43 protein-coding genes, 1 pseudogene and 1 riboswitch (2 of these 45 cut by a window edge) are annotated in these 57,671 nt (G+C 73.5%); of the genes and pseudogenes, 27 read left to right on the top strand and 17 right to left on the bottom strand.

The window, feature by feature from the left end; genetic code table 11:
* The 7 genes from ABZ899_RS19845 to ABZ899_RS19815 form a co-directional block, all read left to right on the top strand.
* On the top strand, positions 1–1,840 hold the 3' portion of the coding sequence (locus ABZ899_RS19845; RefSeq protein WP_361347618.1) for a serine/threonine-protein kinase. It extends 197 nt beyond the left edge of the window; 1,840 of the gene's 2,037 nt are visible here — the last part of the coding sequence; its start codon lies beyond the left edge, outside the window; its stop codon occupies positions 1,838–1,840.
* Between the two features lie 183 nt (positions 1,841–2,023).
* On the top strand, positions 2,024–4,504 hold the full coding sequence (locus ABZ899_RS19840; RefSeq protein WP_361347616.1) for a protein kinase: 2,481 nt from the start codon (positions 2,024–2,026) through the stop codon (positions 4,502–4,504).
* A 163-nt stretch (positions 4,505–4,667) separates the two neighbouring features.
* Positions 4,668–6,314, top strand: a complete 1,647-nt coding sequence (locus tag ABZ899_RS19835) for a serine/threonine-protein kinase (protein WP_361347613.1) — start codon at positions 4,668–4,670, stop codon at positions 6,312–6,314.
* A gap of 108 nt (positions 6,315–6,422) precedes the next feature.
* A complete protein-coding gene (locus tag ABZ899_RS19830) occupies positions 6,423–7,574 on the top strand; it encodes a serine/threonine-protein kinase (RefSeq protein WP_361347610.1) in 1,152 nt (383 codons plus the stop codon).
* 80 nt (positions 7,575–7,654) lie between these two features.
* Positions 7,655–9,352: a serine/threonine-protein kinase gene (locus ABZ899_RS19825; RefSeq protein WP_361347607.1), complete on the top strand. Its 1,698-nt coding sequence runs from the start codon at positions 7,655–7,657 to the stop codon at positions 9,350–9,352.
* 198 nt (positions 9,353–9,550) lie between these two features.
* The gene (locus tag ABZ899_RS19820) at positions 9,551–11,164 is read left to right on the top strand and encodes a succinic semialdehyde dehydrogenase (protein ID WP_361347605.1); all 1,614 of its coding nucleotides are present in this window, start codon (positions 9,551–9,553) and stop codon (positions 11,162–11,164) included.
* 60 nt (positions 11,165–11,224) lie between these two features.
* The gene (locus ABZ899_RS19815; protein WP_361347603.1) at positions 11,225–13,033 is read left to right on the top strand and encodes a GMC family oxidoreductase; all 1,809 of its coding nucleotides are present in this window, start codon (positions 11,225–11,227) and stop codon (positions 13,031–13,033) included.
* Positions 13,034–13,121: 88 nt separating this feature from the next.
* On the opposite strand, the gene ABZ899_RS19810 is transcribed toward ABZ899_RS19815, so the two are convergent.
* Positions 13,122–14,150, bottom strand: coding sequence for an LPXTG cell wall anchor domain-containing protein (locus ABZ899_RS19810; RefSeq protein ID WP_361347600.1), 1,029 nt, complete (start codon positions 14,148–14,150; stop codon positions 13,122–13,124).
* A 239-nt stretch (positions 14,151–14,389) separates the two neighbouring features.
* Here ABZ899_RS19810 and ABZ899_RS19805 point away from each other — a divergent pair, with 239 nt between their 5' ends.
* The gene (locus ABZ899_RS19805) at positions 14,390–15,556 is read left to right on the top strand and encodes a hypothetical protein (RefSeq protein ID WP_361347598.1); all 1,167 of its coding nucleotides are present in this window, start codon (positions 14,390–14,392) and stop codon (positions 15,554–15,556) included.
* Between the two features lie 445 nt (positions 15,557–16,001).
* On the opposite strand, the gene ABZ899_RS19800 is transcribed toward ABZ899_RS19805, so the two are convergent.
* Positions 16,002–16,298: a chorismate mutase gene (locus ABZ899_RS19800; RefSeq protein ID WP_361347595.1), complete on the bottom strand. Its 297-nt coding sequence runs from the start codon at positions 16,296–16,298 to the stop codon at positions 16,002–16,004.
* Positions 16,299–16,614: 316 nt separating this feature from the next.
* On the opposite strand from ABZ899_RS19800, the gene guaA reads away from it, so the two are divergent.
* On the top strand, positions 16,615–18,192 hold the full coding sequence (gene guaA / locus ABZ899_RS19795) for a glutamine-hydrolyzing GMP synthase (protein WP_361347593.1): 1,578 nt from the start codon (positions 16,615–16,617) through the stop codon (positions 18,190–18,192).
* Between the two features lie 7 nt (positions 18,193–18,199).
* Here the strand turns inward: guaA and ABZ899_RS19790 are convergent, their stop codons facing one another.
* Together ABZ899_RS19790 and ABZ899_RS19785 are read right to left on the bottom strand one after the other, a co-directional pair.
* Positions 18,200–18,673 (bottom strand): pyridoxamine 5'-phosphate oxidase family protein, encoded by a 474-nt coding sequence (locus tag ABZ899_RS19790; RefSeq protein ID WP_361347591.1) that lies wholly within the window; start codon positions 18,671–18,673, stop codon positions 18,200–18,202.
* Positions 18,674–18,774: 101 nt separating this feature from the next.
* Complete coding sequence (locus tag ABZ899_RS19785) at positions 18,775–19,401, bottom strand: hypothetical protein (RefSeq protein ID WP_361347588.1); 627 nt, start codon at positions 19,399–19,401, stop codon at positions 18,775–18,777.
* 169 nt (positions 19,402–19,570) lie between these two features.
* Between ABZ899_RS19785 and ABZ899_RS19780 the strand changes: the two genes are divergently transcribed.
* The gene (locus ABZ899_RS19780) at positions 19,571–20,377 is read left to right on the top strand and encodes a class II aldolase/adducin family protein (RefSeq protein WP_361347585.1); all 807 of its coding nucleotides are present in this window, start codon (positions 19,571–19,573) and stop codon (positions 20,375–20,377) included.
* 25 nt (positions 20,378–20,402) lie between these two features.
* On the opposite strand, the gene ABZ899_RS19775 is transcribed toward ABZ899_RS19780, so the two are convergent.
* The gene (locus ABZ899_RS19775; protein WP_361347583.1) at positions 20,403–21,287 is read right to left on the bottom strand and encodes a DUF4429 domain-containing protein; all 885 of its coding nucleotides are present in this window, start codon (positions 21,285–21,287) and stop codon (positions 20,403–20,405) included.
* Positions 21,288–21,496: 209 nt separating this feature from the next.
* On the opposite strand from ABZ899_RS19775, the gene ABZ899_RS19770 reads away from it, so the two are divergent.
* Complete coding sequence (locus tag ABZ899_RS19770) at positions 21,497–22,777, top strand: hypothetical protein (RefSeq protein WP_361347581.1); 1,281 nt, start codon at positions 21,497–21,499, stop codon at positions 22,775–22,777.
* Between the two features lie 153 nt (positions 22,778–22,930).
* Positions 22,931–23,437, top strand: a complete 507-nt coding sequence (locus tag ABZ899_RS19765; protein WP_361347578.1) for a DoxX family protein — start codon at positions 22,931–22,933, stop codon at positions 23,435–23,437.
* 13 nt (positions 23,438–23,450) lie between these two features.
* Here the strand turns inward: ABZ899_RS19765 and ABZ899_RS19760 are convergent, their stop codons facing one another.
* Together ABZ899_RS19760 and ABZ899_RS19755 are read right to left on the bottom strand one after the other, a co-directional pair.
* Positions 23,451–23,672, bottom strand: a complete 222-nt coding sequence (locus tag ABZ899_RS19760) for a hypothetical protein (protein ID WP_361347575.1) — start codon at positions 23,670–23,672, stop codon at positions 23,451–23,453.
* Positions 23,659–25,098 carry a PspC domain-containing protein gene (locus tag ABZ899_RS19755; RefSeq protein ID WP_361347573.1) on the bottom strand — a complete coding sequence of 480 codons (1,440 nt, stop codon included), beginning with the start codon at positions 25,096–25,098 and terminating at the stop codon, positions 23,659–23,661. Before ABZ899_RS19755 ends, ABZ899_RS19760 begins: the two co-directional genes overlap by 14 nt.
* A 178-nt stretch (positions 25,099–25,276) precedes the next feature.
* Between ABZ899_RS19755 and ABZ899_RS19750 the strand changes: the two genes are divergently transcribed.
* Positions 25,277–26,566, top strand: a complete 1,290-nt coding sequence (locus ABZ899_RS19750) for a PspC domain-containing protein (RefSeq protein ID WP_361347571.1) — start codon at positions 25,277–25,279, stop codon at positions 26,564–26,566.
* Positions 26,563–27,282 (top strand): response regulator transcription factor, encoded by a 720-nt coding sequence (locus ABZ899_RS19745; protein ID WP_361347568.1) that lies wholly within the window; start codon positions 26,563–26,565, stop codon positions 27,280–27,282. The genes ABZ899_RS19750 and ABZ899_RS19745 overlap by 4 nt, the downstream gene beginning before the upstream one ends.
* Positions 27,283–27,298: 16 nt before the next feature.
* On the opposite strand, the gene ABZ899_RS19740 is transcribed toward ABZ899_RS19745, so the two are convergent.
* A complete protein-coding gene (locus tag ABZ899_RS19740) occupies positions 27,299–28,360 on the bottom strand; it encodes an NlpC/P60 family protein (protein WP_361347566.1) in 1,062 nt (353 codons plus the stop codon).
* Between the two features lie 408 nt (positions 28,361–28,768).
* Between ABZ899_RS19740 and ABZ899_RS19735 the strand changes: the two genes are divergently transcribed.
* On the top strand, positions 28,769–29,122 hold the full coding sequence (locus tag ABZ899_RS19735; protein WP_361347564.1) for a hypothetical protein: 354 nt from the start codon (positions 28,769–28,771) through the stop codon (positions 29,120–29,122).
* Here ABZ899_RS19735 and ABZ899_RS19730 read toward each other — a convergent pair.
* The 3 genes and pseudogenes from ABZ899_RS19730 to ABZ899_RS19720 form a co-directional block, all read right to left on the bottom strand.
* A complete protein-coding gene (locus ABZ899_RS19730) occupies positions 29,100–30,104 on the bottom strand; it encodes a tellurite resistance/C4-dicarboxylate transporter family protein (RefSeq protein WP_361347561.1) in 1,005 nt (334 codons plus the stop codon). The genes ABZ899_RS19735 and ABZ899_RS19730 overlap by 23 nt on opposite strands.
* Positions 30,105–30,224: 120 nt before the next feature.
* Positions 30,225–30,677 (bottom strand): annotated as a pseudogene (locus tag ABZ899_RS19725) (MOSC domain-containing protein); the annotation flags it as partial.
* 32 nt (positions 30,678–30,709) lie between these two features.
* The gene (locus ABZ899_RS19720) at positions 30,710–31,861 is read right to left on the bottom strand and encodes an NlpC/P60 family protein (RefSeq protein WP_361347558.1); all 1,152 of its coding nucleotides are present in this window, start codon (positions 31,859–31,861) and stop codon (positions 30,710–30,712) included.
* An 8-nt stretch (positions 31,862–31,869) separates the two neighbouring features.
* Positions 31,870–32,029, bottom strand: a riboswitch (cyclic di-AMP (ydaO/yuaA leader).
* Between the two features lie 341 nt (positions 32,030–32,370).
* Between ABZ899_RS19720 and pcrA the strand changes: the two genes are divergently transcribed.
* Positions 32,371–34,854, top strand: coding sequence for a DNA helicase PcrA (gene pcrA, locus ABZ899_RS19715; RefSeq protein WP_361347556.1), 2,484 nt, complete (start codon positions 32,371–32,373; stop codon positions 34,852–34,854).
* Between the two features lie 169 nt (positions 34,855–35,023).
* Here the strand turns inward: pcrA and ABZ899_RS19710 are convergent, their stop codons facing one another.
* Complete coding sequence (locus ABZ899_RS19710) at positions 35,024–36,547, bottom strand: M23 family metallopeptidase (protein WP_361347756.1); 1,524 nt, start codon at positions 36,545–36,547, stop codon at positions 35,024–35,026.
* 297 nt (positions 36,548–36,844) lie between these two features.
* Positions 36,845–37,702: an alpha/beta fold hydrolase gene (locus ABZ899_RS19705; protein WP_361347553.1), complete on the bottom strand. Its 858-nt coding sequence runs from the start codon at positions 37,700–37,702 to the stop codon at positions 36,845–36,847.
* Positions 37,703–38,339: 637 nt separating this feature from the next.
* Here ABZ899_RS19705 and ABZ899_RS19700 point away from each other — a divergent pair.
* A complete protein-coding gene (locus ABZ899_RS19700) occupies positions 38,340–38,756 on the top strand; it encodes a cobalamin B12-binding domain-containing protein (protein ID WP_062663918.1) in 417 nt (138 codons plus the stop codon).
* Between the two features lie 943 nt (positions 38,757–39,699).
* On the opposite strand, the gene ABZ899_RS19695 is transcribed toward ABZ899_RS19700, so the two are convergent.
* Both ABZ899_RS19695 and ABZ899_RS19690 read right to left on the bottom strand, forming a co-directional pair.
* Complete coding sequence (locus ABZ899_RS19695) at positions 39,700–41,337, bottom strand: DUF5691 domain-containing protein (RefSeq protein WP_361347550.1); 1,638 nt, start codon at positions 41,335–41,337, stop codon at positions 39,700–39,702.
* A gap of 88 nt (positions 41,338–41,425) precedes the next feature.
* On the bottom strand, positions 41,426–42,781 hold the full coding sequence (locus tag ABZ899_RS19690) for an SWIM zinc finger family protein (RefSeq protein WP_361347548.1): 1,356 nt from the start codon (positions 42,779–42,781) through the stop codon (positions 41,426–41,428).
* 145 nt (positions 42,782–42,926) lie between these two features.
* On the opposite strand from ABZ899_RS19690, the gene ABZ899_RS19685 reads away from it, so the two are divergent.
* The 7 genes from ABZ899_RS19685 to sucD all read left to right on the top strand — a co-directional run bounded on the left by ABZ899_RS19685 (position 42,927) and on the right by sucD (position 52,170).
* A complete protein-coding gene (locus ABZ899_RS19685) occupies positions 42,927–44,057 on the top strand; it encodes an AAA family ATPase (RefSeq protein WP_361347546.1) in 1,131 nt (376 codons plus the stop codon).
* 227 nt (positions 44,058–44,284) lie between these two features.
* On the top strand, positions 44,285–46,672 hold the full coding sequence (locus tag ABZ899_RS19680; RefSeq protein ID WP_361347753.1) for a DUF5682 family protein: 2,388 nt from the start codon (positions 44,285–44,287) through the stop codon (positions 46,670–46,672).
* On the top strand, positions 46,669–46,836 hold the full coding sequence (locus ABZ899_RS19675; protein WP_361347544.1) for a hypothetical protein: 168 nt from the start codon (positions 46,669–46,671) through the stop codon (positions 46,834–46,836). The genes ABZ899_RS19680 and ABZ899_RS19675 overlap by 4 nt, the downstream gene beginning before the upstream one ends.
* 81 nt (positions 46,837–46,917) lie before the next feature.
* Positions 46,918–48,081, top strand: a complete 1,164-nt coding sequence (locus ABZ899_RS19670) for a VWA domain-containing protein (RefSeq protein WP_361347542.1) — start codon at positions 46,918–46,920, stop codon at positions 48,079–48,081.
* Positions 48,082–48,326: 245 nt separating this feature from the next.
* Positions 48,327–49,271: a hypothetical protein gene (locus tag ABZ899_RS19665; protein WP_361347539.1), complete on the top strand. Its 945-nt coding sequence runs from the start codon at positions 48,327–48,329 to the stop codon at positions 49,269–49,271.
* 805 nt (positions 49,272–50,076) lie between these two features.
* Entirely contained in the window at positions 50,077–51,258 is a 1,182-nt protein-coding gene (sucC, locus tag ABZ899_RS19660; protein ID WP_361347537.1) for an ADP-forming succinate--CoA ligase subunit beta, read from the top strand.
* A 27-nt stretch (positions 51,259–51,285) separates the two neighbouring features.
* Positions 51,286–52,170, top strand: coding sequence for a succinate--CoA ligase subunit alpha (sucD, locus tag ABZ899_RS19655; RefSeq protein WP_361347534.1), 885 nt, complete (start codon positions 51,286–51,288; stop codon positions 52,168–52,170).
* A gap of 95 nt (positions 52,171–52,265) precedes the next feature.
* Here sucD and ABZ899_RS19650 read toward each other — a convergent pair whose 3' ends face one another.
* The gene (locus ABZ899_RS19650; RefSeq protein WP_361347531.1) at positions 52,266–53,372 is read right to left on the bottom strand and encodes a helix-turn-helix domain-containing protein; all 1,107 of its coding nucleotides are present in this window, start codon (positions 53,370–53,372) and stop codon (positions 52,266–52,268) included.
* Positions 53,373–53,485: 113 nt separating this feature from the next.
* Between ABZ899_RS19650 and ABZ899_RS19645 the strand changes: the two genes are divergently transcribed.
* On the top strand, positions 53,486–55,540 hold the full coding sequence (locus ABZ899_RS19645; RefSeq protein ID WP_361347750.1) for a DUF6350 family protein: 2,055 nt from the start codon (positions 53,486–53,488) through the stop codon (positions 55,538–55,540).
* A gap of 43 nt (positions 55,541–55,583) precedes the next feature.
* Here ABZ899_RS19645 and ABZ899_RS19640 read toward each other — a convergent pair whose 3' ends face one another.
* Positions 55,584–56,381: a hypothetical protein gene (locus ABZ899_RS19640; protein ID WP_361347528.1), complete on the bottom strand. Its 798-nt coding sequence runs from the start codon at positions 56,379–56,381 to the stop codon at positions 55,584–55,586.
* Positions 56,382–56,690: 309 nt separating this feature from the next.
* Between ABZ899_RS19640 and purN the strand changes: the two genes are divergently transcribed.
* Together purN and purH are read left to right on the top strand one after the other, a co-directional pair.
* Positions 56,691–57,320, top strand: coding sequence for a phosphoribosylglycinamide formyltransferase (purN, locus tag ABZ899_RS19635; protein ID WP_361347526.1), 630 nt, complete (start codon positions 56,691–56,693; stop codon positions 57,318–57,320).
* On the top strand, positions 57,317–57,671 hold the 5' end (the start) of the coding sequence (purH, locus tag ABZ899_RS19630; protein WP_361347523.1) for a bifunctional phosphoribosylaminoimidazolecarboxamide formyltransferase/IMP cyclohydrolase. 1,211 nt of this gene lie beyond the right edge of the window; the window shows 355 of its 1,566 coding nt (coding positions 1–355); its start codon is at positions 57,317–57,319; its stop codon lies beyond the right edge, outside the window. Before purN ends, purH begins: the two co-directional genes overlap by 4 nt.

The following is a 57,671-nucleotide window of genomic DNA, read 5'->3' as shown; positions in this document are numbered from 1 at the left end:
GGAGGAGAAGCGGCGGCTCATCACCCGCACGCTGCGCGAGGCCAAGGCGATCGCCCGGATCCGGAACAACAGCGCGGTCACGGTGTACGACGTGGTCGACGAGGACGACCGGCCCTGGATCGTGATGGAGCTCGTCGAGGGCAAGTCGCTCGCCGAGGTCATCCGGGAGGACGGCCTGCTGGAGCCCAGGCGGGCGGCCCAGGTCGGCCTGGCCGTGCTGGACGTCCTGCGCTCCGCGCACCGCGAGGGCATCCTGCACCGTGACGTGAAGCCGTCCAACGTGCTGCTGGAGTCCGGCACGGACCGGGTCGTGCTCACCGACTTCGGGATCGCCCAGGTCGAGGGCGACCCGTCCATCACGTCGACCGGCATGCTCGTCGGCGCCCCCTCCTACATCTCCCCGGAGCGGGCGCGCGGCCACAAGCCGGGCCCCGCCGCCGACCTGTGGTCGCTCGGCGGTCTGCTGTACGCGTCCGTCGAGGGCGTGCCGCCGTACGACAAGGGCTCCGCGATCGCGACGCTCACGGCCGTGATGACCGAGCAGCTGGAGGAGCCGAAGAACGCCGGACCGCTGCGGGACGTCATCTACGGCCTGCTCACCAAGGACCCCGAGAAGCGCATCGACGACGCCCGTGCGCGGGCGATGCTCAACGCCGTCATCCGGGCGCCGCGGACCGACTCCGCCGCCGAGGCGCCGGACGCGACCAAGGTCGTACCGCTGCCGTCGCAGTCCGACGCGCCGTCGCGCAAGGGGCGTTCGGGCGCCGGTTCCGCCGGCAAGAAGGCCGAGGAGGCCGGGGACCGGCTGCGCGGAGCGCTGCGCTCGGTGCGCAAGGCCGCGGTCGGCGCAGGGGCGGCCGAAGCGGCGCGCACCGCGTCCGGCGAGGGGAAGGCCGGGGCCGACGCGGCCACCGGGTCGCCCTCGGCGACGACCGGTAACTCCGCGTCCACCGAGGCGAGTTCCTCCGAGAAGGACGCCAGGACGGCCGGCGACGCCGGTTCGGGGCCGAGTTCCGGCTGGCCCGTGATGACGCCGCCGGACCTGCCCGCGCGGCCCGTCCAGCGGGCACCGCTGACCGACGTCGTCCCGAAGCGGACGCTGCTGGTCGTCGCGGTCGTCGCGGTCGTCGTCCTGGTCGCCGTCCTCGGTGTGGTGCTGGCGCTGACGCTGGGCGACGACGGCGGTTCCGAGGCCTCGGGGAACGGCGGAAGCTCCTCGGCCGCGTCGAAGGAGACCCCCGGCACCAAGCGCGACGACGAAGGCGGCACGGACCGCGGGGACGACGAGTCCAAGCCCACGGCGGGCCAGGACTCCGGCTCCGGCAAGGGCGGCGGGACCGAGCCGAGCGCCGGGTCGAGCGCGACCGCCGGCGGTGACGGCGGTGACGGACAGGGCTCCGGCGGCGCCGGGGTGGAGTCCACCCACAAGGGCGGCCAGGGATACTCGATCGGGCTGCCGAAGGGCTGGAAGTTCCAGTCCACGGGCTCGGCCGGCGACCGGTTCACCGGGCCGGACGGGCAGAAGCTGCTCGTGGCCTGGACGTCGACGCCCAAGGGCGACCCGGTGGCGGACTGGAAGAGCCAGGAGCGCTACATGGTGCGCTCCCAGTACAAGAAGATCCGCATAGAGCAGGTGGACTACCGCGGCTGGAACGCCGCCGACTGGGAGTTCACCTACGTCGAGGGCGGTACGAAGTACCGCACGATCGACCGTGGGTTCGTCGTGAACGACCGTGCCGGGTACGCCCTGATGTACACGGCGAAGGCCGCGGACTGGGACAGCGATCTGCGCAAGGGCACATGGAAGGCGCTCACGGGCACGTTCGAGCCGAAGGGGTGAAGCGGCGGCCTCCCCTCCGGGGGGAGGCCACGGGTATTGCGCCGTGAGATACGGGAACCTCTCTTTGCGAGTTGCCTCCGGCACGTATCGTGAAAGCTTGCGGACCGTACGCATCCCTTCAGACGTCCGGAACGCGACACGAGGCGAACGGAATTGACCGACCGGGCGGCCGGGGGAGGCAACGTGGACGACTACGCGGGCCGGGTGCTCGCCGACCGCTACCGCCTGCCGCTGCCGCCCTCCGACACGTACGAACTCACCGAGAGCCGCGCCTTCGACACCTACAGCGGACAGGAAGTCCTGGTCCGGCAGGTGCCGTTGCCCGAGGTCGTCGAGGCCGAGGTGCTCGACGCCGAAGGGCTGCCCGACGGTTTCACCGCCCGGGACGCGCGGGCCCGCGACACCGGCCGCCGGCCCGCCGACCCCGCCGTGCGCCGCGCGGTCGAGGCCGCCCAGGCCGCTGCCCGCATCCCCGACCACCCCCGCCTCGACCAGGTCTTCGACGTGTTCGCCGAGGGCGGTTCGCTGTGGATAGTCAGCGAGCTGGTGGCGGCCCGGCCGCTCGCCGCGCTGCTCGCCGAGCAGCCTCTGTCGCCGTACCGGGCGGCCGAGGTGGCCTCCGACGTCCTCATGGCGCTGCGCGTCCTGCACGCCCACGGCTGGGTGCACCGCAACATCACCGCCCGTACGGTCCTGGTCTGCGACGACGGCCGGGTAATGCTCACCGGGCTCGCGGCCGGCGCCGCCGAGGAGGCGCTGTGCGGCTACGACCCGGTGCCTCCCGAGGACGGTGACGACCCGGGCCCGGCACCCGCCGCGGGCACCGGCCCCACCGGCTCCGTCCCCCGCCCGGACACCGACCCCGAGGCGGCCCGGCGGGCCGCCATAGAGGCGCGCACGAACGGGACCCGGCCGGTCCCCGGCGCCGACGGCCCCGGCCCGGCACCGGGCGGCGTCCTGGAGAGCGGCACCGACATCCGGGCCGCCCGGGCCGGAGCGATCGCCGCCTACCGGGCGGGCGCCCGTGCCGCGGCCCGGGTGCAGGAGGCCCAGCAGAGCGAACGCGCCGCCCTGCCCGGCGCCCGCACCGCCCCGGAGGGCCGGACGCCGCAGGCGTACCTCTCCGGCAGCGGCGGCAGCACACCGCCGGGGCAGATCGCCGACCCGTACGGGGTGCGGGCCGCCTCGTGGCAGGGCGTGGTTCCCCGCCCCGGGACCGGGCGCGCCCCCACCGACGCCGACAGCGGCCGTGCGGCGCTCCCGCCCGCGAGCTCCCAGCCGGGCTTCGCCCCACGGGACGACAGCGCGCCCGCCGCGGACGGCCCGGCGGGGACCCGGGGCGTCCTGCCCCCGGCGCGTTCCGGGACCCGCTGGGACGAACTGGTGTCCGGTGCCGCCGCCCGCAAGGGGCCCGGCACCGCGCTGGCCGCCGAGCGGGCCCGGCAGGCCAGGATGGCCGTCGTCGGGCCCGTCACCGAGCGGTGGGCGCCGGAGCAGGCCGGGCCCGTCCACGAGAACTGGCAGCTGGCCGCGCCGATCGGGCCGGCGACCGATCTGTGGGCGCTCGGCGCGCTGCTCTTCCGGGCCGTGCAGGGGCACGCGCCGTACCCGGAGGAGTCGACGGCCGAGCTGGTGCAGATGGTGTGCGCCGAACCGCCCGCGTTCGCCGAGGAGTGCGGCCCGCTGCGCCCCGTCGTGGAGTCGCTGCTGCGTCAGGACCCGACCGAGCGGCCCGACTTCGAGGAGCTGCGCGGCTGGCTGCGTTCCCTCGTGCGGTCGGCGCCCGAACCGGAGGCCGGCGCACATGTCGTCGCCGCCCCACCGGTCGACCCGAACCGCCTGCCGATCGTGCGGCGCCGTGGCGAGCTGGTGCGCAGACGGCGGGCCCGGCTGCCCGCCCACCAGGGCCGGCACAAGCGGGCCCGCCAGGAGGCGCGTTCACCGCGCCGGCTCGGCCGCACCCTGCTGCTGCTCGTCCTGCTCGGCCTGGCCGCGGCGATCGCGTACGCCATGCTGTTCATGCCCAAGGACGACCGGGACGGCGGCGCCGGCGCGGACACCGGGCGCACCCCCGCCGCGGGCCAGGCGCCGTCCGAGCGGTCCGCCGAGGCGAGCAGCGAGCCGCGCCCGGAGCAGACCTCTCCGACGCCCGGCGACGGCTCCTCGGAGTCGGCCGGGTCCGACGAGACGCAGACCACCGGGCCCGACGTCCCGGACGGCTTCACCGTCCGCAAGGACCCGGCCGGCTTCGAGGTCGCCGTGGCCAACGGCTGGAGCCGCAGCGGCGGCAGCGGGCGCGGGCAGGTCGTCTACGCGCACGGCGACTTCGACCTGATCGTCGTGGCCGGCCGGGACACCGCGAAGCAGTTCGGTGGCGATCCGATGGTCTACCAGCGGGAGCACGAACGGGAGTTGCAGCCGTACCGGGACTCCAGCTGGGCCTCCTCGGGCGGGCTGAAGGCCATTCAGGTCGGCGAACGCACGATGGCCGAGGGGCAGTTCACCTGGACCGACGGCCAGGGACGCGAACTGTTCGTGCGGAACCTGGCGATCCTCGCCGACGGGCGGTACCACGTGGTCCAGGTGCGGGGGCCGGAGGCCGAGCGGGACGAGGTCACACGGCTGTTCGAGCAGGCGTCGACGACATACCGCATCACCAGGTGAGGCGGCCCGAAAACCGTGGGTGACAACGGCGTTGGGGTTGCCTCGGCGAGTGGAACGCGAGAACTGTCACAGTGCGGTCTCCTTGGCACCCCCACGGTTCCGGTCGGATGGCCCGGTCCCTAACCTGACCCTGTCAAGAACATTGCGGGGCAACGTGAATAAGATGCAGGGCCAGCTCGTCTCGGGCCGCTACCGGCTCACCGAGGCCATCGGCAGCGGCGGTATGGGCCGCGTCTGGCGTGCGCACGATGAGGTGCTCCACCGGGCCGTGGCGATCAAGGAACTCACCGCCGCGCTCTACGTCTCCGAGAACGACCAGGAGCGGCTGCTCGCCCGGACGCGGGCCGAGGCACGGGCCGCCGCGCGCATCAACCACTCCGCCGTGGTGACCGTGCACGACGTCCTGGAGCACGACGGGCGCCCGTGGATCGTGATGGAGCTGATCGAGGGCCGCTCGCTGGCCGACGCGGTCAAGGAGGAGGGGCGCGTCGAGCCCGCCGAGGCCGCACGGATCGGGCTGTGGGTGCTGCGGGCGCTGCGTGCCGCGCACACCGCCGGCGTCCTGCACCGCGACATCAAGCCCGGCAACGTCCTGCTCGCCGACGACGGCCGCGTCCTGCTCACCGACTTCGGCATCGCCCAGATCGAGGGCGACACGACGATCACCCGCACCGGAGAGGTCGTCGGCTCCGTCGACTATCTGGCGCCCGAACGCGTCCGCGGGCACGACCCGGGTCCGGCGTCGGACCTGTGGGCGCTCGGCGCCACGCTCTTCACGGCGGTCGAGGGCCGCTCGCCCTTCCGCCGGACCTCTCCGCTGAGCACGATGCAGGCGGTCGTCGAGGAGGACGCGGGGGAGCCCCATCAGGCCGGGCCCCTGGGTCCCGTCATCACCGCCCTGCTGCGCAAGGATCCGGGCACCCGGCCCGACGCCGCCGAGGCGGAGCAGATGCTGGCCGAGGCGGCGGAGGGCCGGCGGCCCAGCGGGGCGCAGGCCTATGTGCCCACCCAGCACAACCGGTACGAGCCGGAGGTGCGCCTCGCCCCCGACCAGGCCGGTGTCCACAGCGCCACGCCGTACCCCCCGACCACCGGGCCGACGGCGTTCGGCCCGCCCGTCGGGGCCGCCCCGGCCGCCCCCGCGCCCCGGCGGCGCCGGCTGCGCTCGGTCGCCCTGGTCGTCGCCCTCGCCGCCGTCATCGGCGGGGGGACGGCCGTGGTGCTGCAGAAGTGGGGCCCCGGCAGCGGCAGTTCGTCCGTCGGCTCCGCGCCCCCGTCCTCGCCCGCCCCGAAGGAATCGGCCACCGAGGGGGTGGGGGCGGACGTGAGCGGAGTGCCGGCCTCCTGGAGGCGCGTCGACGACCCCCTGGGCTTCAGCCTGTACCTGCCGAAGGGCTGGGACCGGAAGGTGGTCGGCGAGGAGGTCGACGGGCTCCAGCAGGTCGACTACTCGCCGGACGGCGGGGAGCACTTCGTCCGGATCTCCGTCGACACCTCACCCGACTTCGCGACCGCCCACGACCACTTCGTCGACCTGGAGCAGCAGGTCAAGGAGCGGCTCATCGGGTACCGGCTCCTGTCCCTGAAGGAGAACCTCTACCGCGACCGCGCGGGCTCCCTGTGGGAGTACACCTGGGACGCGCAGCCCAAGGACACGCCCTTCCCCGGGCCGCGCCGCGCCATCGACCAGGGGTACATCGACCGGGACGGCACCGAGTACGCGATCTACATGTCCGCGCCGCAGAAGGACTGGGCCGAGGCCCGCGCGCGGTTCTCGGCGGTGCTGCGGGGCTGGCGCACGGGATCCTGACCCGTCGGTGCCCCGCGCGGTCGGCGGCTTTTGACGTGCTTTGCTGCTGTGCACAGTTGGCCGATCGGTGCCCGGAGCCCGGGCCTCCGGTGGGGCATCATGAGTCGCATGGGGACCGAGGGGGCCAACTTCCGTGTGATCGCGGGGCGTTACCGTCTCGAGGCGAAGGTCGGCCGTGGTGGCATGGGCGTCGTCTGGCAGGCGACCGACCAGTTGCTCGGGCGACGGGTGGCCGTGAAGGAGATCCCGGTCGACGAGACGCTCACCGCGTCCGAGGCGCGGCGGCAGCGCGCGCTGTGGCTGCGCGAGGCCCAGGCGGTGGCGCAGTTGCGGCACCCGCATGTGATCGTCGTCCACGACGTGATCGAGGAGCACGAACGCCCGTACATCGTCATGGAGCTGATCGACGGCGAGTCGCTGGCCGACCGGCTCGCCGCGCACGGCCCGGTGGACGCCCGCGAGGCCGCCCGGATCGGCGCCGACCTGCTGGACGCGCTGCGCACCGCGCACGCCGCCGGGGTGGTGCACCGGGACATCACCCCGGCCAACGTGCTGGTGGAGAGCGGCACCGAGCGGGTCGTCCTCACCGACTTCGGCATCGCCCGCGTGCCCGGCACCGGCACGCTCACCGAGTCCGGGTCGTTCGTGGGGTCGCCCGAGTACACCGCGCCCGAGCGGATGTCCGGGGCGCGGACCGGTCCGGCCTCCGACCTGTGGTCGGTGGGGGCGCTGCTGTGCGCGCTGCTGAGCGGCGAGTCGCCCTTTCGGCGCGACTCGCTGAGCGGGACCGTGCTGGCCGTGGTCTCCGACGACGTACGGCCGCCCGCGCAGGCGGCGCCGATCCTGCCCGTCGTCCGGGGACTGCTGGAGCGGGACCCCGCCGCCCGGCTGGACGCGGCGGAGGCGGAGCGGATGCTGCGGGAGTTCCTGGTGACCGGCGAGGATCTGGTGCCGAAACGGTTCAGCAGCCGGGCGGAGCGGCCGTGGACCACCCACAAGGTCGTGGCGGCCGTGGTGCTGGCCGCCGTGGCGGCGGTGGCGGGGGCATCGGCGGCGGTGCTGCTGGCCGACGGGGGCGGCGGACACGACGTACCGACCAGCTCGGCGAGCCCGCCGGCGGGGACGGCCGGTACGGGGCGGCCGCCCGGCGGGCCCACCGCGTCCCACGGCTCTCCCGCACCGGCGTCCCCCTCACCCGCCTCCTCCTCACCCGCGTCCCCGTCGGCCGACGCCTCTTCGCCCGGGACGAACCGGAGATAAGGAGCGACCCGCGTCACGGCTCTGTGACCGAGGACGCCGTCCCTGGATCCCCGGCCGCCCGGCGCGATATGGATGGATCCATGAGCGACAACGGGGGATTCCCGGAACGGGCCGACGAGCCGACGAGTTTTGAACTGCAACCTCCGCGGCCGGCGCCGCTCGCCCATGTGCCGCACCCGGACAACCCCTACGCGGCCCCCGCCGCGCCCGTGCCGCAGCAGTCGGCCCCCACCACGCGGTCCGGTGCGCCCGGCGGACCGGCACCCTCCGCCCGGCCCGCCGCGTCCCCGCCGGAGCCCGGCACCGGCCGGCTGATCGCGGGCCGCTACCGGCTGCTCGCCAAGCTCGGGCACGGCGGCATGGGCACCGTCTGGCGCGCCAAGGACGAGACGGTGGACCGCGAGGTCGCGGTGAAGGAACCCCGCGTACCGGACCACCTTCCCGAACGGGAACGCGCCAACGCCTTCGAGCGGATGCGCCGCGAGGCGCGCGCCGCCGCCCGGCTCGACCACCCGGCCGTCGTGAACGTGCACGACGTCGCCGTCGTGGACGGCCGGCCGTGGATCGTCATGGAACTGGTGCGGGGCCGCTCGCTCGGTGACGCCCTTCAGGAGGGCACCCTCGACGCCCGGGACGCGGCGCGGATCGGCCTGGAGGTGCTCGGCGCCCTGGAGGCCGCGCACGCCGCGGGCGTCCTGCACCGGGACGTCAAGCCGGACAACGTCCTGCTCGGCCGTCACGACCGGGTCGTGCTCACCGACTTCGGCATCGCCCAGATCGAGGGCGAGACCAATCTGACCGACACCGGAGGCTTCGTCGGCTCGCCGGAGTACATCGCGCCCGAGCGGGTGCTGGGCCAGCGCCCGGGCCCGGCCAGCGACCTGTGGTCGCTCGGGGTCGTCCTGTACGCGGCGACGGAGGGTGTCTCGCCGTTCCGCCGCAGCAACACCCCCGCGACGCTGCAGTCCGTTCTCAACGCCGAGCCCGCGGCGCCCGCCGCCGCGCGCGGCCCGCTCGCCGAGGCCATCAACGGCCTGCTCCAGAAGGACCCGGCGCGGCGCCCGAACGCCGCGCGGACCCGCGCCCTGCTGGAGCGGGCGGCCAACCCGCCGGAGCCGGCCGTCACCCAGCCCGTGCGGCTCCCGGAGAGCGTGCGACGGGGTGTCGTGCTGGGGCCGAGGACGCTGCTCGGCATCGCGGCGGCGGCGGTCGTGGCCGCGGTGACGGCGTACCTGGTGATCGCCGACCCGTTCGCCGGGCCGGTGCCGGACGGCTGGGAGACGCACCAGGAGAAGGCCCTCGGCGCGACGCTGCTGGTGCCGGACGAGTACAAGCGGACCGTGCCCGAGAAGACGGACGACGACCACTGGGTCACGTACACCGACCCGAGCGGTGCCGTCTGGATCAGCCTGGGGCTGGAGAAGAAGGCCGAGGACTCCGGCAACGAGATCGCCGGGTCCGCCGCGGCCGAGATGTACGACGACGACGGCGACTTCAAGCAGAGCGGCGACTACGAGGTCGGCATGCCGCAGAACCCGCGGACCGAGCCCAGGGAGACCACGTACCAGGGCAGGAAGTCCGCCGAGAACACGATCACGTACACCACCACCGACAGCCAGAACCCCCGGCCGCGCCTGCTGCGCATCTTCTACTACAGGACCTCCGCGGGCGACATGTACAAGCTGTCGGTCGGCTACCCCGGCAAGGGCGACTTCACGGCGCGCGGACGCGAGGTGGCGCAGACCGCGATCGACCACCTGGAGATCGGCAAGCTCTGAACGGCGAGGCGGCCGCCCACGCGGGGCGGCCGCCTCCGGTACCCGTGACCGACTCGAGACCGAGCGCTCCGGCACGGTCACGGCAACGCCCTGATCAGCTCGTTTGTTGCCAGTGCCCACTGGCGGAGTGTGAGCCCTCGGTGAATCCCCGTTACCGACGGGTACACAAAGGCCCCGGTGCGGCATACCCTGCGCCTCATGACGGACGCGCAGGCCCCGGCCCAGACCGGCACGAACCCCCTCGCCCCCGCCCCGGAGGGCGCCCGTACCGCGGCCGACGTGGTCACCCCCGAGCTGGTCGCCCAGCTCACCAAGGGCGTGGCCGGGTCCGGCCGTACCGCCAACCACACGCCGTTCACCGGCGAGAAGCTGGCCGACCTGCCCGAGTCGACGCCCGAGGACGTCCGCGAGGCGTTCGAGGCGGCCCGCGCGGCGCAGGCCGTCTGGGAGCAGGTCCCGGTGCGCCGGCGCGCCGCCGTCCTGCTGCGCTTCCACGACCTGGTGCTGGAACGCCAGGCGGAGGTGCTGGACCTCATCCAGCTGGAGACCGGCAAGGCCCGGCTGCACGCGCACGAGGAGGTGCAGGCCGTCGCCGTCGCGGCCCGCCACTACGGCCGCAAGGCCCCCGCCTACCTCAGGCCGAAGCGGCACACGGGCGCCATCCCCACGCTCACCCGGGTCACCGAACTGCGCCACGCGCGCGGGGTCGTGGGCCAGATCGCCCCCTGGAACTACCCGCTGGAGCTGTCCGTCGGCGACGCGCTCCCGGCGTTCGTCGCGGGCAACGCGGTCGTGATGAAGCCCGACACGGAGACCTGCCTGACCGCGCTGTGGGCGCGTGACCTGCTGATCGAGGCCGGCCTGCCCGCCGACGTCTTCCAGGTCGTGCTCGGCGAGGGCCCCGTCGTCGGCCCCGAGGTCGTCAAGCACGCCGACTACGTCTCCTTCACCGGCTCCACCCGCACCGGCCGCGAGGTCGCGCAGAGCGCCGCCGCCCGCCTGGTCGGGGTCTCGCTCGAACTCGGCGGCAAGAACGCCATGCTGGTCCTGGACGACGCCGACATCGAGAAGGCCGCCGCGGGCGCCGTCCGCGCCTGCTTCTCCTCCGCCGGCCAGCTCTGCATCTCCATCGAGCGGCTGTTCGTCCACGAGTCCGTCGCCGACGCCTTCCTGGAGCGCTTCGCCGCCCGCACCAGGGCGATGCGCCTCGGCAGGTCCCTCGCCTACGGTGCCGACATGGGCTCCCTGGTCGGCGAGCGCCAGCTGGAGACGGTCACCCGGCATGTGGAGGAGGCCGTCGCCAAGGGCGCGAAGGTCGTCGCCGGCGGCGTGGCCCGCCCCGACATCGGCCCGTACTTCTTCGAGCCGACCATCCTCGACGGCGTCGAGGCCCCCATGGCCGTCTGCACCGAGGAGACCTTCGGCCCGGTCGTCTCCCTCTACCGCTTCTCCACCGACGACGAGGCGATCGAGCGGGCCAACTCCACGCCGTACGGCCTCAACGCCTCGGTGTGGACGAAGGACGGCCGCCGGGGCCGGGCGGTCGCGGCCCGGCTGCGCACCGGCACCGTGAACGTCAACGAGGGCTACGCCCCCGCCTACGGCAGCGTCCAGTCGCCGATGGGCGGCATGAAGGACTCCGGCCTCGGCCGCCGCCACGGCTCCGAGGGCATCCTCAAGTACACGGAGGCCCAGACCGTCGCCCATCAGCGCCTCCTGCCGATGGCGCCCTCGCTGGGCATGGACGACGAGAAGTACGCGCAGTTCATGAGCCGGAGCCTGCGGGTGATGAAGGCGCTCCGTTTCCGCTAGGCACCCCCTACGGCCCGCTGTCCGAGGCCACCGCACCACCGCTTTCGACGAGGAGAGCACGTGTCACAGGAGAACTCTGCCCCCGCGCAGGACGACGGTTCCGGGTACGACTACGACGTCATCGTCGTCGGATCGGGGTTCGGCGGGTCGGTCACGGCGCTGCGCCTGACCGAGAAGGGCTACCGCGTCGGCGTCCTCGAGGCCGGCCGCCGCTGGACCCGTCAGACCCTGCCGAAGAACTCCTGGGACCTGAAGAACTACCTCTGGGCCCCCAAGCTCGGCATGTACGGCATCCAGCGCATCCATCTGCTCGGCAACGTCATGGTGCTGGCGGGCGCGGGCGTCGGCGGCGGCTCCCTCAACTACGCCAACACGCTGTACGTCCCGCCGAAGCCGTTCTTCGAGGACCCCCAGTGGCGTGACATCACGGACTGGGAGCAGGAACTCCAGCCGTACTACGACCAGGCGCAGCGCATGCTCGGCGTCCGGCTGAACCCCACGATGACCCCGTCCGACGTGCACCTCAAGGCGGCCGCCGAGAAGATGGGCGTCGGCGACACCTTCCACATGGCGCCGGTCGGCGTGTTCTTCGGCGACGGCAAGGACGCCGAGGGCACGACGAAGGCCCGCCCCGGCGAGGAGGTGGCCGACCCGTACTTCGGCGGCGCCGGCCCGTCCCGGCGGGCCTGCTCGGAGTGCGGCGAGTGCATGACGGGCTGCCGGCACGGCGCGAAGAACACGCTCAACGAGAACTACCTGTACCTGGCCGAGAAGGCGGGCGCGGTCGTGCACCCGCTGACCACGGTCGTCTCGGTCACCGACGACTCCCAGGGCGGCTACGCCGTCGCCACCGTGCCGACGGACCGGCGCGGGAAGGGCGAGGGGCGGCTGTTCAAGGCCCGCAGGGTGGTCGTCGCGGCCGGCACGTACGGCACCCAGACCCTGCTGCACCGCATGAAGGCCGGCGGTCAGCTGCCCCACCTGTCCGACCGGCTCGGCGAGCTGACCCGCACCAACTCCGAGGCACTGGTGGGCGCGCAGACCGACAGCCGGCGCTACCGCAAGCTGACGGGCGTCCCGAAGGTCGACTTCACCCGCGGCGTCGCCATCACCTCGTCCATCCACCCCGACGAGAACACCCACATCGAACCGGTCCGCTACGGCAAGGGCTCCAACTCGATGGGCGGCCTGTCCATCCTCCAGGTCCCCTACGCCGAGGGCAGGTCCCGCGTCGGCGCCTGGCTGGCCAACGCGGCCCGGCACCCCCTGCTGGTGCTGCGCTCGCTGTCCAACCGCCGCTGGTCGGAGCGGACCATCATCGGCCTGGTCATGCAGTCGCTGGACAACTCGCTGACGACGTACCTGAAGCCGGACGGCGTCGGCAAGGGACTGCTGACCGCGCGGCAGGGCCACGGCGCGCCCAACCCCAAGCAGATCAAGACCGCTTCCGAGGCCGCCTCCGTCATCGCCGCCGACATCAACGGCTTCCCCGGCTCCAACGTCGGTGAGCTGATGGGCACTCCGCTCACCGCCCACTTCCTCGGCGGCTGCCCGATCGGCGACTCCCCGCAGACCGGTGTGATCGACCCCTACCACCGGCTGTACGGCCACCCCGGGATATCGGTCGTCGACGGGGCGGCGGTCTCCGCCAACCTGGGCGTGAACCCGTCCCTGACGATCACCGCGCAGGCCGAGCGGGCCATGTCCTTCTGGCCCAACAAGGGCGAGGCCGACCCGCGTCCCGCGCAGGGAGCGGCGTACGAGCGGCTGAAGCCCGTCGCGCCCCAGGCCCCGGTGGTCCCGCCGGAGGCGTTCGGCGCACTGAAGCTGCCGTTCCTGGGGATGCCGGCGGTCCCCCCGAAGAAGTAAGCGGGCGCGAGCCCGCCGGAAACACCGAAGGACCTGCGCCCCCCTCCGAGCGCAGGTCCTTCCGTGTGGTGCGTCAGACGGCCGAGGCTCAGGCCTCGGCACCGCTCCGACGACGCTTCATCGCGAACATCACGCCGGCACCGGCGAGGATCGCGACACCGCCGACCGTGCCGATGACGGGCAGCTGAGAGCTGGACCCGGTCTCGGCGAGGCTGCCGGTGACCTTCGGCGTGTCACTGCTCGGCTTCTCGTCCGTGACGGGGGCCTTGCCGCCTTCCTGCGGCTCGGTACCGTCCGTGTCCGTGCCGGCGGCCACGATCTGGTACTTGTAGGCGACGTCGCCGAAGCCGATGCAGTCGCCGTCGGAGTCGCCGTAGATGGTGGCGCCCAGCGTGAAGCCGGCACCCGCGGGGGCGCTGGACTTCACGTTGACCCGCATCGGGATGTCGACCACGTAGTCGGGCTTGAGTTCGTCGGTGTAACCGACGTAGCCGACGGCGTAGCCGTCCTCGTCGAGGGTCACCCAGACCTCGTCCTCAGGGTCCCAGGCCTGGATCTCGACCTGCTTGCTCTTGAAGAGGTCCATGCCGTCCGCGTCGGACGAGGCCCCGGCGAAGAAGTCGAGGTCCTGGAGCGTGGAGTCCGAGGTGTTGAGCACGCTCAGCGAGAACTTGTGCCATCCGCTGCCCGCGCTGATCTTGCCCGGCAGACCCGTGATGCTGACGTCGACCTTGGTGTCCTCACAGACGGACTCCTCGGGGTCGGGCTCCTCCGTCTCCTCGGGGGTGGAGGTGCTCGGCGACGGGCTGGCGGAGTCGGTGGCCGAGGTGCTCGGCGCCGGAGCCGAGGTGCTGTCGTCGTCGGTGGGAGCCGTGGTCTCGTCGTCGGCGGGAGCGGTGGTCGTCTCGTCGTCGGCCGGCGCGGTCGTCTCGTCGTCCGCCGGAGCCGTCGTCTCCTCGTCGGCCGGAGGCGTCGTGTCGCCCGTGGCCGGCGTGGTCTCCGAGGTGGCAGGGCCGGTGGTCTCGTCCGTGGCGAACGCGGCCGGCGCGGACAGCAGGGCGATCGGTGCTATGACCGCCGTCGTCGCTGCGGCGGCCAGGGCACGGCGAAGCTTCATGAAGACCTCGAAAGTCCGTTGTGCCGCCGGACGCGGCACGGGTATCGGGAGGCCTCCGCGTGTGGGGCGCGGGTGTGGCCCTTGGTTCGCAGACTTTGATCACCGAGGGCCCGGAATGGTTGTGCCCGAGCTGACAGAATATTTATGTGTCCTGAGTCACAGGCGCTGGATCATGGGTCGTTTCCCTGACGTACTCTCAGCCGCCGTACCGGAGTTCGAGAGAAGGCGATCACACATCCATGGCCGGCAGACCGTCAGACGGGACCCCCTCGGCATCCGATGACGAGGCGCAGCCCTCCGCGCCGTCCATCTCGGACGAGGAGTGGCAGAGGTTCGTCCAGGAGGCCGGACGCGACCGGTCCTCCGCCCCGAAGGAGCCGTCCGCGCGCGCCCGGATGGTCACCGAGCGGCTGCGGCGGCAAGAGGCCCGCGGCGAGCTGCCTCCCGGCTGGCGTACCGGCCCCGCGTGGCAGGAGATGAACGGGCGCGGCACCCGCCGCCGGTGGTGGGCGGTCGTCGGCGTGCCGCTCGCCGTCGTCGTGGCCGTCGTGGCCGTACGGCCCTCCCTGATCCCCGGCGACCCCTTCGGCACCGCCTCCCCGGTGCCGGACACGGCCGCCGCCTCGCCGCTCCCGGCGGAGACGGCGGCGCCGACGGCGGCGCCCGGTGCGGCCGACCCGGACACCCCGACCGTCGCCCGGCCCTTCGCGGGCTCGCCCGCCGAGCGCTGGGCGGACGGCGAGGCCGGCATCACCCTCCCGGCGGCCACCCCGGTCGGCACCCTGACCAAGGCCCAGGTGGCACAGGCCCTGCGGCAGACCCGCAGGCTCCTCGTCGACGCCAACCTCGACCCCGCCACCCTGCGCGGCGAGCGCCCGGAGACCGCGTTCGACGTCATCGAGCCGCGCCAGAAGGAACTGCTCGACCTGCTGACCACCGGACTGCGCAAGCCGGACAAGAAGCACGACCCGCTCTGGATGTTCAGCCGCTTCGACCCCTCCGAGATGCGGCTCGCCGGGGACGTCGTCAAGACGCGGGGGCGTATGACGTTCAAGGAGGGCGAGGACGCCTCCGTCGCCGTGCACGCCGACTACACCTTCGTCTACCCGCTCGTCCGCGAGGGCTCGGACGAGGTGGCCCGCACCATCGTCCGCCGCGTCCTCGACGTCCGACTCTCCGACCCCACCCGGTACCAGGTCACCCCGGGGAAGATCGTCGTCAAGCACTTCGACCAGGAGATCGGCAACAGTGCCTGCGATCTCTACGACGGCTATCTGCACCCGCGGTTCGACTCCGCGGAGCCGACCGGCGCGCCGCCCACCGGCCCGACGACCGACCCGTACGACCGGAGCAAGGGCATCCCCGCCGACCGCCGCGACGAGTGCCGGGTCGTGAGCCGCACCTGACGCACGGGGCGCGCTGGGGCATGAGAAAGGCCCCGCGGCGCGGGGCCGCGGGGCCCTTCTGCGATCAGCACCGGCGTCAGGGCGCGCTGGTGCCTGGGGGAGCGGCGCCGGGGGAGTGCGCCGCTGAAAGGGTCTCTCGCATCGTGCGGGACGGGCGGGGGCGCGGCAACCGCTCGGCCCGTCCCGTACTCCGTCGGTGTTTCCGCCGGCCGGCCCCGGGCGTCCCCGGAGCCGACCGTTCTCTTGGGTGACCGGGCTGCTGTCCCCTGCCGTCCGGTCACTTACCCGGAGCGAGGTCCCACGGCGTACGGCGATCCGTACGCCACAACGCTCCGGCGAGCCACGCGTGGTTCATTCGGGCCCGCCCCTGGCTGGCACGGACACCGGTACCAACGAAGCGGTCCGGGCGGCGTCACGCTCCGACCGGGTGAGAGGGGTGCCGAACTCAGATGCGACCGCGACACAGTTCGAGCAGCGTCATCGCGAGGGCCGTCCCCGGCTTGCCCAGCGCCTCGCTGTAGTGGCCGAGGATCTCCATCTCGCGGGACAGGTTCACGCGCCGGCCGCCGGAGGTGATCCGGGCCTCCTGGATGACGGCCGACACGGCCATGCGTTCCTGGATCAGCCCGATGATCCGGTCGTCCAGGGCGTCGATGCGTTCACGGGCACCGGTGATCACGTCCGCGGCCTCGGCGGTCCGGGCTCCGGTCGTCTCGGCGGGGGTCACGTGGGTGGCGGTCATCGGGGGCTCCTCGTCGATGGGAGGTGCCCCGGAGCGGCAGGACCCGGAAACGGCGGACGCCCCGGGCCTTGTCGGCCCGGGGCGCCTGGGAAGTCGCTTGTCAGTTGCTCAAGCAGCACGACCATGGCAGCCGGCGGGCCGGGTGCCATAGGTAAACAGGAAGGTCGGGTGCGTGAGCATGCCGCCAGTATGCCGGGCTCGCCGAGGGCGTCCAAGCCGGTTCGCATCGTGAGACGGGCTTCGGCCCCGGGGTGGGCGCGCGACGCCCGGTAGACTCGGCCCCACACACACCTCGCTCACCGCCGGAAGGCAACCCGTGTCATCAGCGAACCCCGCCGCCGCCCCCGACACCGTCCTGGTCGTCGACTTCGGCGCGCAGTACGCCCAGCTCATCGCCCGTCGTGTCCGCGAGGCCCGGGTCTACAGCGAGATCGTGCCGAGCACCATGCCGGTCGCGGAGATGCTCGCCAGGAACCCGGCGGCGATCATCCTCTCCGGCGGCCCCTCGTCCGTGTACGAGGAGGGCGCCCCCCGCCTCGACCGTGAGCTGTTCGAGGCCGGTGTGCCCGTCTTCGGCATGTGCTACGGCTTCCAGCTGATGGCGCAGGTCCTCGGCGGCACGGTGGACAACACCGGCGCCCGCGAGTACGGCCGTACCGACCTGCACGTCTCCAAGGTGTCCTCCACCCTCTTCGAGGGCACCCCGGCCGAGCAGCACGTGTGGATGTCGCACGGCGACGCCTGCTCCGCCGCCCCGGAGGGCTTCGCGGTGACGGCCTCCACCGGTGTCGTCCCGGTCGCCGCCTTCGAGAACGACGAGAAGCGCCTCTACGGCGTCCAGTACCACCCCGAGGTCATGCACTCCACGCACGGCCAGCAGGTGCTGGAGCACTTCCTGTACCGGGGCGCCGGGCTGAAGCCCGACTGGACCACCGGCAACGTCATCGACGAGCAGGTCGCCGCGATCCGTGAGCAGGTCGGTGACAAGCGCGCCATCTGCGGTCTGTCCGGCGGCGTCGACTCCGCCGTGGCGGCGGCGCTGGTCCAGAAGGCCATCGGCTCCCAGCTGACCTGCGTGTACGTCGACCACGGGCTGATGCGCAAGGGTGAGACCGAGCAGGTCGAGAAGGACTTCGTCGCCGCGACCGGCGTGCAGCTGAAGGTCGTGGACGCCGAGGAGCGGTTCCTGAAGGCGCTCGCCGGGGTCTCGGACCCCGAGGAGAAGCGGAAGATCATCGGCCGCGAGTTCATCCGCGTCTTCGAGCAGGCCCAGGCCGAGATCATCGCCGACGAGGGCCCGGCCGTGGAGTTCCTGGTCCAGGGCACCCTCTACCCGGACGTCGTCGAGTCCGGCGGCGGCAGCGGCACCGCCAACATCAAGTCCCACCACAACGTGGGCGGCCTCCCCGAGGACCTCGAGTTCCAGCTCATCGAGCCGCTGCGCAAGCTCTTCAAGGACGAGGTCCGCATGGTCGGCCAGGAGCTCGGCCTGCCGGAGGAGATCGTCCAGCGCCAGCCCTTCCCGGGTCCGGGCCTCGGCATCCGGATCGTCGGCGAGGTCACCAAGGAGCGTCTGGACCTGCTGCGCGAGGCCGACGCCATCGCCCGCGAGGAGCTGACCGCGGCCGGCCTCGACCGTGAGATCTGGCAGTGCCCCGTGGTCCTGCTCGCGGACGTCCGCAGCGTCGGCGTCCAGGGCGACGGCCGCACCTACGGCCACCCGATCGTGCTGCGCCCGGTGTCCTCCGAGGACGCCATGACCGCCGACTGGTCGCGGCTGCCGTACGACGTCCTCGGGCGGATCTCGACCCGGATCACCAACGAGGTCCGGGACGTCAACCGCGTCGTCCTCGACATCACCTCGAAGCCGCCGGGCACCATCGAGTGGGAGTGAACACCCCCTAGGTGCGCTTGATCGTGCGCACGGGCTCGCCGGGCTTCCAGGTCCGGACGACGAGGTACTTCTCGGCCTCCACGGAGGTCCGCACGACCTCCGCCAGCTCGGCACGGAAGAGGTGGAACGGCTCCGGCGGTTCCACCTCTTCCGCGTACGCGGCCTTGCGCGCCGGGTCCTCGACCTCGACCGCGCGCCCCGCGATCCGTACGTCGCCGCCGCCCATGGTCTGCCCCTCCCCGGGGTTCGCCTGGAGCGCGAAGCGCGGGTCCCTGCGCAGGTCGAGGGCCTTGAGCGAGTCCGGCATCATGCCGAGCCACAGCTCGCCCTCCAGGAAGCGCACCTCCAGGCCGGAGGTGCGCGGGGAGCCGTCCCGGCGCAGGGTGGCCAGGACGTGATGCGTGAACGCGCCGAAGCGCGCCTCGACGAGCCGGGCGAAGTCGGGCTCGGCGGTGACGAAGGCGGACCAGTTCGCTGTCATGCCGCCGAGTCTGACGGCGATACCCGACATCCTCTGTCCGGTTTCGCCGGACGGGCGAGGGATGTCGTCCGGTCCGCGGAGCAGGGGCCCCGGCGTGTCGGTCAGCCGGCCTGGGGGACCGGGCGCACGTAACGATCCCGGCCGGCGTCGTCCTGGACCGTGGCGCAGCCCGCCGCCCGCAGCCGCTCGGCGATCTTCGCCCGGCGGGCGTCGTTGATCCGCAGGGAGCCGAGCAGGAACGCCGGGAGCAGCACCGCCAGCGGGAGCAGCACGGCGTACTTGCCGGTCGCCGGCGCGAGCAGCAGGAACAGGACGGCCGAGCCCCAGGCCATGGTCAGCAGCTGCCTCCGGTTGCCGGCCAGCAGCAGGGCGTCGTACATGATGAGGTCGTTGAGGACGTCCACGTCGGCCTGCGCCTCCGGGACCGGGGTGAGCGACGCCCGGTACATGCCCGGCACCGTCCCGCCCTCGCCGACCGCGGGGAACGCGGCGAGGTTGGTCGCGGCGCGCTGCCGGTCCGCGGGGTCCCCGGAGCGGACGAGCCGCACGTGCAGGTTCTTGTACCGGCCCACGAGCCGGACCCCGCTGTAGCGGAAGCCGAAGCACTCGGCCACGTACACCAGCGCGCCGGCGCTCTTGCGGTCCGAGGAGGGGACGATCAGTTCGGCCTCGTCCTGGTTGGCGATCAGGCGCATGAGGTACTTGAGATGACGTTCGGTGGTGCTCAAGGAGGACTCCGGTGTGACTGGGACCAAGCGGTGAGTTCGTCGTTCCGGACCACTGACCTCCGGAGTCACGAAAGGGTTGTGCACGGCATCGTTACCTCACACCCCTGTCGCCCCCGCGCCCACCGACGGTAGCTTCCGCCCCGTACGACCCCCCAGTGCCGGAGGACACATGCACGGGACGCCCGCCGGGCCCACTCCGCCCCCGCCGCTGCCCACCGATCAGCTGCGGTTCGCCATGCCCCCGATGCACGAGTCGGTCGAGGACGAGCGCCGGCACCGCAAGGAACGGCTCGCCGGGGCGCTGCGGATCTTCGGCAGGATGGGCTTCGAGGACGGCGTCTCCGGGCACATCACCGCACGCGACCCCGAATTCACCGACTGCTTCTGGGTCAACCCCTTCGGGTTGCCCTTCAGCCATGTCACCGTCGGCGACCTCGTCCTCGCCAACTCCGACGGCCAGGTCGTCGAGGGCCGCTACCACGTGAACCAGGCCGCCTTCACCGTGCACTCCCAGGTCCACGCGGCCCGCCCCGACGTCGTCGCCGTCGCCCACTGCCACTCCGTCCACGGCCGGGCCCTCGCGGCGCTGGGCGAACTCCTGGACCCGATCACCCAGGAGAGCTGCGCCTTCTACGAGGACCACGCGCTCTACGACGCCTACAGCGGGGTCGCCGTCGACGCGGCGGAGGGGCGCCGGATCGCCGCCGCCCTCGGCTCCCACAAGGCCCTCGTGCTGCGCAACCACGGCCTGCTGACCGTCGGCGACTCGGTGGACGCGGCCGCCTGGTGGTTCCTGTCCATGGAACGCTCCTGCCAGGTGCAGCTCACGGCCCGGGCCGCGGGCCGACCGGTCCTGATCGACCACCGCAAGGCGGTCGCCACCCGCGAGCAGCTCGGCGGCGACCTGGTGGCCTGGATCAACTACCAGCCGATGTGGCAGGACATCACCCGCAGCCAACCCGACCTGCTGAGCTGAACGGGCCGGCGCGCGGGTGGGGGCGTCAGAACCCGCGCAGCACCGCCGCCTTCGTCCGGGCGAACTCCTCGTCCGTGAGCACGCCCTCGCGGTGCAGGTCGCCCAACTCGCGCAGCCGGCGCAGCAGCACGTCGTGGTGGCCGGGCGGCGCCGGGGCCGGGAGGGCCGGCCCGGTCCCGCCCGGGTGAGCCGTACCCCGCCGGGTGGACGGATGCGGGAGGCGTGCCGTGACCGCGGTGGCCACCAGCGCGGTGAGCAGGTCGCGGCGGGCACTGCCCCACAGGTCCAGGGCGTACGGGTCCTTCTCCGGCGGCAGGGCGGAGAACACCGTCTCCCGGGTCACGAAGCGCAGACAGCCGTCCCCGGCGCCGGAGTTGGGCACCCACTCGACCCGCACCAGGTCGTCGACGTCGATGACGCGCGGGCCCGCCGCCTGTTTGACCCGCTCCGAGGTGTCCGACCAGTCGATGCGCACCCGGCCGCCGTCGAAGGAGACCGTGCCGTCCGACGACCGCACGGAGACCGGCACCGCGGGGCCCGGCAGCAGATAGGCCGCGACCGGCTCCTTCGGGACCTGGTCCAGAAGCAGCGCGCCTTGGATCTCCTCGGCCAGGTACGCGGCCACCCCCGTACGGTCGGTGTCCACCGCCAGCCGGTACGGGTCCGACGCCTCGGGCAGCCGGCCCCCGGTCGCCTGCAGCAGCGGATCGGCGCCCTCGCGCAGCCGCATCCGCAGCCGGCCCCGCCTGCGTTCCGGTTGGAACGCGACGCCCGCGACCGCCTCCAGGGGCACGGCGATCTCGCCGTACGTCTGCCGGAACAGCGGCACGGAACGGTGGAGTCCCGGCGTGATCCGGACGGTCGTGCCGTCGAAGGCCCAGGTCCCGTCACGCTGGATGATCTCGGCCATGAGGGAATTCTCGCAGCCGGGTCAACACGTCGGGGCCGCGCTCACCCGTCCCGACCGGGCCTGCCGGGTGGGCGGTGGGTGGAGTACGGCACAATTCGTCGTCGTCGGACGGGAGTTGTGGGCCGGGCGCGGGCGGCGCGGCTCTCCCGGGGGACCCGTGGCGCCGCAGGGCGGGCGGGCGTGAGGTCGTGGGAAGGCGGGCGTCGGGCGTGGCGGTGCAGGAGGCAGGGCGGAGCGGCGCGGTGGAGCGCCCGCAGGGGGGTGGCTGCACGTGCGGGGACTGCCCGCACGGGGCGCGTGCGGGACACCGGCAGGCGGTGGCCGAATTCCTTCTGAAGCGGGACGAGTTCGCCGCCGGACAGGGACTCCCGGCGGCCGTGGCCCACTCGGCCTCGGCCTCCCGCCAGTGGGTGTCCGAGGAGCTGACGCAGTCCGCGGAACACGTCGCCGAACGCGGCCGGGCCGAGGGCGGGGCCTGGCTGGGACGGCTGTGGTGGCGCACGGCCTGCGTCGTCTGGGGACTGGTCGTGGCGCTGCTCCTCGCGCAGGCGCTCACGGCGGTCGGGGCGGGCTGGACGGCGGCCCGTACGGCCGGGCTGCTCGCGGCGGTGGTGACGGCGGCGGCGCTCACCGCGGCGTCCTGGTTCCACCGGGCGCGCGGCGGGGCCCTGGCGCCGGTCATCGGCGAGGACAACCGGCTGTCCACCTCGCGCGCGGTCGCCGGGGCCTGGGTCCTCTTCCTGGCGTACGCCGTGCTCGTCCTCGCCGGGCGGCTCGCCGCCGCCTCGGGCCACGCGGAGCGCGACGCGCTGATCGAAGGACTGGAACTGCGGCGCGGCGCCGGGGTGGTGACCGTGCTCGCCGTGGTGTGCGCGATCGCCGTGCTGGTGAGGCGGGTCGTCGGGGTGCGGGTGTTGGGGCAGCGGCTGCAGAAGGTGCCCGCGGACCGGCCCCGGGCCGCGGACCTGCTGACGGACGACTCGGGGCGGGGGACGTTCGCCGACATCCAGTACGTCGTCATCGGCGCGGTGGCCCTGCTGTTCGCCGCGGTACGGCTGGGGCGGCGGCCGGACCAGCTGCCCGACCTGCCGTGGGGTCTCGCGGTCGTCGTACTGATCTCGGCGGCGACGTATCTGGCCGGGAAGTACGCGGAGGGCGGCCGCCCCGTGATCCTCTCCGTGGTGCGGGCGCGGGAGGCGGGGGACCTCGACGCCCCGATCCGCACCGGCGACGACATCGAGATCCGGGGAGCGGGGTTCGTGCCGCCGGGGGCGCAGCGGGCCGACCGGCTGGCGCGGATGGTCGTACGCATCGGCGCGGTGCATGTGCATGTGCCTCTGGTGCCGGTGAGCGGCGGGTTCAGCAACCCGACCGACACCGTGCTAACCGTGCCGGTCCCGGCCGATGTGGAGCCGGGACGGATCGACGTGCAGGTGGTGACCGCGGCCGGTGTCGAGACCAACCGCTACGCCATCGACGTCACCGAGTGACCGGTGCCGTTCGGCCACTTGGCCGTGTTCAGTGATTGAAGTTTTGACTGGATGCGGCGGAGAATGCCGGGGTGGCGCGCGGCTGAGCGCTGCGGCAGTTCCCTACGTATGGTCGGTCGAGGGATCATGGCAGGCGAGAGGCGGCTACGGGTGATGACTCACGGTGTGCACACGGGTTCCTCCAGCGGCCGGCGGGACACGGCCACCCGCTACGCACTGCTTCCGCTCCGCATCTTCCTCGGCGTCACCTTCATCTACGCCGGACTGGACAAGCTGACGGACAGCGCCTTCCTGAAGGACTCCGGGGCCGGGTCCATCGGGGACATGATGCGCGCGGTGCGGGACTCGTCGGCTGTTCCGGCCATGGTGGACATGGCCCTCGACGCCCCGGTGGCGTTCGGGTACGCCATCGCCTTCGGTGAACTGGCCGTCGGCATCGGCACCCTCGTCGGACTGTTCGCCCGACTGGCGGCCCTGGGCGGCGCGCTGATCTCGCTGAGTCTGTGGCTCACGGTCAGCTGGGCCTCCGACCCCTATTACTACGGCAACGACCTGGCCTATCTGATGGCCTGGCTGCCGCTCGTGCTGGCGGGCGCGCCGGTGTTCTCCCTCGACGCCCTCCTCCACGCACGGCGACGGGAACGCGTCGCGTTCCGGTGACCCCCCGCCCGGGTCAGGGGTGGGACTCCTCGCGGGGCGGGGTGCGGTGACGGCGCGTGGCACGGGCCAGGAGCCCCACCGCGCCCGCCAGGAACAGTCCCCCGACGACCAGCGGGATCACCGCGAACCACGGCGTCTCCCACGCGCCCGCCGCGTCCCCCGCGAAGACCACGCCCGCGGCGCTCAGGAAGGTGCCGGCGACCAGCCGGCCCGGCTGGAACTCATGACGTGGCACGGCTCACCTCCGCCTGTCCGATCCCGACGCTCAGGTCGAGGTCCAGCGTGCCCGCGCTGTCGGTGCCCCCGACCGGTTCCAGCGTCAGCTCCTTGTGCTTGCCCGGTGCCACGTCGACGTCCCGGCTGTCGTCGCCCGGCAATTGGATGTCGCCCACGCCGACGTCCACGCTCAGATCCACCGTGACCCCCTCGGGGACGATCACCTTCAGCCGGCCGACACCCACATCGGCCCGCGTGGTGACCGTCCGGTCGGGCTTGAACGCCACGCCGCTCAGGTCGAGGGTGCCGGCTCCGGTGCCCAGCTCGTACCCGGGCCGCAGGTCCGCGGCCGTCGCCGGGCTCCACGTCGTCTCGACCCAGTGGGTGCCGATGTCCTTCGGCAGGGCCGTGGACGCGGCCAGCAGGCCCGCCGTGACGACCGCGAGGAAGACGGTGCCCGCTCCCGTACGGCCCAGGAACGCGCTGAGCGCGATGCCCGGGCCGAACACGAGCAGGGCACAGGCCAGTCCGGTCTGGAGGCTGGTGCCGAGCGGCTGGTCGTGCCAGGTACCGCCCGTCCCCAGCGCCCCCGCGAGGAGGGCCAGCAGAAACACCCGGCCGCCGATCCGGCGGGGACCGCGCGGCCGGGGCGGGGCCGGGCGGCGCACGCGTATCTCCTCCCGGCCGCCCCAGGTGCCGCGCCCGATCGCGACCGCCGCCGCCATGTCCCGGTCGTGGGCGTCACGCGGACCCCACAGATAGCCGGTGCCGCCCTCATGGGTGCCGTCCTTGACGATCGGGTCCCGCCACCAGGAGGGGTAGGCGGCCGGGACCGGCGGCGCCTGCGCCTCCGGCGGCGCGTCGGCCACCGCCTGCGCGGCGAGCGGGTCCGGGTCGGGGGCGCCGCGGTGCCGCGACCAGTAGCCGGCGCCCGCCAGGAGGAAGGACAGGACGACGGCGAAGACCAGCACGCCGCCGTTCTTCAGCATCGTCAGGAAGACACCGCAGCCCACCAGCGCGAACAGCACCGCCGTCAGCGCGTGGCCGTCGACCCGGCCGGTGAGCAGCTTGCGCACCTCGTTCTCGTCCTCGTCCTCGTACGGGACGAGTAGCCAGGCGAAGCCGTAGAAGATCAGGCCGATGCCGCCGGTCGCGGAGAGCACGGCCAGGGTGATCCGGAAGATCACCGGGTCCATGTCGCACTGCCGTCCCAGACCCGCGCACACGCCGGCCAGCATCTTGTGCGGCCGGTCCCGCCGGAAGCGGTGCGGGGGCCCCGGCGCCGCGGCCGCGTCCGCCGCCTCGCCCTCCGCTGCCCGCGTGGCCGTCCGCGCGCGCGGTCCTTCACCCGCGCCGCCCGCGGACGCCCGGCCGGACGCGGTGCCCGCGGGGGGCACGGCGTCCGGCTCGGGCCCGGGGTCCGCGGCGTGCTGGTGATCTGTCATGGGTCCATGGTGACGGGCGGGTCGGCGTGGCGGGAGTCGGGACGACCCTGGTCGGACCCTGATATCGCCCTGAGGCGCGGGAGGGGGAGGCGTTCGAGCCGGCCGGAGCCGAAGATCAGGGGAGTCTAGGGGGCCGACCCTGATGTCCGGACGGGTCGCCCGTGTGACCATCAATGGCATGCCGGAAGCCGCAGCAGCGCCACTCGCCCGACCGCGGCCGCCGCGCAAGCTCTACCGCAGCAGTGACGGCCGCTGGCTCGGGGGCGTGGCGCGGGGGCTCGCCGGGCACCTCGGGCTGCCCGTCATCTGGGTGCGGCTTGTCTTCGTCGGCCTGTTCATGGCGGACGGCCTCGGCGCCCTGCTGTACGCCGCGTTCTGGTTCTTCGTGCCGCTCGGCGTGGGCGGTGTCGGCGCCCAGCGCCCCTCCCCGTTCACCACCGAGACCGCGGCCGACGGCCGCCGCAGACTCGTCGCCCGCAAGCCGGACAAGGGGCAGATCGTCGCGCTGCTCCTCATGGTCGTGGTGGCCGTCGTCTTCGTCGGCAGCGTGGACGTCGGCAACGGCGCCAAGGCCTACCTCCTGCCCGCCGTGCTCGTCGGGGCGGGCGTCGCCCTCGTCTGGCGCCAGGCGGACAACGCCCGCCGGGCCCGCTGGATGGAGGTCGGCCGCCGCCGGCGCACCCTGACCCTGCTGCGCGCCGCCGCCGGCGTCGTCCTCGTCACGACCGGCGTCTCCGGCATCTTCGTGCTCCAGGGCTCCGCCGCCCACCTCGGCTCCGTCCTCCAGGCCGCCCTCGCCGTGCTCGTGGGGATAACGCTCCTCGCGGGCCCGTACCTCGTGCGGATGACCCAGGACCTGTCCGAGGAACGGCTGATGCGCATCCGCGCCCAGGACCGCGCCGAGGTCGCCGCACACGTGCACGACTCGGTGCTGCACACCCTGACCCTGATCCAGCGCAACGCGGAGAACGCGAACGAGGTCCGCCGCCTCGCCCGCGCCCAGGAGCGCGACCTGCGCACCTGGCTGTACAAACCCGAGGGCACCGGCAAGGACGAGGCGGACGAACCGACACACCTCGCCGACGCCGTCCGGCGCAACGCGGCGGAGGTGGAGGACAAGCACGGCGTCCCCATCGAGGTCGTCGTCGTCGGCGACTGCCCCCTCGACGACAAGACCGCCGCACAGATGCAGGCCGCGCGCGAGGCGATGGTGAACGCCGCCAAGTACGGTGGCGAGGGCGGCGCCGTGCAGGTCTACGCGGAGGTGGAGGGCCGGACCGTCTTCGTCTCCGTCCGGGACCGCGGCCCGGGCTTCGACCTGGAGGCGATACCCGCCGACCGCATGGGCGTCAGAGAATCGATCATCGGCCGTATGGAGCGCAACGGCGGCACGGCCCGGCTGCGGGCGGTGCCCGGCGGAGGCACGGAGGTCGAGCTGGAGATGGAGAGGGCGGAGAAGACGTCATGAGTGACCCGACCGAGGTGAGCGAGCCCGTGGAGTCGACCGGGGGGAGCGCGGGCGAGCGGCGGGTGCGCGTGGTCCTCGTCGACGACCACCGCATGTTCCGCACCGGAGTCCAGGCCGAGATCGGCCGGACCGACGAGACCGGCGTCGAGGTCGTCGGTGAGGCCGCCGACGTCGACCAGGCGGTCACGGTCATCACCGCGACCCGTCCCGAGGTCGTCCTCCTGGACGTGCACCTGCCCGGCGGAGGAGGCGTCGAAGTGCTGCGGCGCTGCGCCCCGTTGATGGCGGACGCCGAGCGGCCCGTCCGCTTCCTCGCGCTCTCCGTCTCGGACGCCGCGGAGGACGTCATCGGTGTGATCCGGGGCGGTGCGCGCGGCTATGTCACCAAGACGATCACCGGCACCGACCTGGTCGACTCGATCTTCCGCGTCCAGGACGGCGACGCGGTCTTCTCGCCGCGCCTCGCCGGCTTCGTCCTGGACGCCTTCGCGTCGACGGACGCGCCGCCCGTCGACGAGGACCTGGACCGCCTCACCCAGCGCGAGCGGGAGGTTCTGCGGCTGATCGCGCGGGGGTACGCCTACAAGGAGATAGCCAAGCAGCTGTTCATCTCGGTGAAGACGGTCGAGTCCCATGTCTCGGCGGTGCTGCGCAAGCTCCAGCTGTCCAACCGGCACGAGCTGACCCGGTGGGCGACGGCACGGCGCCTGGTCTGACCCCTGCCCCGTCCGGTCACGCCACGCGGGTGGCCCCCGCGAACGGCATCTCGTCGATGGGGGCCACCCGCACCGGCGCGGACGGGTTGGGGGCGTGGATCATCTGCCCGTTGCCGATGTAGAGGCCGACGTGGCTGATGCCGGAGTAGAAGAACACCAGGTCCCCGGGGAGCAGTTCGGAGCGGGAGACCCTGCGGCCCGCGCCGATCTGGCTGTAGGTCGTCCGGGGCAGGGAGACATCGGCCGCGCGGTAGGCGGCCTGCGTCAGGCCCGAGCAGTCGAAGGCGTCGGGACCGGTCGCCCCCCAGACATAGGGGCTGCCGAGTTTGGTGTAGGCGTACGACACGGCGGCCGCCGCCCGTGCGTTCGGGGCCTGCGCCGCCGCCGACCCGGGTGCGGCGAGGGCGGTGCGGGCGCCGGAGGCCGAGCGGTCGGCGCGGCCGTCGAGCAGGGCGCGTTCGCCGCCGGTCAGCCGGGCCAGGTGCGCGCGGGCCGCGTCCAGCTTGCCGGTGATCGTCTTCTTGTGCCGCCGGAGTTCCGCCCGGCGTGATGTCAGTGACTTCAGTTCGACGCGTGCGGCGCCGCGCAGTTGCTCGATCTCGCGCAGCTGCCGGCGGACCTCGGCGACGGAGGCCGCCTGCCGGTTGCCGGCGCGCTCGGCGAACTCCGCGCCGTCGAGATAGCGGTCCGGGTCGGAGGAGAGCGCGAGCTGGAAGGCCGGGTCGAGGCCGCCGTCCCGGTACTGGGCCGCCGCCATCGATCCCAGGGCCTCGCGGGCCGCGTTCAGCTTCTGCGTCATGCGTGCGGCCTCGTCCTGCAGGGTGCGGATCCGCCGGCGGGCCGCCTCGGCCTTCTCCTGCGCGCCGTTGTACTTCTCGGTGGCGACCTCCGCCTCCTGGTACAGCTTGTCCACCTCCGCCTTGACCTGCGCCGGTGTCAGCTGCGGCTCCGCTTGTGCGGTCCCGTCGAACCCCGTCGCCGTCGCCGCGCCCGCCAGCGCGATCGTCCAGGCCGTCCGCGCCGTGCGGGCCGCGCCGCCGGGGGTCGTTCTCGAGCGGGGTCTGCGGTGCGCTGCCACGTGGACTGCACGTCCTTCCGTACGGGGGGACTCGCGCGTCCGGCGGCGACCCGCACAGGGGGAGCGGACCGCCGCCGGACCTTTCTCGGCGGTGGTGACCGACGGCCGCCCCTGGCCCGGGCGGCGGTGGGGAGCCGGTCACCTGGGGGAGGACGCTAAACCGCAATGTGTCGAGGCGGTAACGAGTTGTGCGGAAGTGCCGAGGAGAGGACCGGGCATGACCGTAAGTGAGCGCGACGCCGGGAGGGCCGCGTCTTGTTCACGCTGGGTGGTGACCGATGTGCGGGTTCGGCGGGTGAGGGGCGGCGCGGGGTGCTATGGGGCGCATATATGCACCGGCGCCGGGTCCGGATCCCGCCGCGCACCCGGTGACGGCGCCGGCCGGTGCGGTCGTTAGGCTCCGGCCCCATGGACGTACTCATCCACCTGTTCGTGGGCCTGCACATCGTCGGGATCGCCGCGCTGCTCGGCGGTTTCCTCACCCAGATGAAGGCGATGGGCCAGGGCACCGCCCGGTTCGTGCCCGCGATGCTGCACGGCGCGCTGACCATGCTGGTCACGGGGGTGATCCTGGTCGGTCTGAACCAGGCGGACGACCAGTCGGTCGACAACCTCAAGATCGGCGTGAAGCTGGCGCTGCTGGTCGTGATCCTCGGACTCGTCTATGTGAAGCGGGACGAGGAGAAGGTGGACCCGAAGCTGTTCGGCCTGGTGGGGCTGCTGACCCTGGCCAACATCTTCATCGCCGTGCTCTGGACGTGACGCCGGCCGGGGGACCGGCCGCGAGATGGTGGCGTACGGCGCCGGCGGCGACCGCGAGCCACACCGCCACCGCGATCCACAGCAGGACCTCGCCGGGACCCTCCAGCCACGGGACGTCCAGGGTGGCGGAGACGGAGAGCAGCGCCGCCGCCGACAGGCCCATCGAGAAGACGGTCGACCAGCGGCGTACGTCGTAGCGCGGCCTCGGCCGGGCGATCTCGGCGACGAGGAGGACGGCGTACCAGGCCATGTCCAGGGCGACCAGGGCGAAGGTCACCGTGCGCAGCACGTCGAAGTCGTCGTCGTTCCACAGATACAGGCCGGAGCCGTCGGCGGCGAGGAGCCGGGCACCGGCCAGGGCGGAGATCGCGAGCGCGCCGCCCGCGACCCAGTGGTCGCCGGGGCCGCGGACGACCTCCCGCCGGTCGAAGCGGGTCAGGGCCACGGCGTACAGGAGCAGGCCGAGCCAGAACAGCACCAGGGCCGCGTGCGCGAGCCAGGCCGCCTTCGCCGTGGCGGCCAGCGTGGCCGCGAGGACGGCGACCCCCTGGGTGGCGACGCAGCCGAGGAAGACGGACCCCGGCATCCTGTGACGCCAGTGGCGCACGACGACGTACAGCAGGCCCGGCCAGAGCGCGAAGGTGAGGGCCAGCAGCGCCTCGGCGAGGGTCTGCCGGCCCGCCACGGCGAGGCGGGTGCCCAGCACCGCGGTCGCGGCGACGGCGCAGAGCGAGGCCGGGGTGACCGCCTCCTTCAGCCACTCGGAGCGGTGCCACCGGAGCCGGGCCAGGAGGTCGCAGGCGAGGGCCGCCCAGGCGACGCACGCGAGGCCCAGGGCGATCCGGGAGAGGGTCGCGTGGCCCGTCTGGTGCAGGGCCACCGAGATGATGCCGGTGGCCATGACCGAGGCGCCGGTGGCGGGGGGACGGCGCGACCACCAGGCGGGCAGGGGGGATGCGGGCGGGGGCGTGGCGGCGGGCATGGGCCGATGCTAAGGAGCGCGTCGCCGGGGCGCGGGCGGGGGCGCGCGCGGGGGGTGGGTGAATCGACGGCCCGGGCGCGCGGGGATGCGGACTCGCCGACGCCCTCCCGCGGCCGTTCCTCAGACCCGGTCCAGCGGCCGGTGCGGCCCGTCCGGCAGCTCCACCTCGATCGCGCCGCCGGGACGCACCACACCGCCCGCCGAGACGACGCCCATGATTCCGGCCTTGCGCACGAGGCGGCCGGCCTCGTCGCGGTCCACCACCTGCTTGAGCAGCCCGTCCTGGAAGCGGTCGATCTGCAGGCACGGGTTCCGCAGCCCGGTGACCTCGACCACGGCCTCGGCGCCGATGCGCAGCAGCGTGCCCACCGCGAGTCCGAGCAGGTCCAGGCCGTGCGTGGTGACGTTCTCCCCGAGTTCGCCGGGCGCCACCCGGAACTTCGCCTCGGCGAGTTCGGCGAAGAGCTCCTCATGGATGAGGTGCACCTGGCGCAGGTTCGGCTGCGCGGGGTCCTGGGCGACGCGGGAGCGGTGCTTCACCGTCACCCCCGCGTGGACGTCCCCGTCCACTCCCGGACACGGCCCCCCTTCGTTCGCCCCGGCCCTCACGCCGGGCGGACCACACTGTGGATCGACGACTCGCCGTCGTAGTAGATCGACTCCTCGCGGACGTACGCGCCGGGCTTCGGGGCGTGGATCATCATGCCGTTGCCGACGTAGAGGCCCACGTGGGTGACGTCGTCGTAGAAGAAGACCAGGTCACCGGGCTGGGCGCTGGACAGCGGGACCGTCGTGCCGGCGCTGACCTGGTCGTAGGTGACGCGCGGGATGTCCACGCCGGCGGCCTTCCAGGCGGCCTGGGTGAGGCCGGAGCAGTCGTAGGAGCCGGGGCCGGTGGCGCCCCAGACGTACGGCTTGCCGATCTGGGTGCGGGCGAAGGCCAGCGCCTTCCCGGCCCTCGTGGCGTACGACCCGTCCGGGGCGGTGCTGCCCTGCTCCCGCTGATCCTGTTCCTGCTGCTGCGCGGCCTCCTCGCGGCGGCGCTCGGCCTGCGCCTGCTGCCGGGCCAGTTCCTCGGCCTTGCGGGCGGCCTCTTCCTGCTTGCGCTTCTCGATCGCGGCGAGGCGGGCCTTCTCCTGCGCGGTCAGCTCGGAGAGCAGCCGGCGCGCGTCCGCGAGCTTCTTCTGGACGGTGAACTTGGCGGTCCGCAGGTCCTTCTGCGACGCGGTGAGCGTCTCGAGGCTCCGGGTGGCCTCCTGCCGCTTCTTCATCGTCGCGGACTGATCGGTGAAGTACTCGTCCACCGACTGCTTCTGACGGCCCGTCATGCGGCTCATCAGCTGGGACTGGTCGAAGTAGTCCTGGGGGCTGTCCGCGAGGAGGAACGTCGCGGTGTCCGGGGCGGCGGCGCCGGTGCGGTACTGGGCGGCGGCGTTGCGGCCGAGCTCCTCGCGCGCGTCGTTGAGCTTCTGCGTGCGCCGGGCGACGTCGTCGAGGAGGGTGTCGACGCGCTTGCGCTGCTTGGTCGTCTTCTCCTTGGCCGCGTTGTACTTCTCGGTGGCCGACTCCGCCTGGCGGTAGAGGTCGTCGACCTTCTTCTCGACCTCTTCGAGGCTCGGCCTGTCGTCGGCGGACGGGTTCGCCTGGGCCGTCTGGGACAGCAGGGCCACGGAGGTGAGGGCCGCGGTGGCCAGCGCGGGGGTCCGTATGCCGGCCACGCGTGTTCCGGAGGGACGCGACTTGCGGTGCGACGCCAAGGGAGGCGACTCCTTCCATGCTCCGCCTACCGAGTTAGCTGTCGGGTTCGGGCGGGTGGTTCGGAAGGGTTGCCCTACGGCCGCTCCCGGGACGGGGAGTCGGGCCGATTCACCCCAAGTTCGGTGGGTCCCCGGCTCCGGATGCACCGGACTCGGCGGAGGCCGCACGGCCCGGCGTCGTTCGCCGGTGGGGGTCGTACGGCCTGCCCGGCACGGTAGCCAACCGGTGTGGCCGCTGTGAAGGTTGATGTGCGATATGCCCGATACATTTTCGTGACCTTGAGTCCGGGGCGCGGATGGAGGGGGGCGGCTCGGGCGGCCGATGCCGTTCTGAGGCATCCATGCCTCCTGTTCCCAATGGGCCGATACGCACTGCTCGGCGCCGGGCGGTGTGTGGCGTGATGGCATGACTTCGCACGGTGATCGGCGGGCCGCGCACCGCCCCGGATGGTGTGATGTTCTCCAGGCGGCAGCCGGTTGTCGGTGGGGCCGCCTAGACTCGGAGAGCGATGAGCAGCCTCTTTGACGACAGCTTCCTGGCGGACCTCCAGGCCCCACGGGCCCACGGGGAAGAGCACCCGCCACCGCCCGAGGACGATCACACTCCGGAGCCGCTTCCGGAGGATCTGTTCGGCGGGAAGTTCGACGTGCCGCCGGACCGCGACGCCTACTACCGCGACGGCGCCCCGCGCCCGGCCCTCGACGCCGCCGCGCTGCTGGAGGGGCTCAACGAGAACCAGCGCGCGGCCGTCGTCCACTCCGGCACCCCGCTGCTCATCGTGGCCGGGGCCGGGTCCGGCAAGACGCGCGTGCTCACGCACCGCATCGCCTACCTGCTCGCCGAGCGGAACGTGCATCCGGGCCAGATCCTGGCGATCACCTTCACCAACAAGGCCGCCGGCGAGATGAAGGAGCGCGTCGAGCAGCTCGTCGGACCGCGGGCGAACGCGATGTGGGTGATGACCTTCCACAGCGCCTGCGTCCGCATCCTGCGCCGGGAGAGCAAGAGGCTCGGGTTCACCTCCTCGTTCTCGATCTACGACGCCGCCGACAGCAAGCGGCTGATGGCGCTCGTCTGCCGGGACCTCGACCTCGACCCGAAGCGGTTCCCGCCCAAGTCGTTCAGCGCCAAGATCAGCAACCTGAAGAACGAGCTGATCGACGAGGAGGACTTCGCCGCCCAGGCCACCGACGGGTTCGAGAAGACCCTCGCCCAGGCGTACGCGCTGTACCAGTCGCGGCTGCGGGAGGCCAACGCCCTCGACTTCGACGACCTGATCATGACGACGGTCAATCTGCTGCGCGCCTTCCCGGACGTCGCCGAGCACTACCGCCGCCGGTTCCGCCATGTGCTGGTGGACGAGTACCAGGACACCAACCACGCGCAGTACGCGCTGGTGCGCGAGCTGGTCGGCACGTCCGAGCACCCCGTCGACGTACCGCCCGAGGCCGAGGTCCCGCCCGCCGAGCTGTGCGTGGTGGGTGACGCCGACCAGTCGATCTACGCCTTCCGGGGCGCCACCATCCGCAACATCCTCCAGTTCGAGGAGGACTACCCGGACGCGACGACGATCCTCCTGGAGCAGAACTACCGCTCCACACAGACCATCCTCAGCGCCGCCAACGCCGTCATCGAGCGCAACGAGTCCCGCCGGCCCAAGAACCTGTGGACCAACGCCGGCGCGGGCGCGCGCATCACCGGCTACGTCGCGGACACCGAGCACGACGAGGCGCAGTTCGTCGCCGACGAGATAGACCGCCTGACCGACAAGGGCGAGGCGAAGGCCGGCGACGTCGCCGTCTTCTACCGGACGAACGCCCAGTCCCGTGTCTTCGAGGAAGTCTTCATCCGCGTCGGGCTGCCGTACAAGGTCGTCGGCGGTGTGCGCTTCTACGAGCGCAAGGAGGTCCGGGACGTCCTGGCCTACCTGCGGGTCCTGGCCAACCCCGAGGACTCCGTCCCGCTGCGCCGGATCCTGAACGTCCCCAAGCGCGGCATCGGCGAGCGTGCCGAGGCCATGATCGACGCCCTGTCGCAGCGGGAGAAGATCAGCTTCCCGCAGGCCCTGCGGCGCGTCGACGAGGCGTACGGCATGGCCGCGCGGTCGACCAACGCCGTCAAGCGGTTCAACGCGCTGATGGAGGAGCTCCGCACGATCGTCGAGTCCGGCGCGAGCCCGGCGACGATCGTGGAGGCCGTCCTGGAACGGACGGGGTACCTCGCCGAGTTGCAGGCCTCCACCGACCCGCAGGACGAGACCCGGATCGAGAACCTCCAGGAACTCGCGGCCGTGGCCCTGGAGTTCGAGCAGGAGTCGGCCGAAGGCGAGGAGTCCGGCGGGCTCGCCGCCTTCCTGGAACGGGTCGCGCTCGTCGCCGACTCCGACCAGATCCCGGACGAGGAGGAGGACGGCTCCGGAGTCATCACCCTGATGACGCTCCACACCGCCAAGGGCCTGGAGTTCCCGGTCGTCTTCCTCACCGGCATGGAGGACGGCGTCTTCCCGCACATGCGCGCCCTCGGCCAGGCCAAGGAGCTGGAGGAGGAGCGGCGGCTCGCGTACGTCGGCATCACGCGTGCCCGGGAGCGGCTGTACCTGACGCGCTCGGCGCTGCGCAGCGCCTGGGGCCAGCCGTCGTACAACCCGCCCTCCCGGTTCCTGGAGGAGATCCCGGCCGCGCACGTGGACTGGAAGCGGACGGGCGGGAGTTCGCCCCTGTCGTCCGGTCCCGCCTCCGGGGTGGCGGCGTCGCTGTCCTCGTCCCGCTCGCGCTCCTCGGCGTCGGGCGCGTCCGGGTTCGCGACGCGGCGCACCTCGGAGAAGCCGGTCGTGCAGCTGTCGGTGGGGGACCGGGTCACGCACGACCAGTTCGGCCTCGGCACCGTGATGGCCGTGAAGGGCACGGGCGCGAACGCCGAGGCGACGATCGACTTCGGCGAGCCCAAGCCGAAGCGGCTGCTGCTCCGGTACGCGCCGGTGGAGAAGCTCTGAGGCCGGTGGAGAAGCGCTAAGGCCGGTTCGGAGAAGCTCTAAGGGGGGTCTCGCCGATCACGCCGGGGCCCGGCCTGATCGGCGAGACACCCCCAGCGCGTCGGCGGACGCGAGACGGCCCCCGCTGCCGGAAGGGACGGGCGCCGGTGCTGCTTCGCCGAGCGGGCGTCTACGTGGGGTCCAGGCCGTGGCTGCGCAGCCAGGCCAGCGGGTCTATCGCCGAACCCCCACCGGGCCGGACCTCGAAGTGCAGGTGCGGGCCCGTGGAGTTGCCCGAGTTGCCGGAGTACGCGATCGGGTCGCCGGCCTTGACCGTCGTACCGGAGGCGACGCGGTACGTGGAGAGGTGGCAGTACCACGTCTCCGTGCCGTCCTTCGCGGTCACGATCATCATGTTGCCGTAGGCGCTGTTCCACTGCGTGCGGACGGTGCCGTCGGTCGCGGCCAGCACCGTGGTGCCGTACGAGACCGGGAAGTCGATGCCCGAGTGGACCGACATCCAGTTGATGCCGGACTGGCCGAAGTAGGCGCTCAGGCCGTGCTGCGCGACGGGGACCGCGAATTTCGGGCGCAGCCGCTCCTTGCGGGCCGCCTCCTCGGCGGCCTTCCGCTTCTCGGCCGCCTGCTGGGCCTTGAGGTCGATGCGCTCCTGCGTCCGGCTGGCCCGGTCGGCGAAGTCGTCGGCGCCGGCGGAGAGGCTCTCGAGCTGGCTGTCCAGCTTGTTGTTCGCCGCGGACGGCTTCACCGCGTCGCCCTCGGCGGCCAGCGTGGTGGGTTCCTTCTCGTCGGTGAGGTCACCGACGGACGCGGCGGCGATGCCCGCCACACCCATCACACACGCCGACGGCACGGCGATCGTCAGCAGCGCGGAGCGCTTGGGGGGCGTACGGCGACGGGAGCGCGCCCCGCTGCGGGAGGCGGCACGCGGCGCCGGGGCCGGAGTGATCTCCTCCTGGTCGTCGAGAAGCGGCTCGACGACGGGGAGTTGGCCCGTCGAGGCCGGGTCGGAGGCGTCCTGGGCCGGGTCGTCGTAGCCCGACTCGTTCTCGTACGCCGACGGGTCCTGGTACGCGGACTGCTCGTCGTAGGCGGCCGGGTCGTAGGACGGGTGCTCGACCTGCTCGAAGTGCGCGGTCGTCTGCTGGTCGAAGGATTCTGCTGCCGGCTCGTACTCGTCGGGGGCCGGTGCGGCGCCGCCGTCGGAGTTCCACTGCGTGGCGTCGTACGCGCCGGTGTCGAAGGTCTGCGTGCCCCACTCCCACTGCTGGGTGGGGTCGGCCGGGGCGGCACCGGTCGGGTCGGGCTGGAGCCAGGCGTGCGCGTCCCACTGCCCGGACGCGTCATGGCCGTTGGCCTGCTGCGGGACGAAGGCGAGACGCTCGTGCTCGGAGGTCCAGGCACCGGTGTCGTACGCGCCGGTGCCGTACGCGGTGTGCTGCTCGCCCGCATAGGTGTCGTACTGCGCGGTGTGGGTACCTGTGGACCACTGGGTGGCGTCGTAGGCGCCCGTACCGTCACCGGGGAGGCTGCCGAAAAGGGGATCCGCGTCGAACGTCGTGGTCGCGTGGCCGGCGGCATAGCCGGTGGCGTCGTAGGTGCCGTACGCGCTCGCGTCACCGTAGGGCGCTTCCTGAGAGCCGTACGACGCGTACTGCGCCGAGGCGGCATCGGAGGCCGAGACCGGGGAGGTCATGGTCCCCGACGGGTGACGATCGTTCACCAACTTCTCTCTCGCCTCGACAACAGGGGCTGCCAGAGCAGTGCGGCGACTGTACCCGGCGGTACGTGGGCGCGACAATCTTCAGCAGGTTTTAGGCGCGCAGGAAACGGGCATTCGGCCGTGTTTTGGCGGTCAGTGGGCGCGACTTTGGCCTTGTGTTCGAAGGCTGTTCGATGCCGAGCGGGCGTTGCGCGGGCCGCCGGGCGGTCCTGGGCCGGCCGGGGCAGGTGACGGTGCTCGACCGAGAGTGATCAGCCGGCACCGGACCGCTCACGCCACCGTCAGACCGCCGGCCTCCCGGAGCGTGCCCGCTTCCGTGTGAACGGTGTCGAGGGCCTGCCGTATGCCCGTCGCCACGGCCGGGTGGATCGGCAGCGCGAGGTGGCCGATGCCCGTGACGCGCACGTTCTGCGCCATCAGGTCGGGATGGTCGATGCAGGCCGTCTCCAGCGGGACCATCAGATGGTCGAGGTCGCTCCAGAAACTCACGAAGTGCGTACGGCAGCCGGGTGCGGGCCGGGCCAGCTCCTCGAGGAGGGTCGATCCGGGGCGCATCTGACGCACGACCGGGTGCGCGTTGGCCAGGGGGGCGACGGTGGTGCCGGAGTGCGGTGTACCGAGTGTGACGAGGGTGCGGACCCGGAGGTCGCCGCCGAGGCACTGCACGTAGTAGCGGGCGATCAGCCCGCCGAGGCTGTGCCCCACGATGTCGACCCGGCTGCTGCCGGTGCGCTCGCAGATGCCCTCGATGTGCCGTCCGAGCAGCTCGGCGGCGGTGCGGATGTCGCAGGTCAGCGGGGAGTAGTTGAGCGACTCGACCTGATGCCTGCCGTGCTGGGCGAGGCTGCGGCGCAGCAGGACGAACACCGAGCGGTTGTCGATGAAGCCGTGCAGGAGGACGACGGGCGGTGCCGCCTCGGTCGGCAGCTGGGCGGTGTCCCGCGCGGGGAGCGTGCCGGGTGAGCGGCGCTCCTGGGCGATGCCGCACGGATAGAGCAGCACATGGCCGGCCAGGATCGCGATCTCCAGGGCGGTCGCCTTCAGCAGGGTGAGGGAGAGGCCGGCGAGCCCGCTGGGGAGCAGGCGTCGGCAGAGCGGGAGAAGGGGGAGTGCCCCGGTGACCTTCATGGCCGACCTCCTTGTGGCACGCAGGAGACGGCTCCGGCCCCCGTGTGCCCTCGTGGGAAGTCGCGGCGGAGGCGGCCGGCGGGCAGCGGAAGGGAGGCGGGGTGAGCGAGGCGTGCGTGGTGCGCCGGCTCTGGCGGCCATGCCGCGCCGGTGACCTGAGGGTGCTTGCCGCCGGTGCGGCGACGAGCTCCCGCTGACGTGCCTTACCTGCCCTGTATGTCCTTCGTGCCACCGCCGACGTGTCACATCACCACGCGCGCCGTCCGGTGGCGCGGTGGTGCGACGACCTCGTTTGCGGCTCCTTGTGCGCGTGGTCCCGTCCACGACGTACGCACCACTCGTCAACGCGGCGCATGTGCCGCGATGAGGGGAACGTGCGCGGCGAACGTGTCCCATGTGTGATTTGCCCCTCGGTCAGCACCGCGAAACTGACGGTTGCGAGATGCTGGGGATAACGTGCGTTCACTTCCGGGCGGTGTGGCCCGGGCGTCCGTGCGGTCGTCGCACGTCCGGCACGGTGGGTGACGGACAGTGCGATACGTGCACCATGTATGACATGTAGGCCCAGCGCGGCATACCTCATATATGAGCGGTACTTGTCGGTACGGATGGATGTAGTCGCTTCATGGAGGCAGTGATGGGTGTGGCAGCCGGTCCGATCCGCGTGGTGGTCGCCAAGCCGGGGCTCGACGGCCACGATCGCGGGGCCAAGGTGATCGCGCGGGCGCTGCGCGACGCCGGTATGGAGGTCATCTACACCGGGCTCCACCAGACTCCGGAGCAGATCGTCGACACCGCGATCCAGGAGGACGCCGACGCGATCGGCCTCTCCATCCTCTCCGGCGCCCACAACACGCTCTTCGCCGCGGTGATCGACCTGCTCAAGGAGCGCGAGGCGGAGGACATCCTCGTCTTCGGCGGCGGCATCATCCCGGAGGCGGACATCGCCCCGCTGAAGGAGAAGGGCGTCGCGGAGATCTTCACGCCGGGCGCCACGACGCAGTCGATCGTGGACTGGGTCCGCGAGAACGTGCGGCAGCCGGCCGGGGCGTAGGCGCCGGCGCCGGCCTGGGCGGTGGCCTGGCGGGTGCGGGCTGGTGGGTGGTGTTCTGGCGGGGCGCGGGCGGCGGGTGGCGGGGCGCGGGCCGCAGGCCGGGTGGCGTCGCTGGTGACGGGGGCCCCGGGGTCACGTCTCCGGGGTGACGCCCCGGGGCTTGTCCCCGCATCGCCGGGCCTACCTCCACGGGTCTGCCTGTTCCGGGCCGGACCGGCCTCCGTGTCCGGGCCCGACTCCGGCGTTGGGGCTGGGCCTGCCTGTTCCGGGCCGGGCCCGGCCCCGGCATTCGGGCTGGCTCACCGCGCGGGTCCGCCAAGGGGCCCGATCTGAGCCCGCCGCTCCGGCTTGCGGCCCTGAGACGGGCACTGCGGGCCCGCCTCCCCGGGGTCACGTCCTCGCGAGGCCACCGCCGTGGAGCAGATGCTCCGTACTCACCGGCCTGAGCCGTCCGTTTCCGACCTGCCCGCCTCCCTGAGCCGTCCGTTCCCGACCTGCCCGCCTCCCTGGGCCGTCTGTGTCCCACGCGCCTCCCTGGGTTCACCCGCCGTGGACCCACCTTCCCGAGGCACGGCGCCTCAGGACCCACCGCCCTGGGAGCACCACTCCGGACCGGCCTCCCAGGCTGTCCGGCCCGGGGCGGCTGTTCCCGGTCCGCATCCTTGGGCTGATCGTCCCGGGGCACCGCCCTCGGCCGACACCGCCCTCGGCCGACACCGCCCTCGGTCGGCTCCTCCCGCCCGGCCCTTCCCGCCCCGGCTCCTCCCGCTCCGCCTCCTCTGGCTGGCTGCCCCGGGGGAACCGCCCGCGGCTAGCCGTTTCCGGCGTACCGGTCCGGGTCCTGCCGCTTCCAGCCCAGCCCGAATGTGCCCCTGAGATGGGCCGCACCGGTCGCCGCCCTCGTGGTCGCTGGTTGCCGGCCCGGCCGACGCCCGTGTGCCCGTCAGCCCCGGGGCGGCTCCCTGCCGTCCAGTTCGGCGATCATCGTGGCGCGTAGCCGCAGCGTCGTGACCAGGCGCTGGAAGGATTCCGCCCAGTAGCCCGTCGCTCCGGGGGACGCGTCCTCCGGCTCGTCCGATATGGACAGGAGGCCGTCGAGGCGGGCTGCCTCGGACGGGTCGAGGCAGCGTTCGGCCAGGCCCATCACTCCGCTGAACGACCAGGGGTAACTCCCGGCGTCCCGCGCGTTGTTGAGCGCGTCGACCACCGCGCGTCCGAGCGGCCCGCTCCACGGCACGGCGCACACGCCCAGCAGCTGGAACGCCTCCGACAGGCCGTGCGTCGCGATGAACCCGGCCACCCACTCGGACCGTTCGCCCGCGTTCAGCGTGGCCAGGAGCTTGGCGCGCTCGGCCAGGGACACCGCCCCCGGACCACCCGCCTCGGGTGCCGCCGGCGATCCGAGCAGCGCCCGTGCCCACGCGGCGTCCCGCTGCCGTACCGCCGCCCGGCACCAGGCCGCGTGCAGCTCGCCCTGCCAGTCGTCCGCCACCGGCAGGGCGACGATCTCCTCCGGTGACCGCCCGCCGAGCCGCCTCGCCCAGGTGTCCAGCGGGGCCGCCTCCACCAGCTGCCCGAACCACCAGGACCGTTCACCCCGGCCCGGCGGCGCCTTGGCCACGACTCCGTCGCGTTCCATGGCCGCGTCGCACTCGTGCGGTGCCTCCACGGTGAGCGCGGGCGCCTCCCCGGTGTGGTCCACGGCCACGCACGCCCCGGCGCGGACCGCCATCCTGGCCGCGAGCGCCGAGCCCGGCAGGGCCGACAGCAACTCCGCGGCCGTGGCGCGAACATTGCGGCTGCGGTCGCCGAGCGCCTGCTCCAGGAAGGGCTCGTCCCGCGGGCCCAGTCCGGTGCGCAGCGAGTCCAGGAACATCAGCCGGTCCTCGGCCCGCTCCGTCGCCCAGGTCGTGGTCAGCAGCTCGCGCGCGGCCGACGGCTCCCGGGCGCGGATCGCGGCGAGCAGGGCGACCCGCTCCGCGAACAGCCCCTCCTGCCACAGCTGCCCCACTTGGGCCGCGTCCTCGAGCGGCGGCAGGGCGGTACCCCCGCCGGGCGCCGTGCGGAGCGCGAACCGCCAGTCCGGGTTCAGCCGGGCCAGCCACACCGCGCGCGGGCCCGCGAAAGTCAGCGCCGCCGGCCGCAGATCCGTGCGCCCCCGGGCGGCGTCCAGCAAGGCGGGCAGGGACTGCGGCGGAGGGGCGAAGCCCCGCTCGTTGGCAGCGGCCAGCCACTGCGGCAGCAGCTCCATCAGGTCCGGTGCCGAGCCCCGGCGGCCACCCCCGCCCGCCCCCGGACGGTCCGCCAGCAGCAGCGCCAGTCGGCGGGCCGCCGCCGGAGGAAGCGCCGGGCGCGCGTCCTCAGGAGCGGGCCTCGGGCGGTCCGCCGCGCGCGCCGGACGCAGCCCGGCACGTCTCCGGACGGTCTCCACGGCCGCGCGGTCCAGCAGCGCGGCCGGAGCCTCCTGGCCGGGCGGGCATCCCGGCGGGGTGCGCCGGTCCGTGCCCAGTAGCGCGGCCGTGACGAGCTCCTCCCAGGGGTCCGGCGCCGGGGCGTCCAGGGGAAGGGAAGGGCTGTTCATGTCGGTCGTCCCTCTCTGCCGTTGCCGTCGTGCCGGGGGCCGACGTGGGGTGATGGGCGCTCGCCGGGGGACGGGCGCCGCGCGGCGGTCACCACAGGCGCACCGCCTCTCCGCTCCCGTCGGCCCAGGCCGTGAGCGGTGTGAAACCGCGGTGGCCGCACTCGCCGAACACCGTGACCGGTGCGCCGCCCGACAGTGCGACCAGCCGCCACAGCCCGGGCCGGGAACGGGCGGCCGCGGTGAGTGGCAGCGCCGAGTCCGCTTCGGCGTCCGCCAGCTGCCACGCGTCGCCGTCCGCGACGGGCACCACCCGGTCCAGGGTGACCGGCACCGAGTCCAGCCACGGATCGCGGCGCAGCGCCTCGCCGTACCGGGCGGCCGCCTCCGCCGTCGTCACCCCCGGCGGCCGGGCCGCCGTGGGCGCCGGCGGTGCGAACTGCTCGCCCAGGGCCGCCCGCACCTGCCCGGCGCCCCCGTACGCCGCCACCTCCGCGTCGAGCGCCAGCCCCACCGGCAGGGACAGCTCCGGGGCGCGGCCCGCCGCCCCGTAGGAGAGGAGGAGCGCGGTGCGGCCCGAGTCGGTGCCGTGCAGCCAGATCCGGCGCGTCGTCAGTTTCACGTCCGCCGTGTCGTACTGCGCGAGCACCAGCCAGCGGTCGCGTATCGGCGGTCCGTCCGCCGAGGAGGGCAGGCCGATACGGGAGCGGACCGTCTCCGCCAGCTCGGCGGGCAGGCGCTCACGGCCCAGCCAGCCCTGGTCGAGGAGGTGCGCCAGCGCGCACTCCTCCAGCAGTCGCACCGGCCAGCCGGGACCGGAGGCCGGTATCGCCCCCAGCTCCCGCACCCGCGCGGCCAGCCCCGGCGCCTGGGCGTCGACCATCCGGGCCGCCGTCTCCTCCCACAGCCCGTACCCCGCCTGCTCCGCGCCCGCGAGCCCGCCGCGCAGGAGGTCGGCGAGTCGCTGCTCCAGCTCCGTCGCCCCCGCCGTGACCCGCAGCGCCCGGCGCTCGGTCCGGCGCCGCGCCGCCTCCGGATCGGCTGCGGCCGCGGAGGAGCCCGCGGGACCCGCCGCCCGCTTCTCCTGGGCGCGCTGCCGCCGGCCCGCCAGCCACTGCTCCGCCCAGTCCGGCGCCTGCCTGTCCGGCACGGCCCCGTCCCCACCCGCCCAGAGCAGCAGCAGCCCGAGCGCGTGCTTGCACGGGAACTTACGGCTGGGACAACTGCACTTGTACGCGGGTCCGGAAGCGTCCGCGAGGTCGATCACCGTCTGATACGGCTTGCTGCCACTGCCCTTGCACAGTCCCCACACCGTCCCCTCGTCGGAGCTCCCCACCTCGGACCACGGCCCGGCCGCCCCGAGTTTGCTTCCCGCTTTGCGTGATGCGGCGTCAGGTGCCAGTGCCAGCACCTGGTCCGCGGTCCAGCGCACCCCCTGCTGAGTCATGTCCCCGAAGGTAGATCCCGCCACTGACAATCGGTCCGGCGCGGCCGCTCACGACCGGGTTTCCGCAGGTCACAACGTGTTGTCAGTGCGGTGGTGCAGGGTGGGACCCAGATCCGAACCGGCTGAGCTGGAGGGGGACTTTGCCATGACTGTGTCCGTTGAGCCGACGTCCGTCGACCCGGGGGCGACGGAGGAGGCCCAGGCGTTGCGACCGCACGCCGAGGACGCCTTCGCCCACGAACTGGCCGCGCTGGCCGCGCAGGACGACCGTCCGCGTCCGGCCCGCTGGAAGCTGTCGCCGTGGGCCGTGGCCACCTATCTGCTCGGCGGCACCCTCCCGGACGGCACCGTGATCACCCCGAAGTACGTGGGCCCGCGCCGCATCGTCGAGGTCGCCGTCACCACGCTCGCCACGGACCGCGCCCTGCTCCTGCTCGGCGTGCCCGGCACCGCGAAGACATGGGTCTCGGAGCACCTGGCCGCCGCGGTCAGCGGCGACTCGACGCTGCTGGTCCAGGGCACGGCCGGCACCCCGGAGGAGGCCATCCGCTACGGCTGGAACTACGCGCAGCTGCTCGCGCACGGCCCCAGCCGGGACGCGCTGGTGCCCAGCCCGGTCATGCGGGCCATGGCGGAGGGGATGACGGCGCGGGTCGAGGAGCTGACCCGCATCCCGGCGGACGTGCAGGACACGCTGATCACGATCCTGTCGGAGAAGACGCTGCCCATACCGGAGCTGGGGCAGGAGGTGCAGGCCGTCGGTGGTTTCAACCTGATCGCCACCGCCAACGACCGGGACCGCGGGGTCAACGACCTGTCGAGCGCGCTGCGCCGCCGTTTCAACACGGTCGTGCTGCCGCTGCCGGAGAGCGCCGACGCGGAGGTGGAGATCGTGTCCCGCCGCGTCGACCAGATCGGCCGCTCCCTCGATCTGCCGTCGGCGCCCGACGGCACCGACGAGATCCGCCGGGTGGTCACCGTGTTCCGTGAGCTGCGCGACGGGGTCACGGCCGACGGCCGGACGAAGCTGAAGTCGCCGAGCGGCACGCTCTCGACGGCCGAGGCGATCTCCGTCGTCACCAACGGCCTCGCGCTGGCCGCCCACTTCGGGGACGGGGTGCTGCGGCCGGGGGACGTCGCCGCGGGCATCCTCGGCGCCGTCGTCCGCGATCCGGCCGCCGACCGGGTCATCTGGCAGGAGTACCTGGAGGCGGTCGTCCGGGAGCGGGACGGCTGGACGGACTTCTACCGCGCCTGCCGCGAGGTGAGCGTGTGAGCGACGACCTCGGGTGGGGCCGCCCCGGCGGCGGGTCGAAGCCGGGCCCGGCGTCCGGCCGGCCGGGGTCCGGCGGCCGCCGGGCGGGATGAGCGGCGACGCCGCGAGCCGCACAGGCCGGGTGAGCGGCCACGGCGAGGGCCGGGTGCGGTGTGAACGGGGGACAGACGGGTGCACGGAGCGAGGGGGTCGATGTGACAGGCGTTGACGAGACCGCGAGCGACGGCGTGGGGGCGGCCTCCGGGGCCCGGCCCGCCGGGCCGCTGCTGCTCGGGGTGCGGCACCACGGGCCGGGGTCGGCGCGGGCGGTCCGCGCGGCCCTGGACGCGGCGCGGCCGCGCACCGTGCTGATCGAAGGACCGCCCGAGGCCGACGCCCTGGTACCGCTCGCCGGCGACGAGGCCATGCGGCCACCGGTCGCCCTCCTCGCCCACGCCGTGGACGAGCCCGGCCGGTCGGCGTTCTGGCCGCTCGCCGAGTTCTCCCCGGAGTGGGTGGCGCTCCGCTGGGCCGTGGAACACCAGGTTCCGGCACGTTTCATCGACCTGCCCGCCACGCACACCCTGGCGTGGAGCAAGGACGGCGACACGGAACCGGAGGCCGGCGCCCGGCAGGAGGACACGGAGGACCGCCGCGAGGACACCGGGGACGCCCCGGCCGACGTCCGCGTCGACCCCCTCGCCGTGCTCGCCGAGACCGCCGGCTACGACGACCCCGAGCGCTGGTGGGAGGACGTCGTCGAGCACCGCACGGCCGGCGGGGACGCGTTCGCGCCCTTCCAGGGGCTGGAGGAGGCCATGGCCGCCCTGCGGGAGGTGTACGGCAGCGGCGGGCACGACCGGGACCTGGTGCGCGAGGCATACATGCGCCTCCAGGTGCGTGCCGCGCAGCGTGAGTTCGGGGACGACGTGGCCGTCGTGTGCGGGGCGTGGCATGTGCCCGCGCTGCGGCGGAAGAGCACGGTCACCGCCGACAAGGCGCTGCTGAAAGGGCTGCCCAAGGTCAAGGCCGAGATGACCTGGGTGCCGTGGACGCACCGCAGGCTGGCCCGCGCCAGCGGTTACGGCGCGGGCATCGACTCGCCGGGGTGGTACGGGCATCTGTTCGGCGCGCCCGACCGGCCCGTCGAGCGCTGGATGACCAAGGTGGCCGGACTGCTGCGGGACGAGGACCGCATCGTCTCCTCGGCGCACGTCATCGAGGCGGTCCGCCTCGCGGAGACGCTGGCGGCGATGCGCGGCCGCCCGCTGCCGGGGCTGAGCGAGACCACCGACGCGATCCGGGCGGTGATGTGCGACGGCTCCGACGTGCCGCTGGAGCTGATCCGGGACCGGCTGGTCGTCGGGGACGTGCTGGGGGAGGTACCGGAGGCGGCACCGGCCGTGCCGCTGCAGCGGGACCTCGACCGCCTCCAGCGCCGGCTGCGGCTCAAGCCGGAGGCGCTGGAGCGGGAGCTGGAGCTCGACCTGCGCAGGGAGAACGACGCCGAGCGCAGCAGGCTGCTGCACCGGCTGCGGCTGCTCGGCGTGGCATGGGGCGAGCCGGTCGCGTCGCGGGGGAGCACCGGGACCTTCCGGGAGACATGGCGGCTGCGCTGGGAGCCGGAGCTGGCGGTGCGGGTCGCCGAGGCCGGGGTGTGGGGGACCACCGTGCTCGCCGCGGCCACCGCCAAGGCCGAGGCCGACGCCGTCGCCGCGCAGGGGCTCGCCGACGTCACGGCGCTGGCCGAGCGCTGCCTGCTGGCCGAACTGCCGGACGCACTGCCGGTGGTGATGGGCGTCCTGGCCGATCGGGCGGCGCTCGACGCGGACGTCGGGCATCTCGCCCAGGCCCTGCCGGCGCTGGTGCGCTCCCTGCGGTACGGCGATGTACGCGGCACCGACACCGGCGCGCTGGCGGAGGTGGCGGCCGGGCTCGCCGAGCGTGTCTTCGTCGGCCTCCCCCCGGCCTGCGCCGGCCTCGACGCGGACGCGGCGGACGAGATGCGGCGCCATGTGGACGCGGTGCACGGGGCCCTGGGGCTGCTCGGGGACGCGGTGACCGGGATGCGGCCCCGCTGGCACGGGGTGCTGCGGGTGCTGTCCGGCAGGGACACCGTGCCCGGCGTCATCAGAGGGCGCGCGGTGCGGTTGCTCTTGGACGACGGGGAGCTGCGGCAGGAGGACGCCGCGCGGCTGATGGGGCTGGCGTTGTCGCCGGGGACTCCGCCGGCGGACGCGGCGGCGTGGATCGAGGGCTTCGTCGGCGGGGGATCCGGCGGCGGGATGCTCCTCGTGCACGACGAGCGGCTGCTCGGCCTGGTCGACACCTGGCTGACGGGCGTGCCGGCGGAGGCGTTCACCGACGTGCTGCCGCTGCTGCGGCGCACCTTCTCGGCGTACGAGCCGGGCGTCCGGCGGACGCTGGGCGAGCTGGTCCGGCGTGGACCGGGGGAGCGGCAGGGCGTGGGCGCCACCGGGGGCGGCATACCCGGCTTCGCCGACGAGCTGGACATCGAGCGGGCGGACGCCGTGGTGCCGGTCGTACGCCTGCTGCTGGGACTGGACGGGCCGGAGGACGGGGCCGCCGGGCGCGGCCGCCCCGCCACCGACGACCTTATGGGGGCGACGGGATGACGACCGAGGGACTGCTGGAGCGCGGGGAGCCCGCCGGTGCCGGGACGACGGGTGCCGCGCGGCAGCCGCGCCGGACCCCGGCCCAGGGGCGGGCGGCGACGCCCCGGACGGTGCCGGTGATGCCGCTGTGGGAGCGCCGGGGCCACGAGGGGGCGTGGCGGTGAGGCGGATGCCGGCGCGCAGGGTCCGTGAGGGAGCGCGCGCATGAGCCGGTGGCGGGAACGGTGCCGAAGGGGGACACACTGATGACGACCGAACTGAGGGACCCGGCGAACGAGCGGCTGCGCCGCTGGCGGCTGGTGCTGGGCGGGGACGACGCCGACGGCACCGGGTGCGCGCTCTCCGGCAAGGACGCCGCGATGGACGGAGCGCTCACGGCCCTCTACGGCAGAGGCGACAAGAAGCAGACGGGCAAGGACCGTTCGGCGGGACTCGGGGCGTCGGCGCCGTCCGTGGCCCGCTGGCTGGGAGACATCCGGACCTACTTCCCCTCCTCCGTCGTGCAGGTCATGCAGCGGGACGCCATCGACCGGCTCGGGCTGTCCACGCTCCTGCTGGAACCGGAGATGCTGGAGGCGGTCGAGGCCGATGTGCACCTCGTCGGCACGCTCCTCTCGCTCAACCGCGCCATGCCGGAGACCACGAAGGAGACGGCGCGGGCCGTCGTGCGCAAGGTCGTCGAGGACCTGGAGAAGCGGCTCGCCACCCGCACCCGCGCCACGCTCACCGGCGCCCTCGACCGCAGCGCCCGGATCAACCGGCCGCGCCACCACGACATCGACTGGAACCGCACGATCGCGGCCAACCTCAAGCACTACCTGCCCGAGTACCGCACGATCGTGCCGGAGCGGCTCATCGGCTACGGGCGGGCCTCGCAGTCGGTGAAGAAGGAGGTCGTCCTCTGCATCGACCAGTCCGGGTCGATGGCGGCGTCCGTGGTGTACGCGTCGGTGTTCGGGGCCGTACTGGCGTCCATGCGGTCCATCGACACCCGGCTCGTCGTCTTCGACACGGCGGTGGTCGACCTGACCGACCAACTGGACGACCCCGTCGACGTGCTCTTCGGCACCCAGCTCGGCGGCGGCACGGACATCAACCGGGCACTGGCGTACTGCCAGTCGCAGATCACCCGGCCCGCCGAGACGGTGGTGGTGCTGATCAGCGACCTGTACGAGGGCGGCATACGCGACGAGATGCTCAAGCGGGTCGCGGCGATGAAGGCGTCGGGCGTGCAGTTCGTGGCGTTGCTGGCGCTGTCCGACGAGGGGGCGCCCGCCTACGACCGCGAACACGCGGCTGCACTCGCGGCGTTGGGCGCACCGGCCTTCGCCTGCACGCCCGACCTGTTCCCGGAGGTGATGGCGGCGGCCATCGAGAAGCGGCCGATCCCGGTGCCGGACACGCCCTGACGGCCGGTCACCGGCCGGGCGGCGGGCCTGTGGTCCCGGACTCCGGGCAGAAACGGACATGATGACCCATCGGTCACCGAGGGCTTGCGCGACCTCGGGAGGGGCGTGCAAGGATCGGCGTCCCGCCAGCGGTGTGACGTGTTCCGTAAGCGCTTGCACCCCGGCGGCCCCTGTCCTTCGCCCCACCCCACGGGAGGCCCCCCACCGTGTCCCGGCCCGCCGCCTCACCGGGTGCCGCACCGCGCGTGCTCCAGCTGGTACTGCTCGTCGGGGGTCTCTTCGTGCTCGGGCTGCTCTGGGGAGAACGGGCCGACGCGGCGGAGGGCGTGGCGGACAAGGAGTCGCGGCTCGCGTCCGTGACGGTGACGGGTGCGCGGGCGACGGCCGTGGCGGTGACGGACGGGACGGACGGGACGGAGAAGCCGGCCGCGGGCCGGGACACGGCCCCGCATGCGACTTCGGTGGTCCCGCCCGTGCGCGACCTCGTCCGGACCGTGACCGAGGACGTGGAGCGGACCGTCGAGCAGACGGTCTCCGGCGCATTCGCCAAGGTGCGGAAGCAGCTGCCGCCACCCCCTGCGCCGCCTGCCTCACCGCCGCCCCCCGCACCGCCTGCCTCACCGACACCGCCCGGGACGCCGCACTGGCCCGGTCGGGAGGTGCCCGGCCTGCCGGACCCGCCCGCGGCCGATGTCCCTGGTCTGCCCGATCTCCCCGGCCTGCCCGATCTCAGCGTCCCGGAAGAGACCGCGCCGACGCCCCAGCCCGCCTGCGAGACCACTGTGCCCGAGGCGCCGGCGCCGGGGAATCACCGTGACCGCACGAAACGCATCGGCGAGGGATCGACCGGTGCGTACGGCCCCCGGAACGACCTGCGCCGTGCTCAGCCACTCGCCTCCAGCGTCCCGACCGGCGCGGACGGCACGGCGTCCGGCGGCGCGGGCGCTGTCGCCACGCAGCCGGACGCGCGGTTCGGATACGGCCCTGTGCGGCAGGGGCCGGCGGATCACCTGGCCGGTGTGCCGGGCCACCGTTCGGGTGGGGACAACAACGGCCCTCGGTACGCGGACGCCCACGCGGTGTCCGTGGAGTACCGGGTGCCGGTGCGACTGGTGCCCGGCGTCCCCGTCCGGGCGGAGGCTGACGAGACGCGGGACCGGTACGGGGACGTCCCGGTGTCGCCCGCCTAGCCGCCGAACGCCGGCGCCGGAGCTTCTCCGGGCCTCCCGGGCCTCCCAGCCCCTCCCGGCCCGCCCGAGCCGCTTCGCTGTAGCGCCGCTACGCAGCCCGCACAGCCGCGACCGCGACGCCTCGCAGCCTGTGCCCCCCGACCGCCGGGCCGGCGCCACCTCGCCCGCTGCCCGGCCCGGCCGCGCACGCAACCGACACCCGTCATGCGCACCCGCGCACCCGGCACCCGTCATGCGCACCCCCGCACCCCGCACCGGCACCCCGCACCCGGCACCAGCGCTCCGCCCCCCCCACGGCCGCCGCAGCGCTCCCGCGGAGCCCGTGCGGCGCCGCCGCGTCATCAGGACGCCGGCCATCCGACTCGCGGGCGGACGGACCCGGACGGCCGAAAACCGTCGGTCGTTCGGGCCCGGACCCCGCGGACAGGCCGGGGTGATCCCCATTGGGGTGGGGATCACCCCGGCCAGAGCCCGCGGAAGCGGCCCAGTTCCCTCGCTTCCGGGCTGTTCAGAGGGCCTCACCGGGTCGACCCCAACCCGGTGAGGCCCTTCCCCTTCGTCCATGCGTTCGGCACGGCGTGCCAGTGATATCCACCGATCGCGGCATCATGTGACAGGTATCACCGCTCACGTGTGACATGCGATTTAGAGAGGTCCGCCCGGCGGCGATAACCTGCGAGACGGACATGCCGCGCGCTCGGACACCGTGTGCGCCTCCCCTGTGACAGAGCGGACGTCACGTTGCCCTTCGCGGCACGCCCACGCATCCAACGAACCGCGAGATCACTGATAGGGACGGAAGCGCGTGGACCTGTTCGAGTACCAGGCGAGGGACCTCTTCGCCAAGCACGATGTACCGGTGCTGGCCGGTGAAGTCATCGACACGCCTGAGGCGGCCCGCGCAGCCACTGAGCGTCTCGGTGGCAAGTCCGTCGTCAAAGCCCAGGTGAAGGTCGGTGGCCGCGGCAAGGCCGGCGGCGTGAAGCTCGCCGCGACCCCGGACGAGGCCGTCGCCCGCGCGACGGACATCCTCGGCATGGACATCAAGGGCCACACGGTCCACAAGGTGATGATCGCCGAGACGGCCCCGGAGATCCTGGAGGAGTACTACGTCTCCTTCCTCCTCGACCGTGCCAACCGCACCTTCCTCTCCATCGCGTCTGTCGAGGGCGGCATGGAGATCGAGGAGGTGGCCGCCACCCGTCCGGAGGCGGTCGCCAAGATCGCGATCGACGCCATCGACGGCGTGGACGAGGCCAAGGCCCGCGAGATCGTCGAGGCCGCCAAGTTCCCGGCCGAGGTCGCGGACAAGGTCGCGAACGTCCTGATCAAGCTGTGGGACACCTTCATCAAGTCGGACGCCCTCCTCGTCGAGGTCAACCCGCTCGCGAAGGTCGCCTCCGGTGAGGTCATCGCCCTCGACGGCAAGGTGTCGCTCGACGAGAACGCCGAGTTCCGCCACCCCGAGTACGAGGAGCTCCACGACAAGGACGCCGCCAACCCGCTCGAGGCGGCGGCCAAGGAGAAGAACCTCAACTACGTCAAGCTCGACGGTGAGGTCGGCATCATCGGCAACGGCGCGGGTCTCGTCATGAGCACCCTGGACGTCGTCGCGTACGCCGGTGAGAACCACGGCAACGTCAAGCCCGCCAACTTCCTGGACATCGGCGGTGGCGCCTCCGCCCAGGTCATGGCGAACGGCCTCGAGATCATCCTCGGCGACCCGGACGTCAAGTCCGTCTTCGTCAACGTGTTCGGCGGCATCACCGCCTGTGACGAGGTCGCCAACGGCATCGTCCAGGCCCTGAAGCTGCTGGAGGACCGCGGCGAGAACGTCTCCAAGCCGCTCGTCGTCCGCCTCGACGGCAACAACGCCGAGCTCGGCCGGCAGATCCTCACCGACGCCAACCACCCGCTGGTGCAGCGCGTCGACACCATGGACGGCGCGGCCGACAAGGCCGCCGAACTGGCTCACGCCGCCAAGTAAGCACTCAGGACGAGGACACAACACACCATGGCTATCTGGCTCAACAAGGACAGCAAGGTCATCGTCCAGGGCATGACCGGCGCCACGGGCATGAAGCACACCAAGCTCATGCTCGGTGACGGCACCGAGGTCGTGGGCGGTGTGAACCCGCGCAAGGCGGGTCAGACCGTGGACTTCGACGGCACCGAGGTACCGGTCTTCGGCACCGTCAAGGAGGCCATCGAGAAGACCGGCGCCAACGTCTCCGTCATCTTCGTGCCGGAGAAGTTCACCAAGGACGCGGTCGTCGAGGCCATCGACGCCGAGATCCCGCTGGCCGTCGTGATCACCGAGGGTATCGCCGTGCACGACACGGCCGCCTTCTGGGCGTACGCCGGCAAGAAGGGCAACAAGACCCGCATCATCGGCCCGAACTGCCCCGGCATCATCACCCCGGGCCAGTCGAACGTCGGCATCATCCCGGGCGACATCACGAAGCCGGGCCGTATCGGCCTGGTCTCGAAGTCCGGCACGCTGACGTACCAGATGATGTACGAGCTGCGTGACATCGGCTTCTCGACCGCCGTCGGCATCGGTGGCGACCCGATCATCGGCACCACGCACATCGACGCGCTCGCCGCGTTCCAGGCCGACCCCGACACCGACCTGATCGTCATGATCGGTGAGATCGGCGGCGACGCCGAGGAGCGCGCGGCCGCGTTCATCAAGGACAACGTGACGAAGCCGGTCGTCGGCTACGTCGCGGGCTTCACCGCGCCCGAGGGCAAGACCATGGGCCACGCCGGCGCCATCGTCTCCGGTTCGTCCGGCACCGCCCAGGCGAAGAAGGAGGCCCTGGAGGCCGCGGGCGTCAAGGTCGGCAAGACCCCGACCGAGACGGCGAAGCTCGCCCGCGAGATCCTGAACGGCTGAGTCCGGCTCCGGCATCGCGCGCTACGTCGGTGGGCCCGTCCCCGGGTGGGGGCGGGCCCACCGACGTTTCGGCGGGGCCGTCGCGCCGGGAGCTTCTAGAAGGGCTGGGGCGCGAGCCGCTCCGGGCCGTCATGCGGCTCCGAGCGGAGCTTGTCGCGCAGCTCCTGCTCCCTGTGCGACAACGGCCCCGGCGCCACCGGCGGCGGTACCCCGTGCACCGTCGCCCCCGGTGGCACCGGCGGTTCGTAGCGGGTCGGGGCGGTCCGCAGCGTCAGCGCGGTCGTGCCGATCAGCGCCACGGTGAACGCGATCGCCGCACGCGTCCAGAACCGGGCCCGGCGTTCGCCGCCCTCACGGACGGCCGGGGCGGCGGGGGCCCGTAGACGCTCCGCCGAGGCCAGTTCGGCCAGCCGGCGACGAAGATCGTCCGGGTCGGACAGGGCGGGCGTCCGGGTGGCGAGGGCTGCCCGGGCGAGCAGGATGCGGTGGGCGGCGACCGGGGTGGTGGCCTCGGTCTCGGCCGCGGTCTCCGGCAGGTCGAGCCCCACACCGTCGTACAGCAGCAGGGTGCGGCGCTGTGACGGGGTGAGGCCGAGCAGGAGGTCGAGCAGGAGCCGGTCCGCGGTGTCGGCGGGCGGGGGCTCGGGATGCCGGTAACGGGGACGGAACCGGTGCCAGGGCGACAGGGCGAAGTCGTACGCCGTCGCCCGCACCCAGCCTGCCGGGTCGGGGTCCCGGGCGACCTCGGGCCAGCGCTGCCAGGCGATCTCGAAGGCCCGCTCGACGGACTCCCGCGCCAGTTCCCGCCGCCCGGTCAGCAGATAGGTCTGCCGTACGAGGGCGGGGGCGCAGAAGGCGTAGAGCGCGTCGAACGCCTGGGCGGGGGTGAGGGGTCGGCCGGGCTGCCGGCGATCGGGGCCGTCACCCTCGGCCCCGATCTCCAGCTCCGCTCGACCCGCCGTCACGTCGACATCACCCGCGGGTCCCTGATGCTCCCTTCGCTCCTCGAGGGACCTCAGCAGCTCCAGGTACGCCTCGCCCTCCCGGCCCCGCGGAACCGCACGGTCGGTCTCCCACGCGCGCACCGTGCGGCGGCTGACGCCGACCCGTTCCGCGACCTGAGCCTGCGTCAAGGACCCGGCCTCGCGCAGGCGTCGGCGCTCCGTGGGCGGGGGAAGCGGGATTGCCGGGCTCTGCGTCACAGTGCACCCCTCCGCGTGAAAAAGTACATAAACGTATATTGGGCGACACTTCGGAGGTTCGCCTGTTGCGAGGGTTGAGCGCGTGTCGTTGGGAGCATGGCGGCGTGATCGAGATGACCGCTCGCCGAACGCCCCTGTCGTCCCTGCTCACACGGCTGCGCCATCGCACCCCCGGGCTGAGTGCCAGCCTTCTCAACGGGGCGGTCGCCGCGGCGCTCGGGCTCGGGGCCCTCGTGGTCCTGGTGATGGTGCTCTGGGTCATCTCGCCGTACCCCGACAGCGGGCCCGGCGGCGCACTGCGGATCGCCGCCGTGCTGTGGCTGCTGGGACACGGCGCCGAACTGGTCCGCGCCGACACCCTCTCCGGGGCCTCCGTGCCGGTCGGGGTCACCCCGCTGCTGCTCTTCGTGCTGCCGGTCTGCCTGGTGCACCGGGCGGCCCGGGACGCGGCGGCGGACGGCGGGGACGGCGCCCCGCCCGTGCCCGGGCCCACGGCCTGGGCGGGAGTCGTGCTCGGCTACCTCGGCGTGGCGACGGCGGCGGCGCTGTACGCGGGCGGAGGTGTCCTGAAGCCGTCCTGGCTGTCGGCCGTGCTGTGCGTGCCTCTCGTCGTGATGGTGGTCGCCGGGGTGGGCGTGTGGACGGCGTGCGAGCGCCGTCCTGAGGCGGCGCACGGGCTGCTCGGCGCGCTGCCGGGCCGCGCGCGGCGGCTCGCGCAGGGACCGGACGCGCCGGCCCGGCTCGCGGCGGCGGCCCGTGCGGCCGGGGCGGGCGCGGCGGCGCTCGTCGGCGGCGGGGCGCTGCTGGTGGCCGCGTCCCTGGTGTGGCACGGCACGGACGCCCGCCAGACGTTCGCCGGACTGACCCAGGGCTGGTCGGGCCGGATCGGTGTCCTGCTGCTGTGCGCCGCGCTGGTGCCGAACGCGGCCGTGTGGGCGGCGTCCTACGCCCTCGGCCCCGGGTTCGTGCTCGGCGCCGGGCATGTGGTGGCCCCGCTGACCTCGGCACCGGCACCGCCCCTGCCGCCCTTCCCGCTGCTGGATGCCGTGCCGTCGGCCGGGGTCGCCGGGCCGCTCCAGTGGGCGGTGGCGGCGGTCCCGGTGATGGCCGGTGTGGTCCTGGGCCGGGGCGCCGCCCGGTGGGGCTCCGGCGCCGATCCCGGCGTACGGGGTGAGAGGGCCACCGAGACGGGTCGGACCCGCGGCGGAGGGACGCGGTCCGGGCCACGGACGCAGGGCGGGAGGGGCGCACCGCCCCCGGCCCGGCAGCCGGCCGCGCCGACCTGGTCGCCGCTGCGGACGGCCGCGGCCGCCCTGCTGGCGTCCGTCATCTGTGCGTGCCTCGTCGCGGTGCTGGCCGGGCTGTCGGGCGGGCCGGTCGGCCGGGGTGCCCTGGCGGAGTTCGGGCCGGTGTGGTGGCAGGCGGGTGCGGCGACGATGGTGTGGGTCGCGCTGGTGGGTGTCCCGGTGGCCGTGGTCGCCCGTGGCTGGCGGTGCCTGATGCACGCCGCCCGGAAGGACCCGGAGCCACGGGGCACGGCGATCGGTCCGCCCCGGGCGCCGACGGGCACGGTCACGGGCGGGCGCCCGGACGAGGCGGCGGCGGGCGGCTTGCGAGCGAGGCTGTCCCGGGGCGGCGGCCGGCGGGGGCGCTCACCGGAACCGGCGGACTCCCCGGACACGTCGGCCGGCGCCCGGAAGCGGGCCTCGGCGGGCGGGCGCGCGGGTCCGTTCACGGCGCTGGTGAAGGACCAGTCCGTACCGCAGCAGAGCGACGGCCCGCCCGGCGCCTCAGCCGCCCGGTACGACGGGGACGACGCCTACGACCCGGCGGAGAAGGTGCCGTACGGGGCGTACGACCACGACACGACGTTCGAGCCGGACGACTTCGACCCCACGGGCCCCGCAGCGAAGGCGCCGGACCCGAAGGCGCCGGACCCGAAGGCGCCGGACCCGAAGGCGCCGAAGGCGGAAGAGGCCGGCGACGAGGGCACGGCAGGCGCACCGGACGCCGCGACGCCCGAGGACGCCCAGCAGGCGCCGCCCACCCCGGACTCCCCGGCGGAAGCCGCGCACGAGGCAGACGCCGACTCCACGTCCGAAGCCGGCACCGCCCCCACACCCAAGACGCCCCCCGACTCCCCGCACCCGGACGACGCCGGCGCCTGACGGGACCGTGGACCGTCCGGCGGACGACCCCGCCGGACACGCGTCACTCGGTGCTGCCGAGCACCCCTCGCAGTTCCTCCGGCAGCAGTTGCTTGCAGGACTGCTGGGCCTCGCTGGTGAGCGCGTCGCTGCGGCAGGTGTAGTAGTCGCTGTAGACCATCTGCGCCGTGAACCCGGCGGCGACCACCGCGAGCGCGAGGGACGCCGTGACCAGGCCGCTGACCGCGGCGGTCGTCTGGGGGCGGCCGCCGGTCCGCGCGGGGGCCGGGCTGTCCGGGTCGGGGGTGCGCGGCTTGGCGCGCAGGCTGCTGATCCCCCAGTACAGGGAGAGCGCGCCCAGGAGCAGGGCCACGTAGGGCCAGCTGAACAGGGCGAAGAAGAAGGCCCACATACCGGAGAGCAGCGCGTAGCGGGCGCGGCGCTGCGCCGGGTCCGTCGGGTCCCAGCGCAGGTTCGGGCCCGGGGTGCCGCCCGGTCCGGGGCCCTCGGGGCCACCGCGGGGCTGCCGCTCGCCGAAGCCGCCGCCGGACGAGCGGCCGGGCTGGCGGTCGCTCCACTGGCTGCCCCACGGGGACTCGCCACCGTCGCCCTGCCCCTGCGCGTCGTCGTCCCCGCCCGAGGGGCGGCGGGGCTGCCAGGGCCGGTCCGGGGTGCCCTCGGGGGGTGGTGCGAAGGGGTTGTCGTCCTGCTTCCGGCCGTCGCCCCGCTCGTCGCCGCCCTGCCCGCCGGAGGGCGCGTCGGGCGGTGAGGAGGGGCGCTCCCGCAGCAGCACGCCGCTGTGCGCCCCTCCCTGCACCGGATGCGGGAGGAGCGTGTGGAGTCGCAGGCTGCGGTCCGGCATCAAATCGAGCGTCTTCCCTGTGGTCGGCTGCTGTCTGGGCTGGCTGGGTTGGCTGGGCTGTCTGAGCTGTCACTTCGAGAACGCACCGGACACCGCGCACGTTCCCGAGCCGCCCCGGCGAAGACGCTACCTTCCGGCCGGGCCCCCGTCCCACGGGGGCCGTACCCGGGTGCCGGTATCGTTGCTGGCGGTCGGCTGCTTCGTAGACTTCCCCGTATCCCGGGGCGCGACGCATTCGTATGAACGCACAAGCGGTGCTCGTCGTGCCGCCGGCCGCGAGAAGAACGCACCCCCGAGAAAGGGCTCATCGTGGCCGCCAAGCCCGTGGCCAAGCGCCTTGTCGTGCTGGTCTCCGGATCCGGCACCAACCTCCAGGCGCTGCTCGACGAGATCGCCGCCGTCGGATCCGAGGCGTACGGCGCCGAGATCGTGGCCGTGGGCGCCGACCGGGACGGCATCGAAGGGCTCGCCCGGGCCGAGCGCGCCGGGCTCCCGACCTTCGTCCGCAAGGTGAAGGACCACGGCAGCCGTGCGGAGTGGGACGCCGCGCTCGCCGAGGCCGTCGCCGCGTACGAGCCCGACCTCGTGGTCTCCGCCGGTTTCATGAAGATCGTGGGCAAGGAGTTCCTGGCCCGCTTCGGCGGCCGGTTCATCAACACCCACCCCGCCCTGCTGCCCAGTTTTCCCGGCGCCCACGGCGTCCGCGACGCCCTCGCGTACGGAGCCAGGGTCACCGGCTGCACCGTCCACTTCGTCGACGACGGCGTCGACACCGGGCCGATCATCGCTCAGGGCGTGGTCGAGGTCCGGGACGAGGACGACGAGAGCGCTCTGCACGAGCGCATCAAGGAAGTCGAGCGAAGGCTGCTCGTCGAGGTCGTGGGGCGGATCGCCCGCAACGGCTATCGCATCGAGGGACGAAAGGTAGTTATCCAGTGACCGCCGAGAGCAACAAGCGGGCCATTCGACGGGCGCTCGTCAGCGTCTACGACAAGACCGGTCTGGAAGACCTCGCGCGCGGCCTGCACGAGGCGGGTGTCGAGCTCGTCTCCACCGGCTCCACCGCCGCGAAGATCGCCGCGGCCGGCGTCCCCGTGACCAAGGTCGAGGAGCTCACCGGCTTCCCCGAGTGCCTGGACGGCCGCGTGAAGACGCTGCACCCGCGCGTGCACGCCGGCATCCTCGCCGACCTGCGTCTGGACAGCCACCGCGAGCAGCTCGCCGAGCTGGGCGTCGAGCCGTTCGACCTGGTCGTCGTCAACCTCTACCCGTTCCGCGAGACCGTGGCCT

The sequence above is a fragment of the Streptomyces sp. NPDC046859 genome (assembly GCF_040645135.1).
Classification (GTDB): Bacteria; Actinomycetota; Actinomycetes; order Streptomycetales; family Streptomycetaceae; genus Streptomyces.
This window is presented reverse-complemented; position numbering and strand designations above follow the sequence as displayed.

What these genes read in the sequence shown, in the direction of transcription:
- ABZ899_RS19835 (WP_361347613.1), top strand. Translation starts at nt 4,668, where the DNA reads ATGCAGGGCCAGCTCGTCTCGGGCCGCTACCGGCTCACCGAGGCCATC.
- ABZ899_RS19830 (WP_361347610.1), top strand. Translation starts at nt 6,423, where the DNA reads ATGGGGACCGAGGGGGCCAACTTCCGTGTGATCGCGGGGCGTTACCGT.
- ABZ899_RS19825 (WP_361347607.1), top strand. Translation starts at nt 7,655, where the DNA reads ATGAGCGACAACGGGGGATTCCCGGAACGGGCCGACGAGCCGACGAGT.
- ABZ899_RS19820 (WP_361347605.1), top strand. Translation starts at nt 9,551, where the DNA reads ATGACGGACGCGCAGGCCCCGGCCCAGACCGGCACGAACCCCCTCGCC.
- ABZ899_RS19810 (WP_361347600.1), bottom strand. Translation starts at nt 14,150, where the DNA reads ATGAAGCTTCGCCGTGCCCTGGCCGCCGCAGCGACGACGGCGGTCATA.
- ABZ899_RS19805 (WP_361347598.1), top strand. Translation starts at nt 14,390, where the DNA reads ATGGCCGGCAGACCGTCAGACGGGACCCCCTCGGCATCCGATGACGAG.
- ABZ899_RS19800 (WP_361347595.1), bottom strand. Translation starts at nt 16,298, where the DNA reads ATGACCGCCACCCACGTGACCCCCGCCGAGACGACCGGAGCCCGGACC.
- ABZ899_RS19790 (WP_361347591.1), bottom strand. Translation starts at nt 18,673, where the DNA reads ATGACAGCGAACTGGTCCGCCTTCGTCACCGCCGAGCCCGACTTCGCC.
- ABZ899_RS19780 (WP_361347585.1), top strand. Translation starts at nt 19,571, where the DNA reads ATGCACGGGACGCCCGCCGGGCCCACTCCGCCCCCGCCGCTGCCCACC.
- ABZ899_RS19775 (WP_361347583.1), bottom strand. Translation starts at nt 21,287, where the DNA reads ATGGCCGAGATCATCCAGCGTGACGGGACCTGGGCCTTCGACGGCACG.
- ABZ899_RS19765 (WP_361347578.1), top strand. Translation starts at nt 22,931, where the DNA reads ATGACTCACGGTGTGCACACGGGTTCCTCCAGCGGCCGGCGGGACACG.
- ABZ899_RS19755 (WP_361347573.1), bottom strand. Translation starts at nt 25,098, where the DNA reads ATGACAGATCACCAGCACGCCGCGGACCCCGGGCCCGAGCCGGACGCC.
- ABZ899_RS19750 (WP_361347571.1), top strand. Translation starts at nt 25,277, where the DNA reads ATGCCGGAAGCCGCAGCAGCGCCACTCGCCCGACCGCGGCCGCCGCGC.
- ABZ899_RS19745 (WP_361347568.1), top strand. Translation starts at nt 26,563, where the DNA reads ATGAGTGACCCGACCGAGGTGAGCGAGCCCGTGGAGTCGACCGGGGGG.
- ABZ899_RS19735 (WP_361347564.1), top strand. Translation starts at nt 28,769, where the DNA reads ATGGACGTACTCATCCACCTGTTCGTGGGCCTGCACATCGTCGGGATC.
- ABZ899_RS19730 (WP_361347561.1), bottom strand. Translation starts at nt 30,104, where the DNA reads ATGCCCGCCGCCACGCCCCCGCCCGCATCCCCCCTGCCCGCCTGGTGG.
- pcrA (WP_361347556.1), top strand. Translation starts at nt 32,371, where the DNA reads ATGAGCAGCCTCTTTGACGACAGCTTCCTGGCGGACCTCCAGGCCCCA.
- ABZ899_RS19710 (WP_361347756.1), bottom strand. Translation starts at nt 36,547, where the DNA reads ATGACCTCCCCGGTCTCGGCCTCCGATGCCGCCTCGGCGCAGTACGCG.
- ABZ899_RS19705 (WP_361347553.1), bottom strand. Translation starts at nt 37,702, where the DNA reads ATGAAGGTCACCGGGGCACTCCCCCTTCTCCCGCTCTGCCGACGCCTG.
- ABZ899_RS19700 (WP_062663918.1), top strand. Translation starts at nt 38,340, where the DNA reads ATGGGTGTGGCAGCCGGTCCGATCCGCGTGGTGGTCGCCAAGCCGGGG.
- ABZ899_RS19695 (WP_361347550.1), bottom strand. Translation starts at nt 41,337, where the DNA reads ATGAACAGCCCTTCCCTTCCCCTGGACGCCCCGGCGCCGGACCCCTGG.
- ABZ899_RS19690 (WP_361347548.1), bottom strand. Translation starts at nt 42,781, where the DNA reads ATGACTCAGCAGGGGGTGCGCTGGACCGCGGACCAGGTGCTGGCACTG.
- ABZ899_RS19685 (WP_361347546.1), top strand. Translation starts at nt 42,927, where the DNA reads ATGACTGTGTCCGTTGAGCCGACGTCCGTCGACCCGGGGGCGACGGAG.
- ABZ899_RS19675 (WP_361347544.1), top strand. Translation starts at nt 46,669, where the DNA reads ATGACGACCGAGGGACTGCTGGAGCGCGGGGAGCCCGCCGGTGCCGGG.
- ABZ899_RS19670 (WP_361347542.1), top strand. Translation starts at nt 46,918, where the DNA reads ATGACGACCGAACTGAGGGACCCGGCGAACGAGCGGCTGCGCCGCTGG.
- sucD (WP_361347534.1), top strand. Translation starts at nt 51,286, where the DNA reads ATGGCTATCTGGCTCAACAAGGACAGCAAGGTCATCGTCCAGGGCATG.
- ABZ899_RS19645 (WP_361347750.1), top strand. Translation starts at nt 53,486, where the DNA reads ATGACCGCTCGCCGAACGCCCCTGTCGTCCCTGCTCACACGGCTGCGC.
- ABZ899_RS19640 (WP_361347528.1), bottom strand. Translation starts at nt 56,381, where the DNA reads ATGCCGGACCGCAGCCTGCGACTCCACACGCTCCTCCCGCATCCGGTG.